At 72.9% G+C, this 57,671-nt stretch carries 46 protein-coding genes (1 of these 46 only partly in view); 22 read left to right on the forward strand and 24 right to left on the reverse strand.

The window, feature by feature from the left end; all coding sequences use genetic code 11:
- Nucleotides 1-134 precede the first annotated feature (134 nt).
- Entirely contained in the window at nucleotides 135-2,228 is a 2,094-nt protein-coding gene (locus D7D94_RS00270; protein ID WP_156240687.1) for a hypothetical protein, read from the forward strand.
- 23 nt (nucleotides 2,229-2,251) lie between these two features.
- The gene (locus D7D94_RS00275) at nucleotides 2,252-3,949 is read left to right on the forward strand and encodes a glycosyltransferase family 2 protein (protein WP_173024208.1); all 1,698 of its coding nucleotides are present in this window, start codon (nucleotides 2,252-2,254) and stop codon (nucleotides 3,947-3,949) included.
- On the opposite strand, the gene D7D94_RS00280 is transcribed toward D7D94_RS00275, so the two are convergent.
- The 5 genes from D7D94_RS00280 to rfbA are packed head-to-tail and all read right to left on the reverse strand — an operon-like array spanning nucleotide 3,909 to nucleotide 10,339.
- Nucleotides 3,909-5,000, reverse strand: coding sequence for a glycosyltransferase (locus D7D94_RS00280; RefSeq protein ID WP_156240689.1), 1,092 nt, complete (start codon nucleotides 4,998-5,000; stop codon nucleotides 3,909-3,911). The two genes, D7D94_RS00275 and D7D94_RS00280, sit on opposite strands and share 41 nt — an antisense overlap.
- The gene (locus tag D7D94_RS00285) at nucleotides 4,997-7,063 is read right to left on the reverse strand and encodes an acyltransferase family protein (protein WP_156240690.1); all 2,067 of its coding nucleotides are present in this window, start codon (nucleotides 7,061-7,063) and stop codon (nucleotides 4,997-4,999) included. The genes D7D94_RS00280 and D7D94_RS00285 overlap by 4 nt, the downstream gene beginning before the upstream one ends.
- Nucleotides 7,060-8,472: a sugar nucleotide-binding protein gene (locus D7D94_RS00290; RefSeq protein WP_156240691.1), complete on the reverse strand. Its 1,413-nt coding sequence runs from the start codon at nucleotides 8,470-8,472 to the stop codon at nucleotides 7,060-7,062. The genes D7D94_RS00285 and D7D94_RS00290 overlap by 4 nt, the downstream gene beginning before the upstream one ends.
- Nucleotides 8,469-9,467, reverse strand: coding sequence for a dTDP-glucose 4,6-dehydratase (gene rfbB, locus D7D94_RS00295; RefSeq protein ID WP_156240692.1), 999 nt, complete (start codon nucleotides 9,465-9,467; stop codon nucleotides 8,469-8,471). The genes D7D94_RS00290 and rfbB overlap by 4 nt, the downstream gene beginning before the upstream one ends.
- A 2-nt stretch (nucleotides 9,468-9,469) precedes the next feature.
- Nucleotides 9,470-10,339, reverse strand: coding sequence for a glucose-1-phosphate thymidylyltransferase RfbA (rfbA, locus tag D7D94_RS00300; protein ID WP_156240693.1), 870 nt, complete (start codon nucleotides 10,337-10,339; stop codon nucleotides 9,470-9,472).
- 115 nt (nucleotides 10,340-10,454) lie between these two features.
- Here rfbA and D7D94_RS00305 point away from each other — a divergent pair, with 115 nt between their 5' ends.
- Complete coding sequence (locus D7D94_RS00305) at nucleotides 10,455-12,665, forward strand: class-II aminoacyl-tRNA synthetase family protein (RefSeq protein ID WP_156240694.1); 2,211 nt, start codon at nucleotides 10,455-10,457, stop codon at nucleotides 12,663-12,665.
- Here D7D94_RS00305 and D7D94_RS00310 read toward each other — a convergent pair.
- From D7D94_RS00310 to D7D94_RS00320, 3 genes are read right to left on the reverse strand one after another with little or no spacing between them, the layout of a single operon-like run.
- On the reverse strand, nucleotides 12,623-13,573 hold the full coding sequence (locus D7D94_RS00310; RefSeq protein WP_156240695.1) for a glycosyltransferase family 2 protein: 951 nt from the start codon (nucleotides 13,571-13,573) through the stop codon (nucleotides 12,623-12,625). The two genes, D7D94_RS00305 and D7D94_RS00310, sit on opposite strands and share 43 nt — an antisense overlap.
- Nucleotides 13,570-14,400 carry a glycosyltransferase family 2 protein gene (locus D7D94_RS00315; protein WP_156240696.1) on the reverse strand — a complete coding sequence of 277 codons (831 nt, stop codon included), beginning with the start codon at nucleotides 14,398-14,400 and terminating at the stop codon, nucleotides 13,570-13,572. Before D7D94_RS00315 ends, D7D94_RS00310 begins: the two co-directional genes overlap by 4 nt.
- Complete coding sequence (locus tag D7D94_RS00320) at nucleotides 14,397-14,885, reverse strand: GtrA family protein (RefSeq protein ID WP_173024209.1); 489 nt, start codon at nucleotides 14,883-14,885, stop codon at nucleotides 14,397-14,399. Before D7D94_RS00320 ends, D7D94_RS00315 begins: the two co-directional genes overlap by 4 nt.
- A 96-nt stretch (nucleotides 14,886-14,981) precedes the next feature.
- On the opposite strand from D7D94_RS00320, the gene glf reads away from it, so the two are divergent.
- Together glf and D7D94_RS00330 are read left to right on the forward strand one after the other, a co-directional pair.
- Nucleotides 14,982-16,121, forward strand: coding sequence for a UDP-galactopyranose mutase (glf, locus tag D7D94_RS00325; RefSeq protein ID WP_156240698.1), 1,140 nt, complete (start codon nucleotides 14,982-14,984; stop codon nucleotides 16,119-16,121).
- Nucleotides 16,122-16,131: 10 nt separating this feature from the next.
- Nucleotides 16,132-18,177 carry a DUF6541 family protein gene (locus tag D7D94_RS00330; RefSeq protein ID WP_156240699.1) on the forward strand — a complete coding sequence of 682 codons (2,046 nt, stop codon included), beginning with the start codon at nucleotides 16,132-16,134 and terminating at the stop codon, nucleotides 18,175-18,177.
- 137 nt (nucleotides 18,178-18,314) lie between these two features.
- Here the strand turns inward: D7D94_RS00330 and D7D94_RS00335 are convergent, their stop codons facing one another.
- Nucleotides 18,315-18,773: a GtrA family protein gene (locus tag D7D94_RS00335; protein WP_246171820.1), complete on the reverse strand. Its 459-nt coding sequence runs from the start codon at nucleotides 18,771-18,773 to the stop codon at nucleotides 18,315-18,317.
- Between the two features lie 132 nt (nucleotides 18,774-18,905).
- On the opposite strand from D7D94_RS00335, the gene D7D94_RS00340 reads away from it, so the two are divergent.
- The 4 genes from D7D94_RS00340 to D7D94_RS00355 are packed head-to-tail and all read left to right on the forward strand — an operon-like array spanning nucleotide 18,906 to nucleotide 22,873.
- The gene (locus D7D94_RS00340; RefSeq protein WP_156240701.1) at nucleotides 18,906-19,880 is read left to right on the forward strand and encodes a glycosyltransferase; all 975 of its coding nucleotides are present in this window, start codon (nucleotides 18,906-18,908) and stop codon (nucleotides 19,878-19,880) included.
- Nucleotides 19,877-20,674 (forward strand): ABC transporter permease, encoded by a 798-nt coding sequence (locus tag D7D94_RS00345; protein ID WP_156240702.1) that lies wholly within the window; start codon nucleotides 19,877-19,879, stop codon nucleotides 20,672-20,674. Before D7D94_RS00340 ends, D7D94_RS00345 begins: the two co-directional genes overlap by 4 nt.
- Entirely contained in the window at nucleotides 20,674-21,417 is a 744-nt protein-coding gene (locus D7D94_RS00350) for an ABC transporter ATP-binding protein (RefSeq protein WP_156240703.1), read from the forward strand. Before D7D94_RS00345 ends, D7D94_RS00350 begins: the two co-directional genes overlap by 1 nt.
- Before the next feature lie 46 nt (nucleotides 21,418-21,463).
- Nucleotides 21,464-22,873: a glycosyltransferase 61 family protein gene (locus D7D94_RS00355; RefSeq protein ID WP_156240704.1), complete on the forward strand. Its 1,410-nt coding sequence runs from the start codon at nucleotides 21,464-21,466 to the stop codon at nucleotides 22,871-22,873.
- Nucleotides 22,874-22,922: 49 nt separating this feature from the next.
- Here the strand turns inward: D7D94_RS00355 and D7D94_RS00360 are convergent, their stop codons facing one another.
- A complete protein-coding gene (locus D7D94_RS00360; RefSeq protein ID WP_156240705.1) occupies nucleotides 22,923-24,962 on the reverse strand; it encodes an acyltransferase family protein in 2,040 nt (679 codons plus the stop codon).
- A gap of 6 nt (nucleotides 24,963-24,968) precedes the next feature.
- Nucleotides 24,969-26,621, reverse strand: a complete 1,653-nt coding sequence (locus tag D7D94_RS00365; RefSeq protein WP_156240706.1) for a glycosyltransferase family 2 protein — start codon at nucleotides 26,619-26,621, stop codon at nucleotides 24,969-24,971.
- A gap of 143 nt (nucleotides 26,622-26,764) precedes the next feature.
- Here D7D94_RS00365 and D7D94_RS00370 point away from each other — a divergent pair, with 143 nt between their 5' ends.
- Genes D7D94_RS00370 through D7D94_RS00385 form a run of 4 tightly spaced genes read left to right on the forward strand, consistent with a single transcriptional unit; the run spans nucleotide 26,765 to nucleotide 33,281 of the window.
- Entirely contained in the window at nucleotides 26,765-28,561 is a 1,797-nt protein-coding gene (locus D7D94_RS00370) for a glycosyltransferase family 2 protein (protein ID WP_156240707.1), read from the forward strand.
- A gap of 3 nt (nucleotides 28,562-28,564) precedes the next feature.
- The gene (locus tag D7D94_RS00375) at nucleotides 28,565-30,412 is read left to right on the forward strand and encodes a DUF6020 family protein (RefSeq protein WP_156240708.1); all 1,848 of its coding nucleotides are present in this window, start codon (nucleotides 28,565-28,567) and stop codon (nucleotides 30,410-30,412) included.
- Nucleotides 30,409-32,124 carry a DUF6020 family protein gene (locus D7D94_RS00380; protein ID WP_156240709.1) on the forward strand — a complete coding sequence of 572 codons (1,716 nt, stop codon included), beginning with the start codon at nucleotides 30,409-30,411 and terminating at the stop codon, nucleotides 32,122-32,124. The genes D7D94_RS00375 and D7D94_RS00380 overlap by 4 nt, the downstream gene beginning before the upstream one ends.
- A gap of 5 nt (nucleotides 32,125-32,129) precedes the next feature.
- The gene (locus D7D94_RS00385) at nucleotides 32,130-33,281 is read left to right on the forward strand and encodes a glycosyltransferase (RefSeq protein ID WP_156240710.1); all 1,152 of its coding nucleotides are present in this window, start codon (nucleotides 32,130-32,132) and stop codon (nucleotides 33,279-33,281) included.
- Between the two features lie 149 nt (nucleotides 33,282-33,430).
- Here the strand turns inward: D7D94_RS00385 and D7D94_RS00390 are convergent, their stop codons facing one another.
- From D7D94_RS00390 to D7D94_RS00410, 5 genes are read right to left on the reverse strand one after another with little or no spacing between them, the layout of a single operon-like run.
- The gene (locus D7D94_RS00390) at nucleotides 33,431-33,889 is read right to left on the reverse strand and encodes an acyltransferase (RefSeq protein ID WP_156240711.1); all 459 of its coding nucleotides are present in this window, start codon (nucleotides 33,887-33,889) and stop codon (nucleotides 33,431-33,433) included.
- 4 nt (nucleotides 33,890-33,893) lie between these two features.
- Nucleotides 33,894-34,895: a glycosyltransferase family 2 protein gene (locus D7D94_RS00395; RefSeq protein ID WP_156240712.1), complete on the reverse strand. Its 1,002-nt coding sequence runs from the start codon at nucleotides 34,893-34,895 to the stop codon at nucleotides 33,894-33,896.
- Nucleotides 34,892-36,802, reverse strand: coding sequence for a glycosyltransferase (locus D7D94_RS00400; protein WP_156240713.1), 1,911 nt, complete (start codon nucleotides 36,800-36,802; stop codon nucleotides 34,892-34,894). Before D7D94_RS00400 ends, D7D94_RS00395 begins: the two co-directional genes overlap by 4 nt.
- A 55-nt stretch (nucleotides 36,803-36,857) precedes the next feature.
- Nucleotides 36,858-38,171: an O-antigen ligase family protein gene (locus D7D94_RS00405; protein ID WP_156240714.1), complete on the reverse strand. Its 1,314-nt coding sequence runs from the start codon at nucleotides 38,169-38,171 to the stop codon at nucleotides 36,858-36,860.
- Nucleotides 38,168-39,589 (reverse strand): O-antigen ligase family protein, encoded by a 1,422-nt coding sequence (locus D7D94_RS00410; protein ID WP_156240715.1) that lies wholly within the window; start codon nucleotides 39,587-39,589, stop codon nucleotides 38,168-38,170. The genes D7D94_RS00405 and D7D94_RS00410 overlap by 4 nt, the downstream gene beginning before the upstream one ends.
- 49 nt (nucleotides 39,590-39,638) lie before the next feature.
- On the opposite strand from D7D94_RS00410, the gene manA reads away from it, so the two are divergent.
- The 4 genes from manA to D7D94_RS00430 all read left to right on the forward strand — a co-directional run bounded on the left by manA (nucleotide 39,639) and on the right by D7D94_RS00430 (nucleotide 45,537).
- Nucleotides 39,639-40,793: a mannose-6-phosphate isomerase, class I gene (gene manA, locus D7D94_RS00415; protein ID WP_156240716.1), complete on the forward strand. Its 1,155-nt coding sequence runs from the start codon at nucleotides 39,639-39,641 to the stop codon at nucleotides 40,791-40,793.
- Nucleotides 40,794-40,967: 174 nt separating this feature from the next.
- Nucleotides 40,968-41,288, forward strand: a complete 321-nt coding sequence (locus tag D7D94_RS00420) for a WhiB family transcriptional regulator (protein WP_156240717.1) — start codon at nucleotides 40,968-40,970, stop codon at nucleotides 41,286-41,288.
- Nucleotides 41,289-41,368: 80 nt separating this feature from the next.
- Nucleotides 41,369-44,164 carry a glycosyltransferase gene (locus D7D94_RS00425; RefSeq protein WP_156240718.1) on the forward strand — a complete coding sequence of 932 codons (2,796 nt, stop codon included), beginning with the start codon at nucleotides 41,369-41,371 and terminating at the stop codon, nucleotides 44,162-44,164.
- Nucleotides 44,161-45,537, forward strand: coding sequence for a DUF5719 family protein (locus tag D7D94_RS00430; RefSeq protein WP_156240719.1), 1,377 nt, complete (start codon nucleotides 44,161-44,163; stop codon nucleotides 45,535-45,537). The genes D7D94_RS00425 and D7D94_RS00430 overlap by 4 nt, the downstream gene beginning before the upstream one ends.
- Nucleotides 45,538-45,624: 87 nt before the next feature.
- Here D7D94_RS00430 and D7D94_RS00435 read toward each other — a convergent pair whose 3' ends face one another.
- Complete coding sequence (locus D7D94_RS00435; protein ID WP_246171821.1) at nucleotides 45,625-46,083, reverse strand: hypothetical protein; 459 nt, start codon at nucleotides 46,081-46,083, stop codon at nucleotides 45,625-45,627.
- Between the two features lie 68 nt (nucleotides 46,084-46,151).
- Here D7D94_RS00435 and D7D94_RS00440 point away from each other — a divergent pair, with 68 nt between their 5' ends.
- Nucleotides 46,152-46,358, forward strand: a complete 207-nt coding sequence (locus tag D7D94_RS00440) for a DUF3499 family protein (protein WP_156240720.1) — start codon at nucleotides 46,152-46,154, stop codon at nucleotides 46,356-46,358.
- Nucleotides 46,359-46,361: 3 nt separating this feature from the next.
- On the opposite strand, the gene D7D94_RS00445 is transcribed toward D7D94_RS00440, so the two are convergent.
- The gene (locus D7D94_RS00445) at nucleotides 46,362-47,357 is read right to left on the reverse strand and encodes a stage II sporulation protein M (protein WP_156240721.1); all 996 of its coding nucleotides are present in this window, start codon (nucleotides 47,355-47,357) and stop codon (nucleotides 46,362-46,364) included.
- A 16-nt stretch (nucleotides 47,358-47,373) separates the two neighbouring features.
- On the opposite strand from D7D94_RS00445, the gene D7D94_RS00450 reads away from it, so the two are divergent.
- Nucleotides 47,374-48,177: an RDD family protein gene (locus D7D94_RS00450; protein WP_156240722.1), complete on the forward strand. Its 804-nt coding sequence runs from the start codon at nucleotides 47,374-47,376 to the stop codon at nucleotides 48,175-48,177.
- A 3-nt stretch (nucleotides 48,178-48,180) separates the two neighbouring features.
- Here the strand turns inward: D7D94_RS00450 and D7D94_RS00455 are convergent, their stop codons facing one another.
- Complete coding sequence (locus tag D7D94_RS00455) at nucleotides 48,181-48,900, reverse strand: aquaporin (RefSeq protein WP_156240723.1); 720 nt, start codon at nucleotides 48,898-48,900, stop codon at nucleotides 48,181-48,183.
- Nucleotides 48,901-49,049: 149 nt separating this feature from the next.
- Between D7D94_RS00455 and D7D94_RS00460 the strand changes: the two genes are divergently transcribed.
- Both D7D94_RS00460 and katG read left to right on the forward strand, forming a co-directional pair.
- The gene (locus tag D7D94_RS00460) at nucleotides 49,050-49,505 is read left to right on the forward strand and encodes a Fur family transcriptional regulator (protein WP_156240724.1); all 456 of its coding nucleotides are present in this window, start codon (nucleotides 49,050-49,052) and stop codon (nucleotides 49,503-49,505) included.
- Nucleotides 49,502-51,769, forward strand: a complete 2,268-nt coding sequence (katG, locus tag D7D94_RS00465) for a catalase/peroxidase HPI (protein ID WP_156240725.1) — start codon at nucleotides 49,502-49,504, stop codon at nucleotides 51,767-51,769. Before D7D94_RS00460 ends, katG begins: the two co-directional genes overlap by 4 nt.
- A gap of 51 nt (nucleotides 51,770-51,820) precedes the next feature.
- Here katG and D7D94_RS00470 read toward each other — a convergent pair whose 3' ends face one another.
- From D7D94_RS00470 to D7D94_RS00490, 5 genes are read right to left on the reverse strand one after another with little or no spacing between them, the layout of a single operon-like run.
- Nucleotides 51,821-53,131: a DUF58 domain-containing protein gene (locus D7D94_RS00470; RefSeq protein WP_156240726.1), complete on the reverse strand. Its 1,311-nt coding sequence runs from the start codon at nucleotides 53,129-53,131 to the stop codon at nucleotides 51,821-51,823.
- An 11-nt stretch (nucleotides 53,132-53,142) separates the two neighbouring features.
- On the reverse strand, nucleotides 53,143-54,102 hold the full coding sequence (locus D7D94_RS00475; protein ID WP_156243231.1) for an AAA family ATPase: 960 nt from the start codon (nucleotides 54,100-54,102) through the stop codon (nucleotides 53,143-53,145).
- A 20-nt stretch (nucleotides 54,103-54,122) separates the two neighbouring features.
- Entirely contained in the window at nucleotides 54,123-55,307 is a 1,185-nt protein-coding gene (locus tag D7D94_RS00480) for a DUF4350 domain-containing protein (protein ID WP_246171822.1), read from the reverse strand.
- A complete protein-coding gene (locus D7D94_RS00485) occupies nucleotides 55,304-55,969 on the reverse strand; it encodes a DUF4129 domain-containing protein (RefSeq protein WP_156240727.1) in 666 nt (221 codons plus the stop codon). The genes D7D94_RS00480 and D7D94_RS00485 overlap by 4 nt, the downstream gene beginning before the upstream one ends.
- Nucleotides 55,966-57,249 (reverse strand): DUF7847 domain-containing protein, encoded by a 1,284-nt coding sequence (locus D7D94_RS00490; RefSeq protein ID WP_173024210.1) that lies wholly within the window; start codon nucleotides 57,247-57,249, stop codon nucleotides 55,966-55,968. The genes D7D94_RS00485 and D7D94_RS00490 overlap by 4 nt, the downstream gene beginning before the upstream one ends.
- 182 nt (nucleotides 57,250-57,431) lie before the next feature.
- Between D7D94_RS00490 and mtrA the strand changes: the two genes are divergently transcribed.
- Nucleotides 57,432-57,671, forward strand: the 5' end (the start) of a protein-coding gene (gene mtrA, locus D7D94_RS00495) for an MtrAB system response regulator MtrA (RefSeq protein WP_156240729.1). It continues 441 nt past the right edge of the window; 240 of the gene's 681 nt are visible here — the first part of the coding sequence; it begins with the start codon at nucleotides 57,432-57,434; its stop codon lies off the right edge, out of view.

The raw sequence follows: 57,671 nt of genomic DNA on the forward strand, positions 1-57,671 counted from the left end.
GAAACCCCTCTGGCCGACTCCAACCGCGCGGGAGCCGGCGGCTCATCCGTGCGGTGCAACCCGTCAATCCTCCCATGGCCGCACGGGAGACCCCTGCGCAAGGAGCGCGCGTCCCGTTCCGACATACTGATCTGATGCGTGCCCGCCCCCTTCTCCGCGCGTCCGTCGCCGCGCGCGGACGCCTGACCGTCTCCGCCCTCGTCGTCCTCGGCCTCCTCGGCGGATCCCTCTCCGCCGCCAGCGCGGCGGCCGCGACGACCCCCGACGACGAGCCGGTCGTCTCCGCCACCACCGCACCGGGCACGCTGCCCGAGACCGTCTCTCCCCGCCCGACGCCGACCGCGGCGCCGACTCCGAAGCCGTCCGCCCCGCCAGCCGCGACGCCGAAGACGACCGCGACGCCGGCCCCGACTCCCGCCCCCGAGGAGCTCGCTCCGGAGGAGATGGACCGGCTCGCGCACGACACCACCCCCGATGAGGCGGTCGTGGAGGAGGGTGCGGACCTGCGAGCCCGCGCGGTGAGCCTCGTCGGGTTCGATCCCGGCGACATCGTCAGCGACGCCGTCTTCTACAACAGCGGTGCGATGAGCGCGGCGCAGATCCAGACCTTCTTGAAGAGCAAGGTGCCGACCTGCCGGTCGGGCTACACGTGCCTGAAGGACTTCCGGATGACCACGAGCACGCGGAAGGCAGACGCCTACTGCACCAAGCCGTACGCGGGTGCGGCGAACGAGAGCGCAGCGACGATCATCGCCAAGGTGGCGCAGGCGTGCGGCATCAACCCGCAGGTGCTGCTGGTGATGCTGCAGAAGGAGCAGGGCCTCGTCACGCACACCTGGCCGAGCGATTGGCGCTACACGATCGCGATGGGCATGGCGTGCCCCGACACCGCCGCGTGCGACACCCGCTACTACGGCTTCCAGAACCAGGTCTACGGGGCGGCGCGGCAGTACCAGGTCTACGCGACGTCCAGCTGGTTCAACTGGTTCCCGGTGGGGAAGTCCTCCCGCGTGCAGTACCACCCGAACGCGTCCTGCGGATCGGGCGCGGTCACGATCAAGAACAAGGCCACCGCGAGCCTGTACTACTACACGCCGTATCAGCCGAACGCGGCCGCGCTGCGCGCCGGATACGGCACGGGCGACGCGTGCTCGGCCTACGGCAACCGCAACTTCTACAACTACTTCACCGACTGGTTCGGGCCCACCCGCGCCGCCATGAAGGGCCTCATCCGCGTCGACAGCCGCGACATCTACCTCCTGAACGGCACGAGCAAGGTCCACGTCACGTCGGCGACGCTCGCCGAGTACAAGGCAGCCTTCGGCGCATGGCGCGAGGTGTCGTCGGATGCCGCCGCCGCGTACCCGACGAAGGGCACCGCGTCGCTGTTCATCCGCAACACGACCAGCGGCGAGGTGGCCCTGCTGCAGGGCGGCAAGCGGCACCGGTTCTCGACGTGCACGCAGGTGGCGCAGTGGGGCGGCACGTGCGGCACCGAGCTCGGCCTGGCTGCCTCGACCTACACGTCGGCCGGCAAGGGATCCGCCATGACGAACGTGGCGCGCCGGTCGTCGAACGGCCGTCTGCACGTCATCGGCAGCGGCTCGCGGCTCGTGCCGCTCTACGACAGCGCCGCCGTCGCCGCGTACACGGGCTCGTCCGCGCCGTACGCGGCCGTCATGTCCGCCGCGGCCCAGCAGAAGTACACGGTCGCCGAGATGCGCTTCGCACCGGGGAGCTGGGTGAAGCGCACCACCTCCGCGCGGGTCTACCTCCCCACGTCCGACCGGCGCCTGGTCTACCTCCCCAGCTGGGGCCTCGCCGACGAGTACGGTCTCGGGCGCGGCGTGGACGCGCAGGTCGCTCCGACCGTGCTCACGGGCTACGCCGACAAGGGCACGCTGGGCCTGCTCGCGACCTGCGGCACGACGACGTACGTCGCCGCAGGCGGCACGCTGCACCCGGTGCGCACCACGGGCGGCTTCCCGACCACGACGCTGGACGGCCCGACGTGCCGGAAGCTGGACCGGTCGGGTGCACGCGTCCCGGGGCGGATCTTCGTGAAGGCGGCGAAGAGCGATCGCGTCTATGTCCTCGACGGTGGCCGGCTGCGGCACGTGACGACCGTGACGGCCGTGCGCCGCCTGGCGGGCGGAAAGTGGCCGACCATCCTCACCCTCTCGGCCCAGACGGTCGACTTCCTGCCGAAGGGCTCGACGGTCCGCTGACCGTGCGCGGATAGGATCGGGTGGTGACTGAGCGCCCGGTCCTGTCCGTCGTCCTTCCCGTGCACGACGTGGCGCCGTGGATCGGCGAGACGCTTGAGACCGTCCTCGCGCAGGACATCGACTCGATGGAGGTCCTCGTCGTCGACGACGGCTCGCGCGACGCCACCCCCGAGATCGTGGCGGATGTCGCCGCTCGCGATCCGCGCGTGCGCCTGGTGAGCTCGGCGGGACGCGGCGGAGGAACCGCCCGGAACACCGGAATCGACGCGGCGCGCGGGCGCTACCTGGTCTTCTGCGACGGCGACGACCTCGTCCCCGACGGCGCGTACGCCGCGCTCGTCGCGAGCCTCGAGCGCAGCGGATCGGACATCGCGTTCGGCGACTACCTGAAGTTCCGCCCGGCCGACACCTGGCGGCCGACGGACGCGATGCCCGCCTTCGACCGCCCGGCAAGCGGCATCGCGCTGCGCGACGAGCCCACGTTGCTCTTCAGCCGGCCCTGCTGGAACAAGGCGTTCGCCCTCGACTGGCTGCGGGCCACCGGCATCCGCTTCCCCGACGTGCCGCGCTCGAACGACATCGTGCCGATGATGCGCGCGTACCTGCTGGCTCGACGCGTGGACATCCTCCCCGACGTCGTGTACCTGTACCGCGAGCGCCCGGGCGCGACCTCGATGTCGGCGCGGGCGGGAGCGGCGCCGTCGCTGCTCAGCTACCTGGATCAGGAACTCGCCTGCGCGCGGCTGGTGGCGGAGGCGGGCGATGCGGGGCTGTCGGCCGTGTACGCGGAGCTGGTGCGGGAGCGCGACGGCTTCATACACATCGCGCGCTGGGCCGCGCGGGCGGACGCGGACGACGCGGCGGCCGTGCGGGAGGCCGTGCGCGCCCTGCTCGAGGCGACGCCCGAGGTCTCCGCCGGCGACCCGCTGCGCGCGCTCGTCCTGCGCCTCGTCGTCGCGGGCGAGCACGTGGCCGCGCGCCCGCTCGCGCGCTGGATGCTCGCGCTCCCGGTCGAGGACGACGCGGCGGCGGACTGGTCGGCGGCGCTCGAGCGCCTGCACGAGGTGGCCGCGCTGACCCCCGCCGAGGTCGAGGCGCTCATCACACCCCTCACCACCGCGCTGCGCGTGCACCCCGCGGCGCCCGCCGACTGGCTGCGGCTGGAGCGCGCCGTGCGTCGCGTGCTCGGCGAGCGCGCGGTCATGCTGGTGCCCGAGGCGCGCCTCTCCGACGCCGACGCCGAGCGCGCGCTGGCGGCGCGCGAGCGGATGGCCGGCCGCGTCACGCGCGTCGGCCGCCTCCGCACCGGCCGCCTCACCATCGGCGCGCTGCTCGTGGAGGGGCGGAGCGACGAGGGCGCAAGAGCGGCGCTGCCCGTGCTGCACGACGGCGAGTTCGCGGGCGTGCCCGCGATCGAGCCGTCCGACGTCCGCTGGCGTGCCGATGCGGCGGGCGGATGGCGGTGGCAGGCGGTCTTCCCGATTCGCGCGCTGCCGATGCACCGCCCCCTCACCCCGGCCATCCGCGACCTCGTCACCGGATGCGCGGTCGCCGTGCCGGGGGAGGGCGAGCTGCCCGCGTACGATCCGCGGGATCCCCTCCTCTACGCCAGGGTCGACGGCGTCACCGTGGTGCGCCGTCGTCGGCACTGGGCGCCGCGGGCGGTGCGCCGCGCGATCATCATCGCGCGCGCCCGCCTCCGCCCGCTGCTCCGCCGCTGAGCTCGTCGAGGAGGGCGCGGTAGGCGCGTGCGGTGCGCCAGGGCGAGATGGGCGCGGTGAACGCGGCGAAATCCGCCTCGGTCACCGCCTCGAACAGGTCGCGGTCCGCCAGGAGCTCCGCGATCGACGCCGCAGGGCGCGCGGTGTCGAAGAAGGCCACCCACGGCTCGGCGCCGAACTGCTCGCGCAGGTGCGGCTCGTCGGGCAGCACGACCGGCACGCGGAACGTCGCGGCCAGGTGCACGCTCCCGGAGTTGAGGATGGCCCGATAGGGGAACACCGCCACATCGGCCGCGCGGAACCAGCGCGCGAGGTCGCCGTCGGGCACGAAGGAGAAGTGCGTGATCGCGCGCAGGCCATCCGGGATGAGCGCGGCCACGTCGTCGGCGGACTGCTCCTTCACCACCCCGGCGAGGAGAAGCGCGATGTCGCCGTCGACGGCCGCCGCGGCCTCGATGAGTGCGTCGACGCCCTTGTACGGACGGATCTGGCCGAGGAAGAGCACCGCCCGCTCCTGCGGTGCGAGGGCGAAGGCCGCGCGGGCGGTCTCCCGGTCGACGCCGCCGACGTCGTAGATCCCCTCGTAGCTGGGGTGGGGGATGACCCGCACCTTCCCCGGGTCGAGCGCGACGACATCCGCCACCACCCGCGCCGTGTCGGGCGCCATGGCGTGCACGACGTCGGCGAGGTCGGCGAGCCCCCGGTAGAGCGCGATCTCGCCCTCGCGGAACCGCAGCTCGTGCGGCAGGCGGTTGTGGATGGTCCAGATCAGCCGCGCGCCTCGACGGCGCGCTGCGCGGAGCGCGTCGAGCAGGGTCCGCAGCCGCTCGCCCGCGTCGGCCTCGTCCGCGGCCTCCTGCACGAGCGGAGTCGTCCAGTGGATGTGCGCGACGTCGCCGCCGTGCAGCCGACGCAGCTCCCGCAGCAGCTCCGAGTGCGTGGTGGCTCCCGCGAAGCGGTAGCCGGCCGCCCGTGCGGACAGCTCGAGGAGGTTGAGGTACGGGTTCTCCGGCCAGGTCGGGAAGACCAGGACGGATCCGGCGTTCTTCATGAGGTGCTCCTCGGGCTGGGCGGGGTCTCGGCCAGGGCCGTGGCGATCCGTTCGGCGAGCGGATGGCCGAGGGTCGTGCTGAACGACGCCGTGAGGTGATGCAGATCGCGGTAGACGAGCACCCCTCCCAGCATCATGGGGCACGCCGCGTCGGTGCAGTACGCGTCGCTCAGATCCACGAGCGGCGCGTCCACCGCCGCGGCGGCGATCCGCAGCGGATCGTCCGCGAGCGCGGCGTCGGCGCGGGGGATGGCGCAGGTGCCGGCGGTCAGCTCGCGCGCCGCGGCGACGCAGTCCTGCGCCGCGGCCGGGACGCGGGGGTTGTCGGCGACGGCGACGACCGGCGTGCCGGCGTCCTGCGCGCGTCGCCAGGCGTCCGCGTAGCGGGCGGCGGCCGCGGCGCGCGCATCGGCGTCGCGCTCGGCGGCGTTCACGGCGGTGACGAGGACGGCGTCGTACGCGCCCGACGCGAACTCGGCGTCGAGCTTCTCGACGTGGTCGGCGCACTCGGCCGGCGCCGGCTCCTGCCAGACGCAGCCGCGGCCGACGAAGACGTCGACGTGCCAGCCGTGTTCCGCAGCGGTCTCGCGCAGCGCGGGGATGAGCATGGCGGCGTGCGAGTCCCCGTGCAGTGCGATGCGCAGCGCGCCGGGGTCGTCGGAGCCGAACGCGCAGGTGACGAGGTCGCCCCCCGCGGTGGGGTCGAAGTCGTAGCAGGCGAAGGCGTCGCCGATGTCGTCGCGGAGGCCGGCGGGCGCGGGGATGAGGTCGGACTGCGCGACGGGATCGTCGAGGACGCCTGCGCAGCCGTCGTCGAGGAGCGCCGCAGCGCCTCGGCACTGGTCCGGATCGCGGAGGCTCTCGGCGGCCGTCGCGGTCCGCTCGGCTGCGACCGCGGCCTGACGCCACATCGGCACCGCGGCGCCGGCGACGACGACCGCCATGGCCGCCGCGGTGAGCACGAGCACCGACGACGGACGCGAGCTGCGCGCGCGCGGCGCGAAGCGGACCGGATCCTCCACGAAGCGCTTGGTCAGCGCGGCCAGGACGATGGTCGCGACGAGGAGCACGAGGTTCTCGGGCAGCTCGGGCGGCCGGCCGAGCGCGTGCGGGGCGATGACGACGAGCGGCCAGTGCCAGAGGTAGATGCTGTACGAGCGATCGCCGAGCCACTGCAGCGGCCGCCAGGCGACGATGCGCTCCAGCGGCCCGGCGCCGAGCGCGATGAGCGCCGCGGCGGCCGCGGTGGGGAGGATCGCGGCGGGGCCGGGGAACGGCGTCGCGTCGTCGTAGACGAGAAGGGTCGCGACGACGAGCGTCAGCGCGGCGAGCCAGGCGGCGAGGTGCGCCGCGCGGGGGAGCACGAGACGCGGCAGCAGCGCGACGATCGCGCCGAGCGCGAACTCCCAGAGCCGGCTGACGGTCGAGAAGTAGCCGAAGGGGTAGCTCGTCGACGTCAGCCACACGCTGGCGCCGAAGCCGGCGACCGCGATGACCGCCGCGCCGATCACCAGGCGCCGCCGCGAGCTCCGCGCGCCGGCCGCGCCGGCCGCGCCGGCGGTGGCGGCCAGCAGCAGCAGCGGCCACAGCACGTAGAACTGCTCCTCCACCGACAGCGACCAGTAGTGCTGGGCGATCGGCGGCGCGGCGTCGTGCGCGAGGTAGTCGACCCCGTCCGCCGCGAGCTGCCAGTTCACGACGTAGAGCGCGCTGCCGACGATCGAGCGGAGATCGTTCTCGCGCAGCGGCGCCGGCGTCCACAGCAGCACGAGGGCGACGCTCGCGAGGAGGACGAGAAGGCTCGCCGGCAGCAGCCGTCGGGCGCGGGCGGCCCAGAACGCCGCGAGCCGCAGAGTCCCCCGCTCGCGCGCGCGCACGAGCTGGCCCGTGATGAGGTACCCGGAGATGACGAAGAAGACGTCGACGCCGACGTAGCCCCCCGGCAGCGCGCGCGGCCAGATGTGGAACAGCACGACGCCGAGCACTGCGAGGGTGCGCAGCGCCTGGATGTCGGCGCGGGCGGGGCCGGCGGCGCGGGCGGGGTGCGGTGTGCTCGCGGTCACCGGCTCTCGAGGTAGGCGGTGAGGCGGGTGTCGGCGTCGGCGGGGGTGTAGCCGGTGGCCTGGATGCGGGTGAGGTCGAGGACGCTGTTGCGGGGGCGGGGCGCGACGGGGCCGGTCGCGGTGGCGTAGTAGGCGTCGGTGCTGACGGGGGTGACGCGGTTCGGGTCGTGGCCGGTGAGGGCGTAGACGCGGCGTGCGATGTCGGCCCAGGTGGTGGGTGCGCCGGTGCCGGTGAGGTTGTAGACGCCGTAGGCGGGGCGGGTGGTGAGGAGGTGGCGGATGCCGGCGGCGATGTCGTCGGTGAAGGTGAGCCGGCCGGTCTGGTCGTCGACGACGGCGGGGTCGATGCCGCGTTCGGCCAGCGACGCCATGGTGGTGACGAAGTTCTTCCCGTCGCCGATGACCCAGCTGGTGCGGACGATGTAGTGGCGGGGAACGGTCGCGGCGATCTGGTCGCCGGCGGCCTTGGTCTGCCCGTACACGCCCAGGGGCGACAGGGGCGCGTCCTCGCGGTAGGGGGTGGTCGCGGTGCCGTCGAAGACGTAGTCGCTGGAGACGTGGACGAGGGTGAGGCCGTGCTCGGTGGCGATGCGCGCGAGCGCGGTGACGCCGGCGACGTTCGCCGCCCACGCCTGGGCGCGGCCCTCGGGGGTCTCGGCCTGGTCGACGGCGGTGTGGGCGGCGGCGTTGACGATGGTGTCGTAGTCCCGCCACCGGCGGGCGGTGGGAAGGTCGGGGGAGGCGAGGTCGAGGTCGGTGCGGGTGGCGTACTCGATGTGCGGCGCGTCGCCGTACAGGTTCCGGAGGGCGCGGCCGAGCTGTCCGTTCGCGCCGAGGACGAGGGTCTTCCGCGGTGGGACGGGGGCGACGTCGGACAGGCGCGGGTGGGCGCGGTCCTTGTCGCTGATCTCCGCGTCGGTCAGCGGGATGGGCCAGGCGATCGCGGCGGTCTCGTCGGCGAGGTTGAGGAACGAGTACGACGCGGTCGGGGACCAGTGGTCGTTGACGAGGTACGTGTACGCGGTGTCGGGTTCGAGGGTCTGGTAGCTGTTCCCCACCCCGCGGGGCACGAACACGGCCTTGGACGGGTCGAGTTCGGCGGTGTGGACGGCGCCGAAGCTCGGTCCCTCGCGCAGGTCGACCCAGGCGGCGAAGATGCGGCCGGTGGCGACGGAGACGAACTTGTCCCACGGTTCGGCGTGGATGCCGCGGGTGGTGCCGGCGGCGTCGTTGAAGGAGATGTTGTTCTGCACGGGACCGAAGTCCGCAAGCCCCGCGGCGGTCATCTTCTCCCGCTGCCAGTTCTCCTTGAACCAGCCGCGCGCGTCGCCGTGGACGGGCAGGTCGAACTCCACCAGCCCCGGGATCGCGGTCGGGGTGCCGGTGAGGGGCTTGCCGAACACGGTCACTGTCCCTTCGCGGCGTAGAACGCCTCGACGCCGTCCTTGGCCGGCGCCCACCAGTCCTCGTGCTCCCGGTACCAGTCGATCGTCGCGGACAGGCCCGCCTCGAAGTCCCGGTAGCGGGGCTCCCACCCGAGCTCGGTGTGGAGCTTGGTGGAGTCGATCGCGTACCGCAGGTCGTGCCCTGCCCGGTCGGTGACGTGGTCGTACGCGTCTTCCGGCTGCCCCATGAGGCGCAGGATCAGCTCCACGACGTCCTTGTTGTTCTTCTCCCCGTCCGCGCCGATGAGGTAGGTCTGCCCGATCTGCCCGGCCTCGAGGATCCGCAGCACCGCGGAGGAGTGGTCGTCGGCGTGGATCCAGTCGCGCACGTTCTCACCCGCGCCGTACAGCTTCGGGCGGATCCCGCGGATCACGTTCGTGATCTGCCGCGGGATGAACTTCTCCACGTGCTGGTAGGGGCCGTAGTTGTTGGAGCAGTTCGAGATCGTCGCCCGCACCCCGAACGATCGCACCCACGCGCGCACCAGCAGATCCGACCCCGCCTTCGTCGACGAGTACGGAGAGGACGGGTTGTACGGGGTCGACTCGGTGAACCGCTCCGGGTCGTCCAGCTCCAGATCCCCGTACACCTCGTCGGTGGAGATGTGATGGAACCGGCGGTCGTGACGACGCGCGGCCTCCAGCAGCGTGTACGTGCCGATGATGTTCGTGTCCAGGAACGGGCGCGGGTCGTTCAGCGAGTTGTCGTTGTGGGACTCCGCGGCGTAGTGCACCACCTGATCCACCCGCCCGAACAGCTCATCCACCAGGGCGGCGTCGGCGATGTCGCCCACCACCAGCTCCACGCGGTCCTCCGGCAGCCCCGCGAGAGACGCCCGGTTGCCGGCGTAGGTGAGCTTGTCCAGCACCACCACCCGGTGATCGGTGTGCGCGATGACGTGGTGGACGAAGTTCGACCCGATGAAACCGGCGCCGCCGGTCACCAGAAGCGTGCTCACGATCACTTCCCCCGTTCCAGGACCTCGAGGAGGTACGTCCCGTACCCCGACTTCACGAGCTTCTCCGCCCGCTCCCGCAGCTCGTCATCCGACAAGAACCCCTGCCGCCATCCGATCTCCTCCGGGCACCCGATCTTCAAGCCCGTCCGCCGCTCGATCGTGCGCACGTAGTCCGCCGCGTCGGTCATCTGGTCGAACGTCCCCGTGTCGAGCCACGCCGTCCCGCGCGGCAGCACCTCGACCTGCAGCTTCCCGCGCTCGAGGTAGGCCGCGTTCACATCCGTGATCTCCAGCTCCCCGCGGGGCGAGGGCTTCAGGTTCCGGGCGATCTCCACCACATCGTTGTCGTAGAAGTACAGCCCCGGGATGGCGTAGTTCGACTTCGGATCCGCGGGCTTCTCCTCCAGCGACACCGCCCGGCCGTCACGATCGAACTCCACCACGCCGTACGCGGAGGGCTCCGCGACCCAGTACGCGAACACCGCTCCGCCGTCGACGTCCTCGTACCGCTTCAGCTGCGTGCCCAGCCCCGGCCCGTACAGCAGGTTGTCGCCCAGGACCAGCGCGACGCTGTCGTCGCCGATGAAATCCGCGCCGATCGTAAACGCCTGCGCCAGGCCATCCGGCGACGGCTGCACCGCGAACGTGATCTGCACGCCGAACTGCGACCCGTCGCCCAGCAGCCGCTCGAACGACGCCGCATCATGCGGGGTCGTGATCACGAGGATCTCCCGCACCCCCGCCAGCATCAACGTCGACAGGGGGTAGTACACCATCGGCTTGTCGTACACCGGAACCAGCTGCTTCGACGTGCCCAACGTCACCGGATGCAGCCGCGTACCCGAGCCGCCCGCGAGAATGATGCCCTTCACACAGCCCATCGTGGCACAGCGGACGCCCGGATCCGCGCGCGGGGCGCGCGCGGCCGTGCGGTTTACCATCGTCTCTGGCCCGTCGCGCGGCGGCGGAGCGAGCAGCGGAGGACTTATGACGGCGGACGGCGGCACCACGACGCATCGGGCGCACCGGGTGGGATGGCCGCTGCTGGCGGTCGTCGTGACCCTCGCTCTGGCGGCGTCGCGGCTCCTCGTGACGCCGCGCTTCTACTTCTCCGACGACACCGAGCGCGGGTCGGCCGGGCAGTGGTGGCAGCTCGGAGACCAGCTGCTGCAGGGGAAGCTGCCCATGCTCGACCCGTCGGCCTGGCAGGCGGGCAACTACTGGGCGGAGGGGCAGTGGGGTCTCCTCAACCCGATGACGTGGCTCATCGCGATCACCGCGCGCCTGAGCGAGAGCCCCGTGCTGCACGCCACCGTGGTGAAGCTCGTCTTCCTCGCGGTGCTCGCGCTGGGCGTGCACCTGCTCGCGCGCCAGTTCGGAGCGCACCGGCCATGGGCCGCCCTCGCCGGCGTGCTCGTGCCGGCATCGGGCTTCGTCGTCTACATGGACGCCGCGTCGTGGTCGACCGATCTCATCAACGTCGCGCTCTTCCCGTGGGTGTGGTGGGCGCTGCGGCGCACCGTCGAGCACCGCCGCTCGCCGCTGCCGTATCTGGCCGCGAGCTACCTGCTCGTCACCGTCGGCTACGTCTTCGGCGTGATGATGCTCGTGGTCGTCCTCGTGGAGTCCCTCGTGCGGCACGCGGTCCGCCGAGACCCGGCACGCGTCATCCGCACCCTGCTCGCGTCGGCGTGGGGAGCCCTCCTCACGATCGTCGTCTACCTGCCCGCGGTGCTGACGGCGCCCGTCACCGAGCGCGGCAACGCGCCGTTCGAGAACCTCGGGTTCCTCAACGCCGACCTGACCGACCTCGCCGCGTCGGGCAACCCCTGGGTGAGCGCGACCATCCGCGCGTGGGGAGGCGACATCACGGAGGGGCCGCTCGTCTACATCGCGTGGGTGCTCCTGCTCCTGCCGTTCGCCCTGCCGCTCGCGCGGTCGGCCGTGCGGCGCGCCATCCCGCTGTTCGTCCTGGGCGGCGTCGTGCTGGCGCTCGTCCTCGGCCCGAGCCACATGGGCCCCATCCGGTGGCCGCTGCGGCTCATCCCGTACCTCGCGATCGTGCTCGTCGTGCTCTTCGTCGTGGGCATCTCGCGGCGCTTCCCCGCGGGCGCCACGCGCCGGGCGTTCTGGCTCTCCGCGCTCGTCATCGGCGTCACGTCGCTGCTGACCTGGGGAAACGGCCCGTACGCGTGGAAGGCGGTGCTCGCGGCCGCCGTCGTGTCCTTCGCCGCCCTCGTCCTGCTGCGGTGGGCGGCGCGCTCGCCCCGCGTGCGGCGTCGATCGGCGGTCGCCGCGCTCGGAGCGATGGCGATCACCGCCGTGTTCACGGCGGGGCAGCTGCCCCTGCTGCCGACCTCGCCGCTGCCGAGTCGCGCCGCCCCCGACAGCGCGACGGCGCTGCAGTCCGTGCTCCCCGACGAGCACGGCGACGCGATCGTCGTGGGCGACGCCGAGGACGGCTGGCAGGATGGCCGGAGCTGGCGGGAGCGCCTCCTCGCGAACCTCTGGTACTTCAGCCCGACCGACGTCAGCAGCCTCTACACGGTGCTGCCGTTCGAGGCGTTCGGCGACGACCTCTGCATCGACCTGCGCGGGGAGACCTGCGAGGACGCGCTGGAGACGCTGTGGTCGGTCGACGACGAGACCGGCGAGCGGGTGTCCGACCTCATGAGCGTGAGCACCGTCGTCGCGATGAAGGACACGTACCCGCGCGAGCCCGCGGCGCCGGAGGGCTGGCACCTCGCCGCCGATGGCGAGTACACATGGCTCTTCGAGCGCGACGAGGAGCTGCCAGCGGCGGGCGGGGTGACCTGGACCGCACCCGACACCCGCGTGGAGGTGACCGCCGAGAGCGACACCGCCGTGACCTTCGCCGTCGACCAGGCGGGGGAGGACGGGCGCGTGGTGCTCAGCCGCCTGCCGTACCCGGGGTACCGCGTGACGGGAGCGGAGGCGACCGAGCCGCTGCGCGGCTGGCTGCTCACGATCGACGTCTCCGACGTCGCGCCGGGCGACACCGTGACCGTGTCGTTCCGCCCGCCGGCCTGGCCGCTCCTCCTCGGCGCGTACGGGCTCGCGCTGCTCATCGGCGCGGGCTGGCTGATCGGCCGCGGCGTGCTGCGCCGACGCGGCGTGCTGCGTCGGCGTGCGGCTCAGCGCTCGGGCGGACCCGTCTCGGCGACCGCGAAGGCGTAGAGCGGGCGGCCCTGCACTTCGACGTAGATGCGTCCGAGGTAGCTGCCGAGGACCCCGAGCATGAGCATCTGGATCCCGCCGAGGAGGAACATCCCCGCGGCGAGGTACGTCCATCCCTCGATGACGGAGCCGGGGCTCACCAGCCGGGCGACGACGAGGTAGATCGTCCACAGCAGCGCGATGATCGCCATCGTGCCGCCGACGCGGCTGATGAGCTTGAGCGGCGCGGTCGAGAAGCCGAAGATGCCGTCGCCGGCGAGCTTCAGCATCTTCCGCAGCGGGTATCCCGTCTCGCCCGCGTGCCGGGCATCGCGGTCGAAGAGCACGGCCTCCTGGCGGAAGCCGATGGAGGCGACGAGGCCGCGGATGAACCGGTTGTGCTCGGGGTGCTTGCGCAGCTCCGCCACCACGCGGCGGTCCATGAGGCGGAAGTCCCCGGTGTCGCGGGGGATGTCGACGTTCGCGAGGTGGCTGAGCAGCCAGTAGAAGCCATGCGCGGTCGTGCGCTTGAAGAGGCCGTCGTCGCGTGTGCGGCGCTGCGCGTAGGCGACGTCGACGCCGTCCTCCCAGCGCGCGACGAGCTCGAGGCTCACCTCCGGCGGGTCCTGCAGGTCGCTGTCCATCACGATCACGGCGTCGGCGTCGGCGACGTCGAGCCCGGCCGTGACGGCGATCTGATGCCCGTAGTTGCGGGCGAGGGAGTACACCGACACGCGGGGATCGCGTGCGCGCAGGTCGCGGAGGAGCTCGAGCGACCGGTCGCGGCTGCCGTCGTCGACGTAGACGAACTCCACGTCGTAGCGGTCGGCGAGGGTCGCGGCGACCGCCGTCAGCCGCTCGTGGAGGAGGGGGATGTTGCCCTCCTCGTTGTGGATCGGCAGCACGTAGGCGATGCGACGACGGCTCATCCCATCCTCCGCTTCAGGACGCGGTACGAGACGCGCCGAGCCTGGGCCATGAGACCGGCGCGGATGTCGCCCATCCGCCGGTCGGCCTCGCTCACGATGTCGGGGTGCTCGGCGCGCAGCCATGCGCTGAAGCGCCGCGCTTCGGCGGTCTGCGCATCGACGAGCGCGACCGACCACTGGCCGTCGCTCATCCGGAACGTGGCGCCCACCTCCAGGTCGGGCGTGAAGCCGCCGCCGACGAGCACGCGCGCGTAGCTGGCGAGGTCGATGAAATACGAGAAGTCCTCGTGCCATCCGCCCGCGGCCGCGAGCGCCTCGCGGCGCATCATCACCGAGGCGGGCTCGCCGAGGAGGTTCCGCCCGGCGCGGACGGTGCGGCGCAGGGCGTCGGCGCCCGACATCGCGCGGCCGAGGCCGGTGAGGCCCCACCCGCCCATGACGACCTTGCCGGAGGCGTCGACGATGTCGCGCTTCGATGCCGTGAGGACGGCGCCGGTCTCCTCGAGGAGCCGCGCCTGGCGGGCCAGCACGCCGGGCCGCAGCACGTCGTCGCCGCACACGAGCTTGACGTAGGCGCCGGTGGCCGCATCGGTCACGCGGTTCCAGTTGCGCACCGCGCCGCCGCCGCCCTCCGTGCGCAGCAGCGTCACGCGGGGGTCGGGGTCGAAGGCCTGCATGACCTCCCACGTGTCGTCGGCCGATGCGTGGTCGGCGACGATCAGCTCGAGGTCCTCGACCTGCTGATCGAGCACCGAGCGGAGCGTCTCCGCCAGCGTGCGGGCGTTGTTGTACGCGGGCACGACCACGCTGATGCGCGGCGTCGTCATGGGGTGTCCTCCTGCTTGCGATGGAACGAGAAGCGGCTGTGGCCGAACCAGCTGACGACGGCGATCACGAACGTGAAGAGGAACTGCGCGACGATCTCGTGCCATCCGAGCCAGATCTTCAGCGGCGGCACCACGACGAGGTTGAGCACGAACGTGCCGAGGTACACGAGCTGGAAGCGGAAGAAGTCCAGCCACAGGTGCCCGCGCACGCGGAAGACGAGCCTGCGGTAGAAGACGAAGGCGCTCAGCGTGCTCGTGATCTGCGCGCACACGATGACGGCGAACACCGTCCAGTCGGCGTCCGGCCATCCGCGTCGGAACAGGAACGAGAACAGCACGAACCAGGCGAAGCCGATGGCGGTGTTGATCGCGCCGACGAAGAGGAAGGCGACGCGGCGGTCGCGGAAGAGGCGCAGCAGCGGGCCGTCCGGCCCGCTCATCCCGGCGACGGCCTCGGTCTCGGCGGGGGTTCCTGGTTCGCTCATGTGCCGCATCAGGATACGCGAGGGGCTTGCACGTAGACTCTCCGAGGCCGCGACAGCGCGCCAGGGCCCTTCCCCTTGAGAGAAAGAGCACCCCGCATGGATCTCCTCGTCGTCGGCTCCGGCTTCTTCGGACTCACCATCGCCGAGCGCGCTGCAGACGCCGGCCGCAAGGTCACCGTCATCGACCGCCGCCACCACATCGGCGGCAACGCGTACTCGGAGAACGAGCCCGAGACGGGCATCGAGGTGCACCGCTACGGCGCGCACCTCTTCCACACCTCGAACGAGAAGGTGTGGGAGTACGTCAACCGCTTCACGACGTTCACGAACTACGTGCACCGCGTCTACACGAACCACAGCGGCGTCGTGTACCCGCTGCCGGTGAACCTCGGCACGATCAACCAGTTCTTCCAGGCCGCGTACTCGCCCGACGAGGCGCGCGCGCTGGTGCGCGAGCAGGCCGGCGAGTTCGACGTGAAGACCGCGCGCAACTTCGAGGAGAAGGGCATCGCCCTCGTGGGCCGCCCGCTGTTCGAGGCGTTCTTCCGCGACTACACCGCGAAGCAGTGGCAGACCGACCCCCGGCAGCTGTCCGGCGACATCATCAGCCGCCTGCCCGTGCGCTACAACTACGACAACCGCTACTTCAACGACACGCACGAGGGTCTGCCGACCGACGGCTACACGGCGTGGCTCGAGCGGATGGCCGACCACCCGAACATCGACGTGCAGCTGAACGTGGACTTCTTCGACGAGTCGCAGCCGCTGAACAAGAAGGCGCTCGTCGGCCAGGTGCCGATCGTCTACACCGGCCCGGTCGACCGCTACTTCGACGACGTCGAGGGCGCGCTCAGCTGGCGCACGCTGGACTTCGAGGAGGAGGTCCTGCACGTCGGCGACTTCCAGGGCACGCCCGTCATGAACTACCCGGACGCCGACGTGCCGTTCACGCGCATCCACGAGTTCAAGCACTTCCACCCCGAGCGCGCCGACGTCTACCCCGATGACAAGACCGTCATCATGCGGGAGTTCTCGCGGTTCGCCGAGGCGACGGACGAGCCGTACTACCCCGTCAACACCGACGAGGACCGTGCGCGCCTGCTCGCCTACCGCGAGCTGGCGAAGGGGGAGAAGGACGTGCACTTCGGCGGCCGCCTCGGCACGTACCAGTACCTCGACATGCACATGGCGATCGGCTCCGCGCTGTCGATGTGGCAGAACCAGCTGAACGCCTGAGCCGGCTCCCGTGAGCTGGGCCGCGGCGGCGCCCGCGATCGTCTCGGCGGGCCTCGCGGTGCTCGCGCCGGGACTGGTCGCGACGGCGCCGCTGCGGATGGCCGTGCTCGCGCGGATCGCGATCGCCCCGCTCGTCGGGGTGTGCTGCGTGGGCGCGGCCGCCGCGGTGTTCGGCGCCGCCGGCCTGCCGTTCCACCTCGTGCAGGTGATCGCCGTGGCCCTCGCCGGCTCGGCGGTGTCGCTGCTCCTGCGGGGCCGCCTGGCGATCCCGGGGCGACCGGGGCCATCCCGCCCGCCGCTGGCGGCGAAGCCGCTGCTGGCGATGTGGGCGGTCGCGGCCGCGATGGTCGCGATCGTGGCCTTCTCGGGGGTGCCCGATCCGTCGCGCATCTCCCAGACGTATGACAACGTCTTCCACCTGTCCGCGGTGGCGGCGATCCTCGACGGCTTCTCCGCGTCGCCGCTCACGCTGCGCGCGCTGATCGAGACCGGCGCCCCTGGCCTCGCGTACTACCCGTCGGCCTGGCATGCGCTCGTCGTGATGACGGCGCAGGGGAGCGGGGCGGACCCGGCCGTCGCCTTCAATGCGCTCTGGCTCGCGGTGCAGACGCTCGTCTGGCTGCCGGGCGTCGCCTACCTGGCGCGCGTCGCCCTGCCCGGCCGCTCGCCGGCGACCACGGCCCTGGCCGCGCTGCCGCTCGCCGCCGCCTTCGGCATGTTCCCCTACGCGCTGCTGGCGTGGGGCACGATCTACCCGACCGCGCTCGCGCACGCCCTGCTGCCGAGCGCGGTGGCGGTGACGGTCGTGGCGGTGCGCGGCGTGGCCTCTCCCGGACGCGGCGCCCGCCGGCGCGCGGCGCTCCTCGGCATCGTCGGGTTCGCCCTCGTGATGAGCGGCCTCGCGGTCGCGCACCCGCGGGTGCTCCCGACCTGGCTGCTCCTCGTGCTGCTGTTCGTCGCCGGCGTGCTCGTGAGCTCCTTCCGGCGCGCCTGGCGCCGAGGCGGGCGCTCACGTCACGGCGCGATCGCCGCCGTCGCCGCGGGCACCGTGGTCGGCATCGTCGTCGCGGTGGCCGCGCTCGCGTTCGCGGTGACGCGGGTCGGGCTCCTCGACGAGCCGATCGCCGACCGGCTCTCGGGGCCGCAGGCGCGCGCGGTGCAGAGCCTCGGCGACGGGCTGCTGCAGGTGCTGACGATGCGGTCGCTGACCGGCGACGGCGGCGTGACGGCCCCGGCGCCGCTGCTCGCTCTCCTCGTCGTCCTCGGCGCACTCGCCGCCTTCCGCGCGCGGCGCACCCGCTGGATGGTCGTGGCGCTCGTCCTCATCGCGGCGCTGTTCGCGCTCGCCGCCGGCTCCGACGGCGTCGTCGCGAAGCTCGCCACCGGCATCTGGTACAAGGACCGCTTCCGCCTCGCCGCCGCCCTGCCGGTCGTCGCCGCGCCGCTCGCGGCGCTCGGCGCGCTGGCGCTGGCGCGGCTGCTCGCGCGCGTGCCGCGACCCCGATGGATCGCCCGGGAGGGCGCCACCGCCCCCGCGATCGCCCTCGTCGTGGCGATCGCCTCGGTGGCCGGCCTGGTGGCCACCGGCACGACGTCGGCCATCGCGCGCGCGTTCGCGCTGCCGGAAGACCGCGCCGAGCACGCCGTCGTCTCGCAGCGGCAGATCGACTTCCTCCGCGGCCCGGTCGCCGACACGGTGCCGTCGGATCAGCGCGTCCTGGGCGACCCGTGGGACGGGTCGGCGCTCGCGCTCCTCTTCGCGGGGCGGGAGCCGGTCTTCCCGCACGTCAACGGCCAGTGGGATCCGGCGCGCCTGACGCTCGCGTGGCACCTGGCCGACATCGAGCACGATCCGGATGTCTGCCGTGCGCTCGACGAGCTGCGCGTGCGCTTCGTGCTGTACGACCCGCACGCTCTGGCGGGCGGAGACCCCTCGGGCGATCACTTCCCGGGCCCGCACGAGGCGGTGGAGGCGGGACTCCTCACGCCAGTCGCGACGGATGGGACATCCGCGCTGTACCGCGTCGACCAGTGCGGGCCGCTGCCCGCGGAGTGATCGGGGGCGTGCTGCCGCCGTGCCGCCGGCCACTCGTGCACTCGGCGGAGGAGATGTGCACCCGGGAGGAGGGATGCGCGGGATTCCCTCCTCCGAAATGCGCATCTCCTCCCGGCTCCCCGGCTCCGGGGCTCCGGTCAGCGGGTCGGCGGAGCCGGCTCCTCATGGGGGAAGACGAACCGGTCGTACGTGAGGAACCGGAAGACCGTCGCGAGCGTCTGCCCGATGAACGTGCCGGAGACGTTGTCGGCGATCACGTCGTCGAGGCCGAGCACGTACCGCGAGAACGCCAGGCACCCGAGCTGCAGGCCGATCGCGATGAGGTTGCACAGGACGAAGATCGCGTACCGGGAGAGCCGGTGGGGGAGGTGGCGGTCGGAGTACGTCCAGTAGCGGTTGCCCACGTACGTCACGATCGACGCGATGACGATCGAGATGATCTTCGCCACGAGCGGCTGGCCGTGCAGCGGGCCGTCGCCCGTGACCCAGAACACGAGCAGGTTGTAGACGCCGGCGTCGACGAGGAAGGCGAGCCCGCCGATCACGAGGAAGGCTCCGGCCTGCCTGGCCTTCCGGGTCGCGGTGCTCGCGTGCATCATGCTCCTCGTGAGGGCGGCGTGTGCCGAGGAGTTCGACAGTGCCGCGTGCTAGCCTGAACCGGCTCCGACGGCGGCCGTCTCGGCGCCACGCGGTCCACAGAAGATCCTACGTCGCCGAAAGTGCTCTCCATGTCGTCCCCTGTCATCGCCGCGATCGTCCCCTGCTACAACGAGGAGCTCGCGGTCGGCAAGGTCGTGCGCGACCTGCGCGCAGCCGTTCCCGGGATGACGGTCTACGTCTACGACAACAACAGCTCCGACCGCACCGCCGAGGTCGCTCGCGAGGCCGGCGCGATCGTGCGCCGGGAAGAGCGCAAGGGCAAGGGCAACGTCGTGCGCCGCGCGTTCGCCGACGTCGATGCCGACATCTACGTGATGATCGACGGCGACGACACCTACGACGCCGCCGCGCTGCCGGAGATGATCCGCACCCTGCGCGAGGGCCCCTACGACCACGTGCTCGGCGTGCGCGACCAGAAGACCGACACCGCGTACCGGCCGGGTCACGAGCTCGGCAACCGCGGGTTCAACTGGCTCGTCGGCGGCGTCTTCGGGTCGGAGGTCAGCGACATGCTCTCCGGCTACCGGGTGATGTCACGCCGTTTCGTGAAGAGCTTCCCCGCGGCGTCCCGCGAATTCGAGATCGAGACCGAGCTGACCGTGCACGTCATGAGCATCCGGGTGCCCCAGGCGGAGATCCCGGTCGGGTTCCGCGACCGGCCGGAGGGCAGCGAGAGCAAGCTGCGCACCTACCACGACGGCTTCCGCATCCTCTCGCTCATCGTGCAGCTCATCCGCTACGAGCGCCCGCTCCTCTTCTACGGCGTCCTCGGGGCGCTGGCCGTCCTCGTCGGCGTGCTCATGGGCATCCCGCTCGTCGTGGAGTTCGCGCAGACGGGCCTCGTCCCGCGATTCCCCACGGCCATCCTGGCGGTCGGGTTCGGCCTGACCGGCGCCCTGGCGTGGACGGTCGGGTTCGTCCTCGACGGCGTGCTGCGGGCGCGCCGCGAGCAGAGCCGCCTCAGCTACCTGCAGTACGCCGCGCCGGCGAGCACCGACAGCACGGGCTCCGAGCCGCCGATCCTGCGGGACGCCGCGTCGTGACCGCCGGCGTCGTCGGCGCACCGGGAACGCCGCGGCGGTACCTCCATTCCCTGTGGCTGCTGTCCGCACGAGACCTGAAGGTGCGCTACGCCACGAGCTGGCTGGGCTACCTGTGGTCGATCCTCGATCCGCTCGTCATGAGCCTCATCTACTGGTTCGTGTTCACGCAGGTGTTCCATCGCGGCGGCCGTGTCGGGGAGGAGCCGTACATCGTCTTCCTCATCACCGCCATCCTGCCGTGGGTGTGGTTCAACTCCTCGGTCACCGACTTCACGAAGGCCTTCAACAAGGACGCGAAGCTCGTCCGATCCACGTCCATCCCGCGCACCATCTGGATCAATCGGATCGTCCTCAGCAAGGGCGTGGAGTTCCTGTGCGCGCTGCCGGTGCTCGCGGTCTTCGCGATCGTCAACGGCGCCCAGGTCGGATGGCAGCTGCTGCTGTTCCCCGTCGCCGTCCTCCTGCAGGCGGTGCTGCTCGTCGGACTGGGTCTCCTCGTCGCCCCGCTGTGCGTGCTGTTCAGCGATCTCGAGCGCACGACGCGGCTCATCCTGCGCGCGCTGTTCTACGCCACACCGATCATCTACGGACTCGGCGACCTCCCCGGAGTCGTCTCGGATCTCGGCGCGATCAACCCCCTCGCGGGGATCGTCACGCTCTACCGCGTCGGGTTCTTCCCCGGCCAGTGGGATGGCACGGCCGTGCTGATCGCCGCTGTCCTGTCCTTCGTCATCCTCGGCGCCGGCGTCCTCACCTTCCGACGGCTCGAGCGACCGCTGCTGAAGGAGCTGTGATGGGGGAGGAGCGGTACGCGATCGAGGCGGACGGTCTCGGGGTGCGCTTCCGGCGCAACCGCCGCGGTCGGCGCAGCATCAAGTCGATGTTCGCGAGCGCGTCCCGACGCGCGCCGAAGGACGAGTTCTGGGCGCTGCGGGACGTGTCATTCCAGGTGGAGCCCGGCGAGTCGATCGGCGTCGTGGGGCGCAACGGCCAGGGGAAGTCGACGCTGCTGAAGCTCGTCGCCGGGGTGCTGCTGCCCGACGAGGGAGCGGTCGCGGTCCGCGGCGGCGTGGCCCCGCTCATCGAGATCACGGGCGGGTTCGTCGGCGACCTCACGGTGCGCGAGAACGTGCGGCTGACCTCGGGCCTGCACGGCATGAGCCGCGCGCACATCGCCTCGCGCTACGACGACATCATCGCGTTCGCCGAGCTCGAGGACTTCCAGGACACCCCGTACAAGCACCTGTCGAACGGCATGAAGGTGCGCCTGGCGTTCTCCGTCGTCTCGCAGCTGGACGAGCCCATCCTGCTCGTGGACGAGGTGCTCGCGGTCGGCGACAAGGCGTTCCGCGCGAAGTGCTACGCGCGCATCGACGAGCTCCTCGCCGCCGGGCGCACGCTGTTCTTCGTCAGCCACAGCGAGCGCGACCTCCGCCGCTTCTGCACGCGCGGCCTCTACATCCGCGAGCACGCGCTCGTGATGGACGGGCCCATCGACGCGGTGATCGACGCGTACAACGCCGACAACCCATCGTGAGGCGACGCGCCCGGCTCCAGCAGGCCGTCGCGCTACAGTGATCGGGATGGAACCCCTCTCCGCGCGCACCGTGACCGACGCCGTCGTCTCCCCCGTCGCCCGGCATCGGGAGCCGGGGGACGAGCATGATCGCCTGCTCATGGGCGTCTTCGACGGCGCCGACGACTACGTGCCCGGCACCGTGACCGATCGGCGCTCGGGCGAGCGCGGCGAGCCGGCGCCTGCCGAGCTGCGCGCGGGCGACGAGCCGGGCCCGCACCCGGAGGCGATCTACGCCGGCAAGCTGCACATGCACTTCGGACACTTCCTGCTCGAGTCGCTCGCGCGGCTGTGGTTCGCGCGCGATCGGCCCCACGTCGCCGTGGTGTGGACCGCTGAGCACACCTGGGAGGACGAGTCGTTCCGTCCGTGGCAGCGGGAGATCCTCGACATCCTCGGCATCCGGAACCCGATCCTCTTCGTGACGCGTCCGACGCGGTTCGCCACGCTGCACGTCCCCGACATCGGATACCGCTACGACGACTGGATCCATCCCGACCACGCACGCTTCCTCGCGCAGCATGCCGGACCATCCGTCGAGCCGGGGCGACGCCTGTGGCTGTCCCGCAGCGCCATCCACTCCGACAACCGCGACCTCGGGGCGGAAGCGGCCGAGCGGCACCTCCGTGCAGCGGGATGGTTCGTCGCGCACCCCGAGCAGCTGACCGTGCGCGAGCAGCTGGATCAGCTCTCGCGCGCCGAGACGATCGCGGGGGAGGAGGGGTCGGCCTTCCACGCCGTGCTGCTGCTGGCCGACATCTCCGGCCGACGGCTCGAGGTCATCCGTCGTCGGGGCGCAGAGCACCGCAACTTCCGCACGATCGGCGAGGCGCGCGGCATCGAGCAGCGGTTCCATTCCCTGGCGGGGGAGCGGATCCTCCACGCGGAGGGGCGCGAGGTGACCAAGCTGTCGCGGAGCGCCGTCGCGCTTCTCGACGCGCTCGAGGTGCCGCGCGCGCTGCCGGTCGCGCCCCGACCCGGCGACCGCGCGGCCGCTCTCGTCTATCGGGAGGCGAAGGCGCAGCGTGTGCTGGAGGTGGGCGTGCGGACAGCCTTCGCCCCGGCCACCGCCGACGTGCGCACTGCGCTCATCGTGAGCACCCGCCTCGAGGAGGATCCTCGGGCGTATCCGGCGCTCGCCGGGCGCATCGAGGAGCTGCCGCTCACGCGCTACGTCGAGCTCTTCGTCGAGGAGCCGGGCACCTACGAGTTCATCAGGGTCGCGGGCGACGGCGAGGACGCGCTCCTGGCCGATGTCGACGAAACGCTGCGGTTCGCTGGCGCGGACACGACGTGGGTGCTCTGCGACGACGAGGCGGGCGCGGCCGCGGCCGACGCGCTCGTCCTGCAGCGCGGGTTCTCGGCGACCCGCGTGGAGCGCGGCGGAGAGGCCGCCCTGCTGCTCCGACGCGCCTGATCCGGCTCTCCCTCGGAGCGGAAGCGCGCGCGGGGCGCTGCGCTCCCGCTCAGCCCAGAGCGGCGGCCAGCCGGTCGGACAGGTACGGCGCGAGAGTCGCGGCATACGTCGCCGTCAGGTGGTGGCCGTCGCGGTACACCACCACGCCGCCGATGACAGCCGGGCACGTCCCGTCGGCGCAGTAGAACTCCGACATGTCGATGGTCGTCGCGTTCGGATCGCGCTCGGCCGCGGCGACCTGCCCGTCGTCGTGCATGACGACGTCGGCGGGATGCCCGCATCGCCCGGCCGCGGTGTCGGGATCGTCCTCGATGCACTGGATGGTGTCGGCCGGGAGGCGGGGGTTGTCCAGGATGGCGATCACCGGCACGTCGAGGTCGGGCCGCGCGCTCCAGGCGCTCACCATGCCCGACACCACGTCGGCATCCGCATCACGGCCGTCCGACGAGTGCGTGACGACGAACGCGTCGACGTCGTCGGCCTCCGCGACGTAGTCGGCGACCTCGCCGCGCCATGCGGTGCACGCGTCGGTCGAAGCCTGCGTCGAGCGCACGATGAGCGCGTCGGTCCAGTAGCAGCCACCGTGCCCCGCCACGTCGATGCGCCAGTTGCGCTCCTCGGCGATCTGCGCGTAGACGCCGACGAAGACGTTGCTGTGCGAGTCGCCGATCACGAGAAGGTGCCGGTCGTAGCCGGTCTTCGGGCCGAGCGAGCAGACGCGGAGCACCGTCTCATCGGGCCCCGACCAGCAGGCGTCGCGGTTCGCATCGTCGCTGCGCGCATCCTGCGGCGACGGCACCAGCGGGTAGTCGTCGAGCTCCGGGTTCTCGCAGGGCACGAGAGCGGGATCGATCGCCTCGGCGCCGAAGCAGTCGGGCCGGGTTTCGAGAAGAGTCTGCGTCGCGGTCACCGCGCGCTCCTCGTCGACGCGCAGCACCGCGGCGCCGGTCACCGGAACGATGAGGACGCACGCCATGCCCGCCGCGGCCCACAGTGCCACGGTCCGCGGGCGGCGCCGGGCGAGGAGACGCTCCGACAGACGCACGGGGTTCTCGATGAAGCGGGTCGACAGCCATGCCAGCACCAGCGAGACCGCGGCGATGCCGACCTTCTCGACGGTGGTGAGGGGCGTCCCGGTGACGAAGGGCACGAGGACCACGAGGGGCCAGTGCCAGAGATACACGGCGTACGACACCCCGCCGAGGAAGGCAACGGGAGCCAGCGCCCCGACGGGCGCGAGCACCGAGCGCGCGCCTCCCCACAGTGCCAGCGCCGTGCCGAGCACCGGCAGGAGCGCCGCGACGCCGGGGAACGGCACCTCGCCGGAGAGGACGACCGTGCTCAGAGCGATGAGCGCGACGCCGAGGAGGGCGACGACCTGCGCAACCGCGCGCCGGGACAGAGCGGGGAGGAACGACAGCAGCGCACCCAGCCCGAACTCCCACGCGCGCGTCAGCGTGGAGAAGTACGCCTGGCTGGCCGCCCAGCCGGTCAACCAGACCCCGTAGGCGAACGACGCGGCCGTCGCCACGACGAGCACGCCGACGACCACCCGACGCCACGGCAGGCGGCGCAGCGCCCACATCGCGACGATGAGGAGCAGCGGCAGGGCGATGTAGAACTGCTCCTCCACCGACAGCGTCCAGAAGTGCTGCACGGGGGAAGGCTGATTGTCGGCGGCCAGGTAGTCGACGCTGTCGAAGAGCAGCCGCCAGTTCTGCACATAGAGGACCGATGCGCCGATCTCGGCGAAGAACTGCTCCCACAGCGACCGCGGCACCCACACGAGGGTGCCGATCGCCGTCGCGATGAGGACGAGGAGCGACGCCGGCAGCAGTCGGGTCGCGCGCCGCGCCCAGAAGCGGGCCACCCCGATGCGCCCGGTCTTCTCGCGCTCGCGCACCAGGTGAGAGGTGATGAGGTATCCGCTGATGACGAAGAAGACGTCGACGCCCGCGAAGCCCCCGGGCAGCCGGTTCGGCCACAGGTGATAGAGCAGCACGCTGAGCACGGCGATCGCGCGCAGCGCCTGGATGTCCGGGCGGAACCCGGACGCGCGTGTCAGATCCGGGCGGCTCCGCCCCCGCAACGCCGGTCAGCCCCTGTGGCGCAGGCGCCGGACGAGGGCGGCGGGCGCGCCGCCGAGGCGGGCGTTCACGCCGCGCACGGCGGGGGCGAGGCGCCCGCCCGACGCGGCATTCGCACGCTGTGCGAGCTGGCGTGCCAGCGACGCCGCCGGGGCGGCCTCGCGCGCCCGCAGCGCCGCGACCTCCGCCTCGAGCTCGGCGATGCGCGGCTCCACGCGCGTGACCCGTGCGGACAGGTCCGCCTCGCGCAGGTCGATGAGCTGCGCGGTGTCGTTGGAGCCCCACTGGAAGCCCCAGACCCGGTCGACGAGGTCCTCGATGGCGTCGCCCTCGCCCTGGTAGCGACGAGCGCGGGCGAGAGCGGCGCTGTCCCAGATCGTGACCGAGTCGTCCTTCGTGTGCCCGGGTGTGAAGTAGCGGACCGCGCCGAGTCGGTTGCCGTCGATCTGGCGGTACATCTGCATGAGGCTGTCGCTCGTCACTCCCGCCGTGATCGGCAGGTCGACGCGATACGGGGCGGGGAAGACGGTCTCCGGCACCTCCTCCGCGAAGATGACGCGGTTGTCGGTGCGCAGCCACTCCCGTACGAGATACAGCTCGTTCATCGGGTCGGCCAGCATGCGGCGGCGCCCCTCGTGAAGCTGCGACCACGGGCCGACGAGCACCACGTGCACGTCGGTGAGCGTGCTGTTGAGCACGCGGTCCACGCAGTTGCGGGCGAGGTACGCGGTCTCCGGCGTCACCTCGACGACGACCTTGACCAGCGGCACCTCCCAGATGCGGTTGTCCGCCTTTCGGCGGTACCGGGGGATCGGCATGCGCTGCGCGAAGTGGACGTCGTTGTGCCAGGCCACCTTGACCGCATGGTCCTGCACGGTGCCGCGCCCGAGGTGCCAGGTGAGCGCCTCCTCGACGGGAATGAACACCGCGCCGGCCTGCCACAGCTGGTAGGCGATCTCGGTGTCCTCGCCGAGATGCAGGCGGGTGTCCTGGCCGAACGTGCGGTCGTACACCTCGCGCGTGACGGACGCGCACGCGCCCATGTGCGTGGAGTAGTTGCGCCCGTGCGAGGTGTTGAGGTCGTCGGTGTCGCGGAAGATCTGGATGGACCAGTGCTCGTGCAGCTGCGATCGGTCGTAGTCGTCGCCGATGGTGCCGTCTGCGACCTTCTCGAAGACCGACTCCGGCGTGTAGTCCCACGCCTCGATGAAGCCCTTGTTGCCGATCGTCGCGGCCTCGGGGATGAAGTGCGCCCACTTGGCGTGCTGGCGCACGTTGTCGCGGAACAGGATCATGTCGGAGTCGACCCAGTAGATGATGTCGCCCGAGGTGGCCTTGATGCCGATGTCGGTCGCGTTCGAGCGGCCCCAGCCCTCCTCGACGCGGATGAGCCGGATGTTCTTCGGCACGATGTCGCCGAGCTCGACGGGCGGCTCGCTGCCGTCGTCCACGACCACCACGTCGAGGAGGTCCTCGGGGTAGTCCTGGGCGGCGAGCGACGCCAGCGTCAGCGGGAGCGTCGCGCTGTTGTACGACGCGATCACCACGGAGACGGACTTCGTCGGCTCCCAGTCGTCCGGCAGCGTGCCGTCGAAGACGTCGCGCCACTGGTTCTGGAAGACGATGGGGGCGGGCTCGGGGGATGCGGCGGGCCTGGTCACCGCGCCATTCTATGGGGAGCAGTCTCCGAGACCGGTGGGCGCGCTCCCGTCCGCGCTCACACGGGCGGGAGAGGGGCGCACGGTAGACTCCTCGGGCCGCGCCCGCGGCCATCCGACCGCAGAACCCGGGAGCCGATCCGCACATGCCCGCCCGCCGCTGGTTCCGCCGCCCCCTCCCGCAGGAAGCCCCGGACCGAGACGGCGGCCGCGTCGTGACGGATGCCGCCCCGGTCTTCGCATCGACCCCGGAGCCCGTGCGCGTGCGGGTGGCAGACGTGGACGGTCTGCGTCGCCTGATCGCGGCCGCAGGTGAGGCGATGACGGACGACCTGCGCGTGCAGATCGACCGCTGGGAGGCGCCGTCGCCGCGCTGGCGTGGCCAGGCGGCGCCCCTCCACGACTCGCGCACCGTGTCCGTCACCTGCGACCCGGAGCGACGGCGGGCATCCGCGCACGTGACCCTGCGGCGTCCGCTCCCCGTCGCGCGCGTGCTCGACGCGCTCATCCCGGCGTTCGCGCCCGCTCCCGCCTATCCCGGCGCCGGCTTCCCGCTGCTCGCCGTGGACCCGAGCGCCGGCATCGACGCCCTGCCGCTGCTGCCGAGCCGTCGCGTTCCCCAGCTCGAGCCGATCGCCCCCGCGCTCGCCGGCGTGCACCTCCGGAAGGCCGACGTCCTGCTCACGGCCGAGACCGATCCGGCCCGCGAGGCCGAGGACGCCGTGCATCAGCTCACTGTGAGCGAGGCGCTGCTGGGATCCCCGCGCGTGCACCGGCCGGTCATCGACCTCAACGTGCACAACCCCATCGGCCGGGTGCTCGGCTTCAAGCCGTCGCCGCCCGCCCGCCGCCTCCTCATCGACCGCGAGCACGGCCTGATCCGACTCGTCGCCCCGGACGCCGGCGTCGCGCCCATCGTCTTCCCGATCGCCGAGCCGATGCGCGCGCACGACGTCGCCGCCGTGCGGAACGTCGAGGCCGTCGACCTGTCGCCGCTGCGCGGACTGGCGAAGCCGGTGCCCGAGGGCCTGTTCTCGCGCTTCGCCGAGCTCGCGGCCGCCGGCGTCATCCTCCACTCCCTTCCCGAGAACGTGGAGATCGCCCCCGAGCAGCTGTCCCCGCGGATCGCCACGGCCATCCGACGCCCCTACCGCCCGGCGATGGGACTCGAGCGCGAGCGGCGCTCGGTCGAGCTGCGCCGAGCGGCCATGCACGACCACGGCGGGTTCCTGCGCCTCGCGTCGGCGATCGAGCACCGGACGGGCTCGCGCTACCTCCCGTCGGTGAGCGTGGTGCTCTCCACGATGCGCGCCGAGCTCATCCCCGGCGTGCTGCAGATGATGGCGCGGCAGACGTACCCGCACCTGGAGGTCGTCGTCGTCGCGCACGGCATCGCCGCGCCGGATCTGTCCGCGCTGGATCTCGGGGGGCTCGACGTTACCGTGGTCGAGATCCCTCGCACGGTGCTCTTCGGCGGCGCCCTCGCGGAGGGCGTGCGGCGCTCGTCGGGCGACCTCATCACGAAGCTCGACGACGACGACTGGTACAGCGAGCACCACGTCTGGGACCTCGTGCTCGCACACATCTACTCGCGCGCCGACGTCGTGGGGAAGACGACCGAGTACCTCTTCTTCGAGGAGGTCGAGCAGACCGTGCACCGCACGTTCGCCACCGAGCGGTACCACGACCAGGTCGCGGGCGGAGCCATGCTGCTCTCGCGCGCGGCCTTCGACGCGCTCGGCGGGTGGCGTCCGACGCCGAACTCGACCGACCGCTCGGTGCTCATCCGCGTGGAGAGCCAGGGCGGCATCGGCTACCGCACGCACTCCCTCGGCTACATGTACATCCGCCACTCCTCGAAGCACACCTGGGAGCGCAGCGATTCGCAGCTCCTCAACGGATCCTTCGAGCAGTGGCGCGGCTGGCGCGAGCCGGAGGTCTGACGCGTGCGGGTCCTCATCGCCGCGGCGGGCGCCTTCGTCGCGACGCTGGCCCTGTGCGCGGGTACGACGCCGGGGAGCCTCTCGGAGGTGCTCGACGGCGGCGGGCTCGTCGCACTCGCGGCGTTCGCCGCGCTCGCCGTCGGCGGATGGTGGGCGATCGGATGGCTGCCGACCGCGATCTGGAGATGGGCCGTTCCGCTCGGTGCGGTCGTCGCGCTCGCCGAGCTCGCGGGGCTGTCCCTCCTCCGCGAGGAGGCGGACCTCTGGCTGCTGCGGCCCTCCGGCTGGAGCGTCGTCCACGTGCTCGGCACGGCGTACGTCTCCGCGGTCGGTCTCGCGCTCGTCCTCCACCTCGCGGACCTCCACCAGGGCCACCCCGCGTCGTCCGGGGGAGCGCTCGCTCGCTTCGCGGCGTCGCTCGCGCGCCCGCGCCCCTGGCGCTCGCTCGGCATCCTGTGGGGGGTCATCGTCCTCTGCCGACTGCCGTACCTCCTCGCCTGGTGGCCGGGCCTCATCTTCTTCGACACGTACCGCAGCCTGTCGTATGCGCGAGGGCTCGGCCCGTGGGAGTCGTACGAGCCGGTGGGGCACTCGCTCCTCATCACGGCATGGAACGGCGTGTGGCAACTGCTCGGTCTGGGCGATGCGGCCGCCCTCGCGATGGCCGCATCCGTGCAGGTGCTCACGAGCAGCGCCGCGTTCGCCTTCATGCTCTGGCGTGTCGCGGCGTGGGGCGTCGGGCCGCGCACGTGGTGGGCGCTGTGGGCGTGGATCGCGCTGCTGCCCGTGCTGTCGATGTCGTCCATCACCGTCGTGAAGGACATCCCCTTCATGTCGGCGTTCATCGTCTTCCTCGTCGGGATCGTGGAGGTGTCGCGCGCGATCGCGCGCGGCGACCGCGCCTGGTGGCCCTGGGTGCTCGTGCTGGCCTCCGGGATCGCCACGATGGTGCTGCGCAACAACGGCGTGCACGTCGTGCTGCTCGGCGTCGCGCTCCTCGTCATCCCCTTCCGACGGCAGTGGAAGCGGGCGCTCGCCCTGTTCGCCGGATGCGTCGTCGCCTACGCCCTGTACGCCTTCCCGCTCGCGGCCGCGCTCGGCGTGCAGCCCGGTCCGAAGACCGAGGCGTGGTCGGTGCCCCTGCAGCAGATCGCTCGCATCGCCGACGACCACCACGCCGAGCTGTCCGACGAGGACCGCGCGTTCGTCGACTCCGTCTTCACGGCGTGGAGCGTCGACGACGTGGGCGAGCACTACATCCCCGGCTTCGCGGATCCGATCAAGCTCGACGCGCGAACCGCGTGGGAGGAGCGCACGACGGGGGAGTTCCTCGCGGGATGGGCGCGGCTGGTGACGGAGTACCCGGGGTCGGCCGTCACCGCCACCCTCGCCAACACCGTCGGCTACTGGGCGCCGGGCGCGCCCTCGTACGACGGTGTCGTGACCGCGTCCTGGAACGACGTCCGCGGCATCCACCTCGACATCCCCTTCTCGCACTCGGGTGCGGACGGCGACGTCGCGCCCGCAGGCGGGGTGCCGGCGTTCGCGGAACGGCACGGTCTCCTCGATGAGGGGTACCGGGCCATCCCCGTCGTCGGTCTGACGCTGTCTCCCGGCGTCGTGACGTGGATCTGGATCGTCGCGCTGGTCGTGCTGTGGCGGCGCCGCGCGGGGCTCGACGCGGCCTTCGCGCTCCCCGCGGCGGCGCTCATGGCGACCTTCCTCGCCGGACCGGTCTCCGGCGGGATGCGCTACGCCCTCGGCTTCTACGCGACGGTCCCGATCGTCGTGGCGGTCGCCGCGGTCGCGCGCCGACAGGGGCCCCTGGCACGACCTCGAGTCGGCGCGTGAGCGGCGGGGCGCGGCTGCGGCAGGTGCTCGATGCGCCGGCCGCGACGACGGCGGGCGTGCTGTCGGCCTTCATCGTCGTGGGCGCCTCGTACGAGGCCACCGACAGCGCGCGGTGGTTCGCCTCGTCACCCGGAGCGGCGCTCGGCAGCGCCGTCGTCGCCGTCGGACTGGCCTTCTTCCTCTCCGTGCCGCTCATCCTGCTGTTCCGCTGGCTCGACCGATTCGGCGCGGTCCGCTCGTCTCCCGAGTCGTTCCGCGAGGCCGTTCGTCGACGGTTCGTGTCGACCGCGGCGCTCCTGCTGGCGGGATGGCTGCCCTGGCTCATCCTGCACTTCCCCGGCAATGTCGACGGCGACACCATCACGCAGCGAATGCAGTGGGTCGGTCTGCTCGCCCAGACCGACCATCACCCCTGGTTCGACACCATGGTGTTCGGCTGGTTCTGGGATCTCGGGTCGGCCGTCGGCGACGACGGCGTGGGCCTGTTCGTCTACCTCCTCCTGCAGGAGGCTGCGACGGCCGCCGGGCTCGCGCTCGTGCTCACGTACCTCGGCTGGCTGGGGATGGCGCGGGCCGCCCGGTGGACGCTCACGGCCGCGGCCGCCCTGCTGCCGGTGTTCATGGCCGCTCCGTCGGTGATGAGCAAGGACGCCTTCGCCGCAGTGTTCTGGCTGCCTTTCCTCGTGCTCTTCGTCGAGGCGGTGCGCACCCGCGGGCGCGTGCTGCGCGACCCCCGGATGGCCGCGGCGGCCCTCGTGCTCATCGTTCCGCTCATCCTGGCCAAGCGGACCAACGTGTACCTCGTCGTCATCTGCGCGGTCGTGCTCCTCGTCATCGCGGCCCGCGGAACCCGCCTCCGGATCGCGCTCGGCACCGGCGCGGCCCTCGTCGTGACGAACGTCGTCTGGCCGCTCCTCCTCCTTCCAGCCCTGGGCGTCGCGCCCAGCACCGCCACGGACATGCTCACGATCCCCGTCCAGCAGACCGCGCGCATCGTGGCCGCCCATGGCGACGAGATCCCTGCCCACGAGCGGGAGGCGATCGACGACGTACTCCGGTACGACGGCCTGGCGGACGCCTACGTCCCCCGTCGCTCCGACTCGGTGAAGGGTCGCTGGGATCAGGATGCGACGTCGGAGGAGATGCGCGCCTACCTCGAGGTCTGGTTCGCGCAGCTGCTGCGCTATCCGATGACGGCGCTCTCCGCCACCGCCGCCAACACCTTCGAGTACTTCGCCCCGGTGTCGCCGATGGCCTTCCAGAACTCGCTGACGCTGGAGCGCTACATCGACTACTGGGAGGAGCGCGCGGTTCCCGCGACCACCCGCGGTGAGATCGTCGCCGTCGTGGACGGACTCCACGCGCCCGCCGAGCTCGACCACGCGAGGACGGCGGTCAACCACGCCACCGACGCCATCGCCGAGCGCGATCCGCTGTCGTCCAAGGCCTTCTACGCGTCGTGGATCCCCCTCATCGCGCTCGCCTACGCCATCCGGCGCCGGCGCGCGCTGCACATCCTGGCCCTCGTGCCGCTGCTGGCGAATCTCGCCTTCCTCGTGGCGAGCCCCGTGGCGCTGCCGCGCTACGTGCTGCCGCTCGTCTACGCCAGCGTCCTCGCCGCCGGGATGATGCTGACCCCCGTCCGCTGGCAGAATCGACATCACGCACCTGCGCCGGCAGTCCCGGTGCGATCGACCGAGAGCGACGTCTGAACGCGATGACGACCGACCACTTCGCCGGCGCGACGATCATCGTGCCGACCTACAACGAGGCGCCGAACGTCGAGCCGCTGGTGCGGCGCATCGAGTCCGCGCTCGCGGGCATCGCGGGCGAGGTGCTGTTCGTCGACGACTCCGACGACGGCACCGTGGACGAGGTGCAGAGGGTCGCGAGTCTCGTCGATCTGCCGGTCCGGGCCATCCATCGCGAGAACCGCGAGGGCGGCCTGAGCGGCGCGGTCATCGTGGGGCTCGAGCGCGCGGCGTACGACGTGTGCGTGGTGATCGACGGCGACCTGCAGCACCCGCCGGAGAAGATCGCCGACCTCATCGCGCGCTTCCGCGAGGGCGATGTCGACGTCGTGGTGGCTTCGCGATACGTCGCGGATGGCTCGGCCGCGGGTCTCGCGGATCTCACCCGGAACCTCGTCTCGCGCACGACCACGGCGCTGACGAAGGCGATGTTCCCGCTCCGGCTGCGCGACTGCTCCGACCCGATGACCGGGTTCTTCCTCGTCGACCGGACGCGGATCGACCTCGCGCCGCTGCGGCCGCGCGGGTTCAAGATCCTCCTCGAGATCCTCGCGCGCCAGCAGCTGCGGGCGGCGGAGATCCCGTTCGACTTCGCCGAGCGCACGGCCGGGTCGTCCAAGGCCTCGGTGCGCCAGGGCGCCCGGTTCCTCGCGCAGCTCGCCGCGCTCCGGTTCGGCAAGATGTCGGCGTTCGCGGTCATCGGCGGCTTCGGCGCTGTCGTGAACCTCGCGATCATGTGGGCGCTGACCCATGCGGGCCTGCCGTACGTGTGGGCGGCGATCATCGCGGCCGAGACGACGATCATCGGCAACTTCCTGCTGCAGGAGCGGTTCGTCTTCCGCGAGCTGCTGGGGGAGGCGTCGCGTCGGCGCTCGCGCTTCGGCAAGTCGTTCGCCTTCAACAACGCCGAGGCTCTCGTGCGCATCCCCGTGCTGGCGCTGCTGGTGGAGACGTGGCACATCTCCAGCATCGTCGCGGCCGCGATCACGCTGGCGGTGGCGTTCGTGGCCAGGTACGCGTTCCACGCCCTCGTCGTGTACGCGCCGCGGCGCTCGCCGCGCGCGCAGCACATCCTCGAGGAGCTCGACGAGCAGGCGATGTCGCCCGGCGAGCTCTGACCGCGGGGGTCCATTCCTCCCCGAGACTAGCGCTCGTCGTCGAGACCGGTGCTCGGAACGCTAGCTTCGGCGACGAACGCTAGCCCTAGCCCTGGGAGCGCTAGTCCCGGTGCTCCGAACGCGAGGCCGGAGCGGAGAGAGCGTGGTGGTCAGCGGCGCAGGCGGCGGATGACCGTGGCCGGGACACCGCCGACGAGGGTGTCGTCCGGCACGTCCTCGGTCACGACGGCTCCCGCCGCGATGACGCAGCCGGCGCCGATCGTCACGCCGCCGACGACCGTGACCGACGCGCCGATCCACGTGCCGTCGCCCACGACGATCGGGTCGTGGCGCACGTCGCCCGCGCGCTTGTCGTGGCCGCCGATGTCGTGCGTGTCGGTGATGAGCTTCACGAACGGCCCGAGATTCACGCGGTCGCCGAGGCGGGTGCCCGGGCGGATGTACGCGTCGCGGTTGATGAACACGTCCGCGCCGATCTCGACGGGGCCGAGGATCTCCGCGCCGCGGTAGATCTTCGTGCGGGCGCCCACCGAGATGTCACGATCGCCGTCGCGGTGCAGCAGCTGGACCGAGGGATCGATCCGCGCGTCATCGGCGATGTCGAGCATGGCGTCAGCGCGCCTCGTCGGCGGCGAGGGGAGGCATCGGGCGCCACGAGGCGTCCTTCGCGATCCGCCGGCCGTCGCGCATGCCGCGGAAGAGATTGCTGGTGCCCCGCACGGTGCGCTCGACCGCGATGAGGCGGACGAGCTCCTTGGCGAATGTGAGCGCGGTCCCGAGGGTAAAGCGCACGGGGCGGTACGCGCCGTGCTCGGCGAAGTAGTGCCGCATGATGCCGCGGTTCCGCATGATGTAGTACCGGTAGGCGTTGCTCGACGCGTTGAGGTGCCGCACGCCCATGTCCCACTGCTTGATCTCGCGGGTGCGCCGCAGCACGAACTCGTCGACGATCGCGCTCGTCGTGTGCAGCGAGGCGAGCCATCCGTAGACGGAGTCGTCCCAGTAGATGAAGAAGCGCGGGTCGGGGAGCCCGACCTTCTGCACGATGTCGCGGTGGATGAACATCCCCTCGAAGCACCCGGAGTTCATCTCGCGGTAGCCGGTGGCGTCGAAGCCCGCCGGCGCGAACGGGATCGGGATGCCCAGCGGGATCGAGAGGCGGTACTGCCAGTAGAACTCGCTGCCGTCGTAGTCGTAGCGGCGGCCCTGGATGCTCTTGAACCGAGGCGCCCACACGCCCATCCGGGCGAGCCCGTCGGGGAGGACCTCGACGTCGTCGTCCATGAGCCAGATCCACGTGGAGCCGAGCTCATAGGCGACGCGCATGCCCTCGCTGAACCCGCCGGAGCCGCCGGTGTTCTCGTCGAGGCGCCGGTACACGATCTCGGTGCCGACGCGCTCGCGGAACGACGCCACGACCTCGCCGGTGTCGTCGGCCGACGCGTTGTCGATGATCACGACGTGGCCCGGCTTGGGGTCCATCTCGCCGATCGACACCAGCAGCTTCGACAGGAGGTGCGAGCGGTTGTAGGTGACGACGACGATCGTCGCCGATGCGGGGTCGAACGCCCGCGGGTCGTACGTCTGCTCGACGACCGACGGCTTCTCGCTCATGACTGCCTCCCGAAGATGGTGCGCCACGACTCCTCGGACACGAGGTCCGGCAGCGCCGTGCGGTACTCGCGCTGCAGCCGCGGCCACTCGCGCCGCAGTCGGGCGTGCAGCCAGACCGAGTCCCGCAGCATGCGCCGGTACAGCAGGCGGTCGCGCGTGTAGATGTTCTTGCCCGATCCGTCGGCTGCGCTCACGAGCGCGGAGTCGAACAGCGGCACGCGCCACCAGTGGGCGTCGGCCTTGCCGAACTCCACCTCGGGCTGCGCGACGTTGGCCGGGTCGGGCTCGTGGAACCAGTGCGACAGGAGCGTCTGCGCGGTGAAGAGCCGCAGCCGCCAACCGGTCGGGCTGTCGAAGACGTGCTGCTTGAGCCGCTGGAACACCTGGCGGCCGCGGCGCGAGCGCATGACGACGGTCGGGTCGCGGTGGACGACGGTCTCCGGGAAGCGGGCGGCGAGCGAGCGCGCCTCGGGCATCGCGGTGGCGATGTTCTCGGCCAGGTGGCCCGGCCCGCGCAGCACGTCGCGCAGTGCGCGGTTCCGCAGCGCCACGGGGTAGTACTGCATCATCATCAGGTGCTTGAGGTCGACGCGGCGCGAGTGCCGGATGAGCGTGCCGCCGCGCGGCGCGTTCGAGTGCAGCAGCCCCGCGACGATGCGGTTGCGCGCGTGGAAGTACGCCTGCCAGTCGATGGAGTCGTCCTTGCCGATCCACGACACGTGCCAGAGGGCGGCGCCCGGCAGCGACACCGTGGGGTAGCCGGCCTCGCCCGCACGCAGGCAGAACTCGGCGTCGTCCCACTTGATGAACGCCGGCAGCGCCAGCCCGACCTCGCGGATCACCTCGGTCGGGATGAGGCACATCCACCAGCCGTTGTAGTCGGCATCCATGCGCATGTGCAGCAGCGGAGTCTGGCGGATGTTCGCGCGGCGGAAGTCGTGCGGCATCTCCTCCTGGAAGAGGTTCCGCCACATGAACGGGCGCTCGTCGACGACCTCGGCCCAGGCGTGCAGCCGCGGCCGGTTGAGGAGGTCGAACATGTGCGCGCCCACGAGGACGGGCTGCGTCGCGAACCGCCCGAACGTGATGGAGCGGCGGATGGACTCCGGCTCGATGCGCACGTCGTCGTCGAGCAGCTGGATGAAGTCGCTCTCTGGCCGCTGCAGCGTCTCGTGCATGGCGCGGGCGAAGCCACCGGAGCCGCCGAGGTTCGGCTGCTCGACGATCTGCAACTGCTCGCCGAGGCGGCCGGCGACGTCGGCGTAGCCCTCCTGCGCGGCGACCTGCTGCGTGCCCTGGTCGACGATGAAGATGCGGTCGACGAGCTCGAGCACCTCGGGGGCATCGGCGAGCGCGCCGAGGGTGGCCACGCAGTAGTCGGGCTTGTTGAACGTCGTGATCCCGAGGGAGGCCTTGCCGGTGCGCGCCGGCTCCTGCTCGGTGGTCCATTCGCCGCCCGCGAGGACGACGTCCTCCGCACCGGCGACGATGTCGAACCACAGCCATCCGCCGTCGCTGAACTGCGTGAGCGGGATGTCGAAGACGGTCTCCGCGTCGCCGGACGCGTCCTGCGTCTCGATCCGCTGCTGGGCGGCGCCGCCCGTGGAGCGGTAGACGAGGACGGTCGCGGTGCCCTCAGTGCGGACGGTCAGGCGCACCGACCGGACGTTCGTCCAGTGCTGCCAGTACGACGCGGGGAAGGCGTTGAAGTACGTCGCGAACGACACGCGCGTGCCGGCGGGGACCCGCGCCCTGGTGCGTCCGAGGACGTCGGCGAGATGCGCGACGTCCGACACGCGCACCGGCTCCTCGTCGATCGTCGACCAGACCTCGGGATCGACGTACAGCGGCAGGAGGTCGGGATCGCGGTCGAGCGGGAAGACCACGCTCTGAAGGACGTGTGCCACGGCGGAGCTCCGGATGCGAGACGGGATCGGCACCGGGATCGGGCCGCCGTCGAGCCTATCGCGCCGGTCCCAGCGGATCCTGGGATTCGCCGCCGCTCGCCACGAGATCGAGGCTCTCCCGCCAGGAGCGGGACTGGCCGGCGCGCACCGCGCAGAGCACGAGGAGGAGCCATCCCGCGCCGTGAAGGGTGAAGCTCTCGAACATCGAGTCGACGATGAGCGCCGTGAGCACGGCCGGCGTCCACGCGTACACGGTGGACTTCCGCTCGCTCGCGACGAGCCACGACCGCACGAAGGCGACGCCGCACAGCGCCGTGAACAGCAGCAGCCCGACCCAGCCGAGCTGCAGCAGCACGTCGAAGAACGCGTTCAGCGCCGACGCGTGGGACTGGCCGAGAAGCACGTTGATGACGTTGAGCGGGTAGGCGTCGCCCTCCCATTCGCCGTGCCATCCGAATCCCTGGATGGGCCGGTTCTGCACCCAGGTGAGGATCTCGTTCCAGAGATCGGCGCGCAGCGAGAAGCCGGCCGTCGCGTCCAGCCAGCGCAGGATCGGGTGCCGCAGCGCGTAGGCCAGCGCGAGCCCCAGCACGACCGCGACCGCCAGGGTCCACTGCAGCGATCGGCGGCGCTGCGGAGGGGTGCTGCGCACCAGGGCCAGCGCCAGGAGCGCGACCGCCACCGAGCCGGCGAGGACGACCGCCGTGGGCGACGCGGACAGAATGGCGAGCAGGGCGGCGAGCGTGATCGAGAACACCGCCGTGGCCTGCGGCACCGACCGGGTGCGCCGCTCGACGAGGAACGTCACGAGCGCGACGACGGCGACGAAGCCCAGCAGGTTGCGGGTGCCGAACACGCCCTGGATGGGCCCGCCGTTCGCGATCTGCCCCGCGATCCCGAGGAAGGGGAACGGCATGTCGAGGAGGACGCCGGCGAGGATCTCCAGCCCCAGCGACAGCGACAGCAGCCACCGAAGCACGTCGCCGAGCGCGCGCACGGTCTGCAGCGTGTCGCGGATGTGCGCGATGACCAGCGCGAGGAATCCGTAGCCGACCAGGGACAGCCATCCGCCCAGGGTCGCGTCGTCGTCGTACGACCAGATGGTCGACACCAGCGCCCACGCGAGGAACGCGACGAAGCTCGTCGGCGCGAAGCCGAGGGGGCGCAGCTCGCGGCGCCGGGCGACGACGATCGCGACCCCGAGGAGATCGAGCGACACGATGATGGTGCCGAGCGTGACCGAGCCCGCGGTGCTCTCGATCGCGTGCGCGCCGAGCACCGCCAGCAGCGTGGTCAGGGTGTACGCGCGGGCGGCGTCGGCCGAGCGCAGGAGGCGCACGGCCGCGCCCAGCGGCGCGGATGAGGTCATCGGCGTCGGGTCCGCAGCGGCCGTCGCTCGGGCGCCGACGCCTCGCCCGCCCCGACGTCGACGAGCGGGGCCGCCTTGATCTTGAACGAGAGCGCGACCACGAGCATCCAGCCCCACAGCATGATAGGGCCCGACTCCGTCAGGCCCTGCACGAGCAGCATCGCGACGACGAGCGGGGGGAGGAGCGCGACGGCCTGGTACGGGCGGTCGGCGCGGATGTCCCAGCGGGGGCGGTCGACGGCGAAGAACCACGCGCGCCACACGAGCGCGGCGAACACGCCGAGCACGACGAGGACGCCCAGCGCTCCGAGCTGGAGGAAGACGTCGAGCCACATGTCATGCGCGTGGAACACGGTGATGCCGTGGTCGACGATCCAGCCGTCGAAGGCGGGATCCCAGGGGAGCCAGGGGCTCGCGAACCCGTGGCCGACGACGGGACGCTCGGCGGCGCGATCGAGGACGGCGCTCCAGATGGCGCCGCGGCCGGTGAGGTCGCCGCCGCGGCCGACCAGCGCGAGGAGCCGGTCGCGGAGGAGCAGGGCGAGCGCCGCGCCCACGACGACGACCGCGGCGAACAGCGCGTAGCGGCGGGTGCGCTCTCGCGGGCTGCGCGCGCGGCGCATGAGCAGGATGGCGCCGAGCACGACGGCGACGACGACGAGCGCCACGAGGGTGGTCACGGAGCCCGAGCGCAGCAGGAGGAACGCGGCCACGGCCATCCACACGCCGCGCACGACGGGCGAGGGGGCGCGGTCGGCCAGGCGCACGCCGAAGACGATGAGCGCGAGCAGGCAGAGGATGCCCAGGAGGTTGGCGTTGCCGACGACGCCCTGCAGCCGCCCCGGATCGAGCACGGAGTCGAGGAGGTTGCCCCGCACCCAGTACCAGTGCGGATCGGGGTGGGGCGGCACGTCGGTGAAGTTCGGCAGCAGCGGGCGGTGCCGCACCGCCGCCACCCACAGCTCGAGGAGGACGGACAGCCCCATCACCCAGCGCAGCGCGATCTCGAGGCAGCGCAGCAGCTCGCGCCACGTGAGCACGTCGGCCAGGAACACGCCCTGCAGCGTCGCGGCGGCGAGCAGCAGCCACGTGACGGCGGTGGTGGCCGCCCACGACGACCACGCCAGCGACATCAGCGCGAGGCCCACATAGCCGAGCGCGAGCCACGGAAGCCGGCGCCACGGGAACGGCGCGCGGCGCCGTGCCAGCCGGGGGACCCAGATCGCGACGGTGCCGAGCGTGAGGGCGCCGAGGAACGCCGCGCCGCCGGCGAAGCCCAGGAGGTTCCACCAGAAGGAGTGCGCGAAGGCGGAGAAGACGACGAGCACGGCGTAGGCGCGCAGCAGGAGGTGGCCCGTGGTCTCGCGCTCGGGCGCGGTGGGCGGGTCGGCGACCGGGTACCGGCTCAGCTGCGTCATCGCGCACCAGGCTACCGCCACCGCGAAGCCCGCACCCTAGGCTGGGAGCGTGCTCGTTCCGCTCGCCAACGCTCCCAGGGATTACGCCTGGGGTTCCCGCTCGCTCATCGCCGCGCTGGAGGGTCGCGACCCCGCCGCCGGCCCGGAGGCGGAGGTGTGGTTCGGCGACCATCCGTCCGATCCCGCCGACGTCGAGGACGGCAGCGGCCGCACGCTGGACGCCTGGATCGCCGACAACGGCGTGCGGGTCTCGCCGAGCGGTCGCCTGCCCTACCTCCTGAAGCTGCTCGCGGCCGGCGCGCCCCTGTCCATCCAGGTGCACCCGACGAAGCGGCAGGCGGAGGAGGGGTTCGCGCGGGAAGCGTCGCTCGATGCCGACGCTCCGCGCAACTACGTCGACGACAACCACAAGCCGGAGATCATCGTCGCGCTGAGCGACCGGTTCGAGGCGCTGTCGGGGCTGCGCGAACTCGAGGCCACGCGTCGCCTGCTGGATGCGATCGGGGCGGCGGCCGCGCCGCTGCGGGAGCGGCTCGGCGACCCCGAGGGGCTGCGCGACGCGCTCGGCTGGCTGCTCAGCGGAGACGCCGACGACACGGTCGCGGCGATCATCGCCGCGCTCGAGGAGGCGCAGTCGACGGAGTTCGCCGCCGAGCTCGCCAACGCCCGCTACATCGCCAGCATCCACCCGCAGGACCCCGGCGTGGTCGTGGCGCTGCTGATGAACTACGTCGTCCTGCGTCGCGGCGAGGGCCTCTTCCTCGGGGCGGGGATGCTGCACGCCTACGTCGCAGGGCTCGGCGTCGAGCTCATGGCCGCGAGCGACAACGTGCTGCGCGGCGGGCTCACGCCCAAGCGGATCGACGTCGACGAGCTGCTCGCGATTGTGGACCCCGAGCCGGGGCCGGTGCCCGTCGTGCTGCCGGTGGCCGGCGACCGCGGCTCCCGCGCCGTGGAGTCGTTCGCCGTGCCGGTGTCGGACTTCCGCCTCCTGCGCGTGGCGGTGGCGGGCGAGGAGCCCGCCGTCCTCCACCCGACCGGCGCGGCGATCGTGCTCGCGACGGCCGGCGAGGTGACGGTGTCAGACGGGGGCGACACGGTCTCGCTGCGGCCGGGGCGCGCGGTGTTCGCGACCCCCGACACCGCCGAGCTGCGCTTCGCGGGCGACGGCGAGGTCTTCGTGGCGGAGCCGGGCGTCGCCTGAGCGCACTCGGATCCCGCACTCGGATCCGCCGCCGCGACACGCCGGTGGACCAGGTGAACCTTCGATCTCCCCTTCAGGGTTTACGATCCGCGACTTGACCTCTGCGAATCACACCGTTGTAATTAAGTGCACACGCTGCCCGCGTGGGGGAGACACAAGGGTTGGAGAGCGACGATGGCGCCTTCGCAGTATCGATCGGGAGCACCCGACGACTGGTTCGTCGATCCGGTCGAGCTCGGCGTGCCGGGAGTCCGGCCGCCGACGGCGGAGGAGACCGCGCTCGCATGGCAGAGCGACGCGCTGTGCGCGCAGACCGATCCCGAGGCCTTCTTCCCGGAGAAGGGCGGATCCACGCGCGACGCCAAGCGCATCTGCGCGACGTGCGATGTGCGGGCGGAGTGCCTCGAGTACGCCCTGCAGAACGACGAGCGCTTCGGGATCTGGGGCGGTCTGAGCGAGCGCGAGCGCCGCAAGCTCAAGCGTCAGGCGAGCTGACCGCCCGCAGCCTGGGAATGCGCCGCCTCGGCGCGCCGATCTCCGGCCCCGCACGCCGCGCGGCTTAGGCTTGCCCGGTCATGCCCGCCGCAGTCCACGCCGTCCTCGTCGCGCGCTCCTCACCGGATGCCGCACCCGCTCTCGAACGCACCCTCGCGGCCATCCGCTCGCAGCGCCGGCCCGTCGACGCGCTCACGGTGGTCGTGTGCGGCCCGCTCGAGCCGCTCCGCGACCTCGTGTCGTCCTCGGGTGCCGAGGGCATCGTCGAGGCATCGGCCGCCACGACCTTCGCGGCAGCGGTCGGCTACGCGCTGCGGCGGGTGACGCCCGGCGCCGCGGTGTGGCTGCTCGCACACGACTCGACGCCCGACGCCGGCGCACTCGCCGCCCTGACGGCCGCCCTCGAGCGCGGTCCCTCGATCGCGATCGCCGCGCCGAAGCTCGTCGACGAGCGCGATGCCGAGCGCATCGTCTCGCTCGGGCAGAGCATGACCCGGTTCGGGCGCTCCGTCGAGCTCGCCGACGGCGAGTTCGACCAGGGCCAGTACGACGGACTCGACGACGTGCTGGGCGCGGACGTCCGCGGCGTCCTCGTCCGCGGCGACATCGCCGCCGACCTCGCGCCGGATCCCGCGCTCCTCGGCGCCGACGAGGGCCTCGACATGGGCGTGCGCGCACATCTCGCCGGCCGTCGCGTGGCGCTCGTGCCGCGTGCGCGCATCGCGGTTCCGCCCCCGCATCGGACGCGAATGGCCGATGACTACCGCGAGCGCCTCGCGCAGCTGCACCGCCGGCTCGCCTACGCGCCGGCATGGGCCGTCGTGCTGCACTGGCTCTCGTTCCTGCCGCTGGCGCTGTGGAAGACCGTCGTCCAGCTCATCGCCAAGGCGCCGGCGTTCGTGCCCGCGGAGTGGGCGGCCGCCGTCGTCGCGATGGTGCGCGTGGGGGCGGTCGCGCGCTCGCGTCGTCGCATCCGTCGCATCCGCAGCCGCTCCTGGGCGAGCGTCGAGGCGCTCCGCGTGACGCGCGCGGACCTGCGCGAGCGCCACGACCCGCACCACGCGCCCCGCGTGCGCAGCGAGCTGCGGTTCTTCTCGGGCGGCGGGGCGTGGGCCGTGCTCGCCGCCGGCCTCGTGAGCGTCGTGGCGTTCCTCGCGCTGCTGTCGTGGCCGGGGGTCGCGGGCGGCGCGCTCCTGCCGCTGCAGCGCACGGTCTCGGGGCTCTGGTCGGAGGCCGCGTACGGCCGCCGCGAGGTCGGGCTGCACGTCGTGTCGGCGGCCGACCCGTTCGCCGGCGTCACGGCGCTCCTCGGGTCGCTCTGGCCGGGGAGCCCGTCCTTCGCGCTCCTCGTGCTGTGGCTGCTGGCCCTGCCGCTGGCCGTGCTGGGCGCGTGGTTCGCCGCCACGCGGGTCACGCCGCGCGCGGGCGTCCGCGTCGTCATGGCCCTCCTGTGGGCGTTCGCGCCGAGCTTCCTCTCGGCCCTCGTCGATCCCCGCCCCGCCTCGGTCATCGCGCACCTCCTGCTGCCCTGGCTGCTGTTCGCCGGCGCCGCCGCCCACCGCTCGTGGGGAGCAGCAGGCAGCGCCTCGCTGCTGCTCGCCGCCGTCCTCGCGTGCGCCCCGTCGCTCGCCCCCGCGCTCGTCGTGGTGTGGGCGATCGCGCTCGTGCTGACCTTTGTGCGCCGCCCGCGCGCCATCGCCCGCGTGGTGTGGACGGTCGTGCCCGCCGTCGTGCTGTCGCTCCCCGTCGTCCTCGCGCAGGTCGGCCGCGGCACGCCGTGGGCGCTGCTCGCCGACCCGGGCCGGCCCTGGGCTGCTCCCGCGATCGCCGCGGAGGAGCGGTGGCGGGTCGCGCTCGGCTTCCCGACCCCCGACCCGGGCGGCTGGGGCGCGTTCCTCACCGGCTTCGGACTCCCGGCATCGACCTGGTGGGTCCCGCTGCTGCTCGCGCCGGTCGTGCTCGCGGCGCTCATCGCGCCGCTGACGCGGCGGTGGCGGATGGGCACGGCGATGGTCGTGCTCGCGGCTCTCGGACTCGTGTCGGCCGTGGCGGTCGTCTCGCTGCAGCCCGCCTGGGTGCAGTCGACCCCCGTGGCGGTGTGGCCGGGGTCCGCTCTCAGCCTCGGGTGGCTGGGGCTCGTCGCCGCGGCGGCGATCGCCCTCGACGTCGGCCTCGCCCGGCGCGGACTGCGCGCGGCGGTCGCCGTCGTCGCCCTCGTCGGCGTCTGCGCGGCCGCCGTGCCGGCGCTCACCGCCGTGCATCGCGGGCAGTCGGAGCTGCGAAGCGGCGGTGACACCACCCTGCCCGCCTACGTCTCCGCTCAGGCGGCGATCGTGGACGACCTCGCCACCCTCGTCCTCAGCCCGCAGGCCGACGGCGGACTCGCGGCGTCGCTGGTGTGGGGTCCGAGCGAGACGCTCGGCGGGCAGTCCACGCTGCAGTCCACGCAGCCCGCGGTCTCCGACGACGACGTGCGGGTCGCGGAGATGTCCACCGACCTCGTCTCCGGAGCGGCCGGCGACATCGCCGGACGGCTCGCCGACGAGGGCATCGCGTTCGTCCTCCTCGCCGCCGACGGCGAGGACGCCCATCCCGCACGTGCCCTGCGGCTCGCGGCGACCACCGCGATCGACCAGCGCGGCGGTCTGGTGCGGGTGGGGGAGACGCCGCGCGGCGTGCTGTGGAGCGTCGACGCCGAGCGCTCGCCGCGCGCGCCGCTGTCGGCAGACGACCAGGCCACCGCCCGTGCCATCGCACTGGCGCAGCTCATCGCCGTGGCGGTCGCGCTGCTGCTCGCGGTGCCGACGCCGATCTCGCATCGTGCGGCACGGCGCAAGCCCCGGGTCATCGGCGCGGGATTCGAGGAGGCGAGATGAGCAGGGCGACGGCATCGGCGCGCATCGTCATCGGAGCGGTCGTCTCGGCGGCCGCCGTGGCCGCGGTCGTCGGCGCGGGCGCGGCGCCGTGGCCCGCTGTCGGCACCGCTGCGCCCTCGACCGACGTGCTTCCGGCACCGGCCGAGGTGCTGCTCGCGTGCGACGGACCGCTGCTGGCGCTCGCGCGCTCCGCGGAGGACGCCGCGGGGGTGAGCGCGGCCGCGGACGCCGCCGTGGTCTCCGGCGACGCCGCCGGCGAGCCTCTCGAGCAGGGAGAGCTGACGCTCTCCGGCGTCGCCGACGCGACGGCGCCGCTGTTCCGCCGCTCCCCGGAGGGGCGCGAGTCCGTCCCCGCGGCCGCCGCCTCGTCCGTCACCGCGCGCGACATGGACCTGGGCGGATTCGCGGCGTCGGAGTGCCGGGCCCCGCAGATGGAGTCCTGGATCGTCGGCGGCGACGTCGCGACCGGGACCACGGGCATCCTGCTCGTGGCGAACCCGACCGACGCCAATGCGGTCGTGTCCCTCGACGTGTTCGGCGTCGAGGGGGTCACCACCCCCGCGGGCGCCGATGCCATCGCCATCCCCGCCGGCGCCCAGGTGCCCATCCCGCTGGCCGGCATCGCCGGCGGGGAGGAGGCGCCCGCCGTGCGGGTCACCGCGGTCGGCTCGCCCGTGCGCGTCACTCTCCAGTCCAGCATCGTGCGCACGCTCGAGCCCGGAGGCATCGACCTGCAGCCCGCGGTCGCGCCGGCGGCGACGCAGGTCGTCCCGGGTGTGAACGTCACGCCCGAGGCGAGCGAGGGGGAGAACTCCTCCGGGCTCATCCGGCTGCTGTCCACGTCGGATGCCACGGCGACGGTCACCGTGCTGCCGGAGGGCGGCGGGGTGCCGGTCCGCGCCCCCGAGCAGGTCGCCCTGACCGCCGATCAGCCGAAGTCCGCCGACCTCGGCGGCCTCCCCGCCGGCCGGTACACCGTGCTCGTCGACGCCGACCAGCCCGTCGTCGCCGCCGCGTGGCAGGCGACGGGCTTCGGACCCGGTTCCGACTACGCCTGGTACGCCGCGGCGCCGCCGGTCGAGCGCGCCACGCTGTTCGCGGCGCCCGACGGCCCCAACCCGCGCGTGAGCGTCTACAACCCGGGCGACGAGGCGGCCACGGTCGCCGTCTCCGGCGACGACGGAGAGCAGTCGCTGGAGGTGGGCGCCCACGCCTTCGCCTCGGTGGCGCTTCCCGGCAGCGGGCTCTACACGCTCGACCCGGGCGGCTCCGCGGTCCATGCGCTGCTCGGCTTCGAGGGCGGCAGCGTGCTCGCGGCGCTGCCCATCACGCAGGACGCGTCGACGCCGCAGCCGCTCACCGTCTACCCCTGACCGGTTCGCCCCGTCCGCGAGACCTCACCGCGCGCGCGAGACCGCATGCGCCCGCCGAGGTCTCGCGACGGGGTCGAGGTCTCGCGGTCAGTACCAGCGGTAGCGGTCGGGGGCGAGGTCCCACGGGTCGCGGTCGAGGTAGTCGGCGGCCGCGCGGAACACGGCGCCCTCCACGACGATGCGCCGGTGGTAGTCGTCGGCCCGGGCGAGTCCGATCGCGCCGTGGACGCGGCTGAGCCGCTCCACCGGGATCCGGAACAGGATGATCCGCCGCGCGGTGCGGTCGATGCGCCAGCGGGGGATGCCGTCCTCCGACGGCTCGACCGGGAGCCCCGCGATCTCGAAGCTCACGTCGCGCAGCTCCGGCCAGGCGCTGCGGAGGTACTCCGCCGCGGAGCCGACGGCCACGTCGAACCGCTCGTAGCGGGTGTCGACGGGCGGCAGCGGCGGGCGCACGATCGAGCTGCGGCCCGCGCGTCCGTGCCGGCCGTGCCGTGCGGTCGCGCGAGGCGGCGCCGGGCGCGGCGGGCGGTTCCACCACTTCATGGCTCCAGCTTACGGCGCTGCTGCGCGTCGTCGCGGTGCGCGAGCCGCTCGTCGGTAGGCTGATCCGGATGCGCGAGAGACTGTGCTCCAAGGTGGGCTGCGCCCGCGAGGCCGTGACGACCATGACCTACGACTACGCGGACCAGATGGCCGCGGTGGGCCCGCTCGGCGCGGGGGACGACCCCCACGCCCACGACCTGTGCGCGCTGCACACCGAGCGCCTGTCGGTGCCGCAGGGATGGGTCGTCGTCCGGCACGAGACGCTCCGCGCCTGACGCTCAGCCGGCGACGAGTCTCGCCGTGCCCGCCTCGTACTCGGTGAGCCCGCCGGTCTCGCCCGCGCGCACCGCGCGCCGCCCCTGGACGAGCATGTAGGTCAGGAAGACCGCCAGCGCCGCGGCACCGATGCCGATCTTCACCCACCACGGCCAGGGCTGACCGGTCACGAACCCCTCCACGGCGCCCGCCAGCGCGAGCGCGAGCACGAGACCGACCGCGATCGTCGCAAGCGAGAGACCGGCGTCGGCGAGGGCCGCCGACCGCGTGCGCGGACCGGGCGCGACGAGCGCCCAGAAGATGTGGAATCCGGCGGCGCCCGCCACGAAGATGCACGTCATCTCGAGCAGCCCGTGCGGAAGGATGTACAGCACGAAGACCTCGCCGCGGTCGAAGGCGAACATGACGGCCGCTGCGATCCCGAGGCTCACCGCGTTCTGCACGAGAACGTACGCGGGGAAGACGCCGGTGACGCCGAACAGGACGCACTGGGCGGCGATCCAGGCGTTGTTGGTCCAGACGGTCCCCGCGAAGACCGCCGCGGGGTTCTCGGTGTAATAGCCCGCGAACTGCTCGTCGGCGTAGTGCTCCAGCTGCGCGGCGGGGCCGAGCGACGCGACGAGGGCGGGATCGCGCGACACCCACGACGCCACGAGCGCCACCACGCCGACGAACACCGCGGCGATGCCGAGCGTCGTCCAGCGCACCCGATGCAGGGCGGCCGGCAGCTGCCAGACCAGGAACCGCCCCAGCGCGCGCAGGGCGCCGTCGGGCGTCCCCGTCAGGCGCAGGCGCGCCCGCGAGAGGATGGCCGAGACGTGGTCGCCCTGCGGCGTGCGCCCCGCGGTGGTCTTGATGTCCGCGAGATCGGCCGACGCGGCCTGATAGCGCGCGACGAACTCGTCGACCTCCGGCCCGGTGAGCCGGCGGCGGCGGGAGAGCTCGTCCAGGCGCGCCCACTCCGGGGAGCGAGCGGCCGTGAGGGCGTCGAGGTCCACCTGGTTAACTGTACGCATGTCGACGCCATCCGCCGCGGCGATCCGCGACGACGAGGTGCTCACCGGCGAGGCCGTGGCGCTCGACGTTCAGCCCGTCGGGGTGCTGCTGCGGGCGGCCGGCGCCCTCATCGACATCGCCGTGTCCGCCGCCCTGTTCCTGCTGTTCGCCCTCGCCATGACGAGCCTCGTCGACGCGGGCGCGCTGGAGGAGACCGCGCTGCAGATCGCGCTCGTGGTGATGATCGTCCTCCTGCTGGTCGTCCTCCCCACCACGGTGGAGACGCTCACGCGCGGCCGCAGTCTCGGCAAGCTCGCCGTCGGCGGCCGCATCGTCCGTGCCGACGGCGGCGCCATCGGCTTCCGGCACGCGCTGATCCGCGCGCTCCTCGGCGTCTTCGAGACGTACCTCACCGTCGGGGGCACGGCCCTGCTCGTCGGCATCTTCACCCCGCGCGGGCAGCGCCTGGGCGACCTCGTCGCCGGCACGTACAGCGAGCGGACCCGCACGCCGCCGCTGCCGCCGGTGGACTTCGCGCTGCCGCCCGGCATGGAGCCGTGGGCGGCGGTGGCGGATGTGGCCCGGATGCCCGACCGCCTCGCGCGACGGCTCTCGCGCTTCGTCACGGGGGCGGCGCGGATGCATCCCGGGTCGCGAGAGGCCCTGGCCGCGGAGCTCCTCGGCGAGCTCGCGCCGTACGTCGCGCCGCTCCCCGCGGCGCCGCCGGAGATCGCCGTCCGAGCGGTGGTCGCCGTTCGCCGCGCACGGGAGCTGCGCGCTCTGCGGCTCCGCGACGAGCGGGTCGCCCGCCTGCTGCGCTGACGGTCAGGTTGCGGCAGCGCCGCGTCGCGCGAGCCCGGCGGCGAGAGCGCCGACGAGCGGGAGCACCGCGAACACCCAGACCTGCGCCAGCGCGTCGGCGCCGCCGTACACGGCCGTCGCGATGGCCGTCGCCGGGTTGACGAGGCCCCCGTCGACGGGGGCGGCGACGAGATGGATGGCCGTGAGCGCGGCTCCGACGGCGCTCGCGTGCCGCGCGCCGTCGCCGAGGAAGACGAGCGCAAGCAGCGCGGCCAGCACGAGCTCCACGATGACGGCCGCCGGCAGATCGAACCCCGCGGCGGAGCGCGCGCCCCACCCCGCGCTCGCGAAGCCGCCGTTCTGAGCGGTCTCCAGCCATCCGACCGCGCCGAAGAGGCCCACGAGGACGAGGAGGGTCGTGGCCACCAGCCCGCCGATCGTCTGGACGAGCGCGTAGCGGCCGGCGTCGGACCACCGCAGCCGCCCGGCGGCGGCGACGGCCAGCGTCACGGCGGGATTGAGGTGCGCACCCGAGACACGGCCGAACGCGGCCGCCGACGCGAGGTAGGCGAGGCCGAAGGCCGCCGCGACGGCGAGGTGCACGATCCCGGGCGCGTACGCGCCGGCGGGGTCGGCCAGGTGCGAGGCGAACAGGGCGGTCCCGATGCCGAGGAAGACGAGGAAGAACGTTCCCACGCCCTCGGCCACGAGGCGCGGAGCGAGGGCGGCAGCGGAATCGGACATGGCGTTCCTCTCGACGGGCGGCGACCGCATCTCGCCCCGATCGTGGCACAGTCGACGCTCCGGCCGGGAGAGCGGAGGGGTGCTTCCGGCGGACACGCCGGGCGCGCGTCTTGTTTTGAACCATTCAAAAACAGCCCTAGGATGATGCCATGATCCCCCCTCGCCCCGACGCCGAGTCGGCCCTCCGCGGCGCCGGCCTGCGCGTGACCGCGCCGCGACGCGCGGTGTACGGCGCCCTCTCCGGTGCCCCGCACGCGCGCGCCGACGAGGTGTTCGAGCGCGTGCGCGACACCGTGCCGGGCACCAGCCTGCAGGCGGTCTACAACGTGCTCGGCGACTTCGTCGACGCGGGGCTCGCCCGGCGCATCGAGCCGAGCGGCCAGCCCGGGCGCTTCGAGCTGCGCGTGGGGGACAACCACCACCACGCCGTGTGCACGTCATGCGGCCGCGTCGACGACGTGGACTGCGTGCAGGGGGCGGCCCCGTGCCTGCACCCCGGGCACGACACCGGCTTCGTCATCCACTCCGCCGAGGTGACGTTCTGGGGCCTGTGCCCCGACTGCGCCTCCGCGACCTCCCCCCACCCGATCGAAAGGACTCCATGAGCAGCGACACCCTCACCGGCTGCCCCGTCATCCACGACGGCGCCGCGGACGACACCACGCGCCTGCCCGCCGCCGACCTCCCCGCGGGCGAGCCCCGCGGCGACCTCGTCCACCCCACGCAGGGCGACCCGAACCGCGAGTGGTGGCCGGAGCGCCTGAACCTCAAGCTCCTCGCGAAGAACCCCGCCGTCGCCGACCCGTACGCCGACGAGGACTTCGACTACGCCGCGGCGTTCGAGACCCTCGACCTCGCGGCCGTGAAGGCCGACATCGCCGAGACGCTCACGACGTCCCAGTCGTGGTGGCCCGCCGACTTCGGGCACTACGGCCCGCTCGTCGTGCGCATGGCCTGGCACAGCGCCGGCACCTACCGCGCCCTCGACGGCCGCGGCGGCAGCGGGGCGGGGCAGCAGCGCTTCGCGCCCCTCAACAGCTGGCCCGACAACGCCAACCTCGACAAGGCGCGCCGCCTGCTCTGGCCCGTCAAGAAGAAGTACGGCCGCAGCCTCTCGTGGGCCGACCTCATGATCCTCGCCGGCAATGTCGCGCTCGAGACGATGGGCTTCAAGACCTTCGGCTTCGGCGGCGGCCGCGCCGACGTGTGGGAGCCGGAGGACGACGTGTACTGGGGCGGCGAGAAGATCTGGCTGGGGAGCGACAAGCGCTTCAGCGGCCAGCGCGAGCTCGACAAGCCGCTCGCGGCCACGCACATGGGCCTCATCTACGTGAACCCCGAGGGTCCCGAGGGCGTGCCGGACCCGCTCGGCTCGGCCGCGGACATCCGCACCACCTTCCGCCGGATGGGCATGGAGGACGACGAGACGGTCGCCCTCATCGCGGGCGGGCACACCTTCGGCAAGACGCACGGCGCGGCTTCCGACACCCATGTCGGCGCCGACCCCGAGGGCGCCTCGATCGAGGAGCAGGGGCTGGGCTGGAAGAGCGCGCATGGCTCGGGCAAGGGCGATGACACCATCACGTCCGGCCTCGAGGTGACGTGGACCTACCACCCGACCCGGTGGGACAACGAGTTCTTCCACATCCTGTTCGGCTACGAGTGGGAGCTCATGGAGAGCCCCGCCGGCGCGAAGCAGTGGCGCCCGAAGAACGGCGGCGGCAGCGATCTCGTGCCGCTCGCGCACTCGGATGGCCGTCGCGAGCCGCGCATGCTCACCACCGACATCGCGCTGCGCGAGGACCCGGGCTTCGCCAAGCACGCCCGCCGCTTCGCCGAGGACCAGGACGCGTTCGCGGATGCCTTCGCCCGGGCCTGGTTCAAGCTCACGCACCGCGACATGGGACCCAAGGCCCGGTACCTCGGCCCCGAGGTGCCCGCTGAGGACCTCATCTGGCAGGACCCGCTGCCCGCCGTGGACCACGAGCTCATCGACGCGGCCGACGCCGTGACGCTGAAGGAGCGGATCCTCGCCTCCGGGCTCACCGTGTCGCAGCTCGTCTCGACCACGTGGGCGGCGGCGTCGACCTTCCGCGGCGGCGACAAGCGCGGCGGCGTGAACGGCGCACGCATCCGCCTCGCTCCGCAGAAGGACTGGGCGGTCAACAACCCCGCTCAGCTCGCCACCGTGCTGACCGCGCTCGAGGAGATCAAGGCCGCGTTCGACGCCGAGCAGCAGGGCGCCAAGCGCGTGTCGCTCGCCGATCTGCTCGTGCTCGCGGGCAACGCGGCGGTCGAGAAGGCGGCGGCCGACGCCGGCGTCGAGGTGCGCGTGCCGTTCCGTCCGGGGCGCACCGACGCCACGCAGGAGCAGACCGACGCCGACTCGTTCGGCTACCTGGAGCCCATCGCCGACGGCTTCCGCAACTACGCGGGCCCCGACGCGACGCTCCCCGCCGAGTACCTCCTCATCGACAAGGCGCACCTGCTCACGCTGAGCGCCCCGGAGATGACGGTGCTCGTCGGCGGCCTGCGCGTGCTGGGCGCGAACTGGGACGGCTCGTCATACGGCGTGTTCACCGACCGCCCCGGCGTGCTCACCAACGACTTCTTCGTGAACCTGCTCGATCTCGGCAAGACGTGGCGCCCGCTGGACCCGGGCAAGCACGCCTTCGAGGGCACCGACGACGAGACCGGCGAGGTCTTCGGCCGCGGCACCCGCGTCGACCTCGTGTTCGGCTCGAACTCGGAGCTGCGCGCGGTCGCCGAGGTCTACGCCTCCGACGATGCGACGACCAAGTTCGTGCACGACTTCGTGAAGGCGTGGACGAAGGTCACGGAGCTCGACCGCTTCGACCTCAAGGGCTGACCCGCCCGCACGAGAGCCGGCCCCGGGGGATCCCCGGGGCCGGCTCTCGTCTCACAGGCGGCCCGTGCGCTTGAGCTCGAGGTACCGGTCGGCCAGGCGCGGCGGCAGGTCGTCGGGCGGCGCGGTCACCGCCTGGGCGCCTGCCCGCTCGACGGCCCTCGCGACCTGGTCCGCGGCGGCCAGCGCGGCCTCCGCCGCCGCCGCGCGGTACAGCGCATCCGATGTGCCGTGGCCGCGGGCCGCCTCGGTCGGCGTGGCGTCGGTCGCCGACGCGACGAGGACGGTCGTCCCGCGGTGCGCGGCGCCGGGCAGTGCGCCGAGGAACCCGCGCGCGGCGTCCGGCGACTCCTGGGCGGTGAGCAGCACGAGGAGCGACGGGTGCGGAGCGAGCCGCCGCGCCTGCGCGAGCGCGGCATCCCAGTCGGTGTCGATGAGCTGCGCATCCACCGGCGCGAGCGCATCGACGAGAGCGGGGAGCATCGCCGGCCCCTCCGCGCCGCTCACCCGCGCGCGCACGCGCCGGTCGAACGCCACGAGGTGCACGTGATCGCCTGCGCGCTGCGCGAGCGCTGCGAGGAGGAGCGCCGCCTCGACGGCGGCGTCGAGGCGGGTGCCGTCGCCCACGCGTGCGGCGGCCGTCCGCCCGGTGTCGACGACGACGACGATGTGGCGATCGCGCTCGGGGCGCCACGTGCGCAGCATCGTCGAGCCCGCCCGCGCGGTGGCTCGCCAGTCGATCGAGCGCACGTCGTCGCCGCGGACATAGGGGCGGAGGGAATCGAACTCCGTGCCCTGCCCCCGCACCTGCACGCTCGTGCTCCCATCGAGCTCCCGCAGCCGTGCGACGCGACTGGGGAGGTGGCGCCGGCTGCGGAACGGCGGAAGCACGCGGATAGCCCCCGGCGCGTCGAGCACGCGCTGGCGCCCCGCGAGCCCGAGGGGGCCCGTGCTCCGCACCGCCACGAACGCGGTGCGGAGCTCGCCGCGCCGCCGCGGGGCGAGGCGGACGCGCAGCGAGCGCGCCTCGCCCGGCGGCACATCCACCGGCACACGGACGGGCTCGGCGCCGGCGGTCGGCTGCCATCCGTCTCGCACCGCTCCGCGCAGGCGTCGGCCGCCGGTGTTGACGAGACGCACGACCGCGACCGCCGGCTCGCCCAGGCGCACCCGCGGCGGGATGTCCCGCTCCACATGCAGCGCGCGGGGGTCGGCTGCCGCCGCGACGTCGAGGGCGACCGCCGCCGCGCACACCGCCACCCAGGCGGCCAGCACGAGCCACGGATCGGCGCCCGCGGCGCCGAGGAGCACCACGGGGACGATCCCGAAGGCGGCCAGAGCCGCGAGCCGGCCGGTGACGTGCATCCGCCGGCCGATCAGAGGGGCACGGGCGTCTGCTGCAGCACCGCCGTGAGCACGGCCTGCGCGGAGACGCCCTCGATCTCGGCGTCGGCGGCGAGCCGGATCCGGTGCCGCCAGACGGGGACGATCATGGCCTGGACGTGGTCGGGCGTGACGGCCGGGTAGCCGCCGAGCCACGCCCACGCCTTCGCCGCCGCCAGCAGCGCGGTGGCCGCGCGCGGGCTCGCACCCAGCTGCACGGAGGGGCTCTGACGCGTGGCGCGGGCCAGGTCGACGATGTACGCGAGCACATCGTCGTCCACGGCGACCGCGTCGGCCGCGCGCTGCGCGGCCTCGATGTGGGCGGCGGTGAGGGCCGCGGCGACGCCCTCCAGCGCGCGCGGCGAGAACCCGTCCGCGTGACGCCGCAGCACCGCCACCTCCGCCTCGCGCGGCGGCACCTCGACGACGAGCTTCATGAGGAAGCGGTCGAGCTGCGCCTCGGGGAGCGTGTACGTGCCCTCGTGCTCGATCGGATTCTGCGTGGCGGCCACGAGGAAGGGCGAGGGCAGCGGGCGCGTCACGCCGTCGGCCGACACCTGCCGCTCCTCCATCGCCTCGAGCAGCGCGGCCTGCGTCTTCGGCGGGGTGCGGTTGATCTCGTCGGCGAGCAGCACGTGCGTGAAGACCGGGCCCTCGCGGAACTCGAACTCGCCCGACCGCGCATCGTAGACGAGCGAGCCGGAGACGTCACCGGGCATCAGATCGGGAGTGAACTGCACGCGCTTGGTGTCGAGGCCGAGAGCGCGGCTGAAGGAGCGCACGAGGAGGGTCTTCGCGACGCCGGGGACCCCCTCGAGGAGCACGTGACCGCGCGCCAGCAGGGCCACGAGCAGCCCGCTGACCGCTCCGTCCTGCCCCACGACGGCCTTCGCGACCTCCGTGCGGACGCGTTCGACGGCCTCCCGCAGGGCGGCGCTCTCGGGAGCGGGCATGTCGAGGGAGGGCGTGTCGGTCACGATGGCGTCCTTTCGGTGCGGACGGCCGCGTCGACGGCCGCCTCGAGATGGCGGAGGCGCTCGCCCCACGCGACGAGCTCGCGGTCGCGCTGCGGCTCGGCGAGGAGAAGGGCGCGGATGGCCGTCGGCTCGGCGCCCAGCCGGGCCGCCGCGGCGTCGGCGATCTGCTCGCTCGCGGCCGTGCGCGGCAGGCCCAGACGGCGCGCCATCCGACGCTCCGCGCCCCGGCGGAGGAGGTGCGCGGCGTGGCGGGAGTCGGCCGCGCGGGCGTAGAGCCGTGCGCGTCCCTCCATCGTCTCGCCCGCGCGGACGGTGACGGGCAGGTCCTCCGCGACGAGCGGGCCGAACCGACGGCCGCGCCAGAGGCCAGCGGCCACGACGCCGAGAGCGGCGAGCACGATGGCGGGCGTCACCCAGGCCGGCGTGAGCTCGCCGAGGGTCTTCGGCTCAGTGGCGGCGTCGGCGTCCGTCGGCAGGTACCAGACGACGCGCTCCCCGCCGCCGAGGAGCGCCAGAGCGAGCGCGGCGTTCCCCGCGCGGTCGAGGTGCTCGTTGGCGAGGAGAGCCGTGCCGTCGACGGCGACGCGGTCGCCGGCGGGCGAGGTGAGGAGCGCCCATGCGCCCTCCGCCACGGGATAGCAGCCGGTCGCGTCGCCGGGCGCGTACGCGGCGCCGGGCACGATCGCCCCCGCGCGGCTCGCGACCGGAAGGGAGCAGGAGGGGGCGACCTCGCCGCCGTCGCCGCGCCCGCGGAACGCCGCGTCGTCGAAGAGGAGGCGCAGGTCGCGAGCGGCAGGGGACAGCAGCAGGACGCCGTCCGCGGCGTCGACGAGACGACGGAGATCCGCGTCGGCGAGCGGAGCGGTCGCCCCGAGCGCCAGGGTGCCGCCGGCGTCGACGTCGGCGATGGCCTCGTCGATGCCCGTCGCGACGACGACCTCGACGCCCGCGCGATCCTCCAGCAGCCGCACGATCGCTCGGGCGCCGTCGGGAGCGGGGGAGGCGGCATCGAGGAGCGGGCGCTCCGACCACTCGTCGGGGCTCACCAGGACCAGCACGAGGCCGCCCACGATGAACGCGACGACCAGGGCGGACCATGCCGCGAGCCGTCGACGACGCGCGGTCGGAGCGGCCGTCGCGCTCTGCTGCCCGCTCACGGTGCCGCTCACGGTGCCGCTCACGGCATCGCCGCGGCGGCAGCCGCGAGGGCCAGGGGGCGGGCGGCGGCGAGCGCATCGTCCAGCCGCGCCATCCGCTCGTATGCCGCCGATGAGGCCGCGCGGTGCAGATAGCGCACATCGTCGAACGCGTCGGCGGCGACGGCGAGCTCGTCGGCGTGCGCGGGGAAGGGCCGCGCGGCCATGGTCGCCACGCCCCGCGCGGTCGTGCCGGGGGAGAGGGCGACCAGGCCGCGCTCGTCGAGGCTCCTGGCCAGGGCGCGGAATCGGTCGATGGCGGCCCCGCCCCAATCGCCCGCCGCGGCGAGCTGCGCCGCCGATGCCCGCAGGGCCGCCGCCGAGCGCGCGTCGGACTCCCCGAACAGCGGTGCCGAGCGCTCGGCGATCCGATGCGCGGAGCGCGGACGGCCCCAGATGAAGAACGCGCAGACGACGAGGGCGGCGACGACCGTCGTCACGATGATCGCGAGGAGCGGGCTCCACTCGCTGCCGGCCTGCGGGTCGAGGATGCGCGCGATGAGGTCGCCGATGGCGCCGGCGATGCGGTCGAGCAGCGTGGGCTCGGCCACGCGGTAGACCGGGTCGGAGAGCTCCTCCTCCGCCCAGTCACGCGCCTCGTCGCCGTCGGGCAGCAGCGCGAGCGCCGCGCTCACGGCGACGATCACGACGGGGACGCGCCCGCGTCGGGCGCGCTCTCGCCGGGTTCGCCGTGCGGCGGGATCCGCTGCCCGTATGCCGGGGGCTGGCCGTAGGGCGGGACCTGCTGCCCGTAGGCGGGGGGCTGGCCGTACGGCGGGATCTGCTGCCCGTAGGCGGGGGGCTGGCCGTACGGCGGGATCTGCTGCCCGTATGCCGGGGGCTGCCCGTACGCCGGGGGAGCCCAGGGCGCGGGGTCCCGCAGGGGAGCGACGGCGTCGGGGTCGTAGGCGTACGGATCGGGAAGCGGCGCCTGGCCGCTGTCGCGTCGCTCCACATACGCCTGCATGCGCAGATCGAGACCCTCCTGGCGCATGCGCGCGTCGATGTAGACGAGCGCGGAGGAGGTGGCCTGGACGACGACGGTGACGGAGGCGACGACGAGCGTGACGATCTGACTGGCCGCGATCGTCAGGGCGAACGCGATGACGGCCGACGCCTCCGGCGCTCCGGTGGGGACGAAGACGCTGGAGACCGCGGTGCCGAGGAAGGAGAAGGGCAGGCCCACCACCGAGGAGGCGACGTTCATGATCGTCGCGATGAGGACGATGATGCCGAACGTGGGCCAGAACCGGCCGCGGGTGAGCTGCCAGGAGCGCTGGATGCCGCGGCCGATCCCGATCCGCTCGAGGATGATCGCGCTCGGCACGACGAAGAGCTTGGTGGCGAGCCAGGCGTACAGCACGAGGCCGCCGAGGAACGCGACGATGCCGAAGACCACGGCCAGCCAGGTCTCGAGCGCGGCGAGCGCGACGACGAGCCCCACGAGGGCGGCGACCACGACGGCGACGGCAGCGGTGATGAGCAGGTAGTACCCGACGAGGCGCCAGAGGACGGGGCGCACACGGCGCCAGAGCGTGCCGAGCGTCGCGCGCTCGCCGAGGGACGCGTGCGCCACCTCGCCCACGACGACGGCCTGCACGATCACGCCGAGCACGCCGAGCACGAGCGCGACGGCGATGGTGGCGAGCACGGTGACGAGGGTCGCGCCCGCCGCGATGAGGTCGAAGTCCTCCGACATCTCCGCGACGGTGTCGAGCCGAGACATCGCGGCGAAGGCCACCGCGCCGATGACGACCACGCCGATGATCGACGACACCATCTGCACGACCATGGCGAAGCCGAGGAGCACGCGCGGGTTGCCGCGCAGGGCGGCGAACGAGCGCCCGAGCACGGTGCCGAATCCCAGCGGCTGCAGGGGGATGAGGCCGCCGCGCGGCGCTGGCGTCCACGACGGTTCTGCGGTCACGTCGATTCCCTCCCGACCGGCGAGCGGACGGATGCCGCCGTCTCCCCACATCGTGTCATACCTGCCCCGCTCGCCCCGTGTCGCGGCCATTCTCCGACAGGGGTCGTCTAGGCTGATTCCCACGCCTCGCCCGCGCGCCCGACGCGCGCCGGCGCGCACCCGGAGCAAAGGACCCACCCCTCATGAGCGCCCGCATCCTCGTGGTCGACGACGACACGGCCCTCGCCGAGATGATCGGCATCGTGCTGCGCACGGAGGGTTTCGAGACCGCCTTCTGCGCGGACGGAGCCCTGGCCCTCGACAGCTGGCGTCAGGAGCGCCCCGACCTCGTCCTGCTCGACCTCATGCTGCCGGGCAAGGACGGCATCGAGATCTGCTCCGACATCCGCGCCGAGTCGGGGGTGCCGATCATCATGCTCACC

Origin of the sequence: Microbacterium oryzae, assembly GCF_009735645.1 — a bacterium.
Classification (GTDB): Bacteria; Actinomycetota; Actinomycetes; order Actinomycetales; family Microbacteriaceae; genus Microbacterium; species Microbacterium oryzae.

Coding starts and splice junctions, on each gene's coding strand:
- D7D94_RS00270 (WP_156240687.1), top strand. CDS start 135: ATGCGTGCCCGCCCCCTTCTCCGCGCGTCCGTCGCCGCGCGCGGACGC.
- D7D94_RS00280 (WP_156240689.1), bottom strand. CDS start 5,000: ATGAAGAACGCCGGATCCGTCCTGGTCTTCCCGACCTGGCCGGAGAAC.
- D7D94_RS00305 (WP_156240694.1), top strand. CDS start 10,455: ATGACGGCGGACGGCGGCACCACGACGCATCGGGCGCACCGGGTGGGA.
- D7D94_RS00310 (WP_156240695.1), bottom strand. CDS start 13,573: ATGAGCCGTCGTCGCATCGCCTACGTGCTGCCGATCCACAACGAGGAG.
- D7D94_RS00315 (WP_156240696.1), bottom strand. CDS start 14,400: ATGACGACGCCGCGCATCAGCGTGGTCGTGCCCGCGTACAACAACGCC.
- D7D94_RS00320 (WP_173024209.1), bottom strand. CDS start 14,885: ATGAGCGAACCAGGAACCCCCGCCGAGACCGAGGCCGTCGCCGGGATG.
- glf (WP_156240698.1), top strand. CDS start 14,982: ATGGATCTCCTCGTCGTCGGCTCCGGCTTCTTCGGACTCACCATCGCC.
- D7D94_RS00335 (WP_246171820.1), bottom strand. CDS start 18,773: ATGCACGCGAGCACCGCGACCCGGAAGGCCAGGCAGGCCGGAGCCTTC.
- D7D94_RS00340 (WP_156240701.1), top strand. CDS start 18,906: ATGTCGTCCCCTGTCATCGCCGCGATCGTCCCCTGCTACAACGAGGAG.
- D7D94_RS00350 (WP_156240703.1), top strand. CDS start 20,674: ATGGGGGAGGAGCGGTACGCGATCGAGGCGGACGGTCTCGGGGTGCGC.
- D7D94_RS00355 (WP_156240704.1), top strand. CDS start 21,464: ATGGAACCCCTCTCCGCGCGCACCGTGACCGACGCCGTCGTCTCCCCC.
- D7D94_RS00370 (WP_156240707.1), top strand. CDS start 26,765: ATGCCCGCCCGCCGCTGGTTCCGCCGCCCCCTCCCGCAGGAAGCCCCG.
- D7D94_RS00385 (WP_156240710.1), top strand. CDS start 32,130: ATGACGACCGACCACTTCGCCGGCGCGACGATCATCGTGCCGACCTAC.
- D7D94_RS00390 (WP_156240711.1), bottom strand. CDS start 33,889: ATGCTCGACATCGCCGATGACGCGCGGATCGATCCCTCGGTCCAGCTG.
- D7D94_RS00395 (WP_156240712.1), bottom strand. CDS start 34,895: ATGAGCGAGAAGCCGTCGGTCGTCGAGCAGACGTACGACCCGCGGGCG.
- D7D94_RS00405 (WP_156240714.1), bottom strand. CDS start 38,171: ATGACCTCATCCGCGCCGCTGGGCGCGGCCGTGCGCCTCCTGCGCTCG.
- D7D94_RS00410 (WP_156240715.1), bottom strand. CDS start 39,589: ATGACGCAGCTGAGCCGGTACCCGGTCGCCGACCCGCCCACCGCGCCC.
- D7D94_RS00420 (WP_156240717.1), top strand. CDS start 40,968: ATGGCGCCTTCGCAGTATCGATCGGGAGCACCCGACGACTGGTTCGTC.
- D7D94_RS00425 (WP_156240718.1), top strand. CDS start 41,369: ATGCCCGCCGCAGTCCACGCCGTCCTCGTCGCGCGCTCCTCACCGGAT.
- D7D94_RS00430 (WP_156240719.1), top strand. CDS start 44,161: ATGAGCAGGGCGACGGCATCGGCGCGCATCGTCATCGGAGCGGTCGTC.
- D7D94_RS00435 (WP_246171821.1), bottom strand. CDS start 46,083: ATGAAGTGGTGGAACCGCCCGCCGCGCCCGGCGCCGCCTCGCGCGACC.
- D7D94_RS00440 (WP_156240720.1), top strand. CDS start 46,152: ATGCGCGAGAGACTGTGCTCCAAGGTGGGCTGCGCCCGCGAGGCCGTG.
- D7D94_RS00450 (WP_156240722.1), top strand. CDS start 47,374: ATGTCGACGCCATCCGCCGCGGCGATCCGCGACGACGAGGTGCTCACC.
- D7D94_RS00455 (WP_156240723.1), bottom strand. CDS start 48,900: ATGTCCGATTCCGCTGCCGCCCTCGCTCCGCGCCTCGTGGCCGAGGGC.
- D7D94_RS00460 (WP_156240724.1), top strand. CDS start 49,050: ATGATCCCCCCTCGCCCCGACGCCGAGTCGGCCCTCCGCGGCGCCGGC.
- katG (WP_156240725.1), top strand. CDS start 49,502: ATGAGCAGCGACACCCTCACCGGCTGCCCCGTCATCCACGACGGCGCC.
- D7D94_RS00470 (WP_156240726.1), bottom strand. CDS start 53,131: ATGCACGTCACCGGCCGGCTCGCGGCTCTGGCCGCCTTCGGGATCGTC.
- D7D94_RS00475 (WP_156243231.1), bottom strand. CDS start 54,102: ATGCCCGCTCCCGAGAGCGCCGCCCTGCGGGAGGCCGTCGAACGCGTC.